We start from the raw sequence: 57,671 nt of genomic DNA, 5'->3' as shown, positions 1-57,671 counted from the left end.
AGCGAGGTGCTGACCGGGGCCGGTCTGGTGCCGGGCCTGGCCGACGCGCTGGCGGCGACCTTCCTCGACTAGCGGGTGCGCGACCGGCCGGTGCGCGACCGGCCGGTCCGCGCCGCGGCGGGCCCGGGGGCGAGGGACCCCGGGGCGGCCGGCGGCGGCACGGTCACTTCGCGGTGCACCGCGGCAGGTCCGCGGTGTCGCCCTTGCCGATCCTGCGGAGCGAGTCGTACGCGTCCTCGATGGTGGAGACCTTCACCAGGGTGAGGCCGTCCGGCACGTGCGAGGAGGCGGAGGCGCAGTTGTCGGCCGGGGTGAGGAAGTACTCGGCGCCGGCCTGGCGGGCGCCGATGGTCTTCATCTGGATCCCGCCGATCGGGCCGACCCTGCCGGCGTCGTCGATGGTTCCGGTGCCCGCGATGAACTTGCCGCCCGTGAGGTTCTCCGGGGTCAGCTTGTCGATGATGCCGAGCGCGAACATGAGCCCCGCGCTGGGGCCGCCGACGTCGGCGAGCTTGATGTCGATCGGGAACGGGAAGGTGTGGTCGGTGCCGGCCCGAATGCCGACGATGGCGTGGCCGTCGTCGGGGGCCTTGCCCGCCGTGATGGTGATCTTGCTCGTGGTGGTGGGCTCGCGGCCCGCCTTCTCCGCCTCCGCGGCGTCGGCCGCGGGGACGACGGTGAAGACGACGGGCTCGCCCGGCTTGTGCTTCGTCACCAGCTTCGCCACGTCGGCGGGGTCGGTGACCGGGCTCCCGTCGACCTCCTTGATCACGTCCCCGGCGTGCAGCTTGCCCTCGGAGGGGCTCGCCTTGACGACGGTGGAGACGACGACGCGCGCGCTGACCGGGATGTTCAGCTGCTTGAGGGCGGCCACCTTGGCGCTCTCCTGCGACTGGCTGAACTCCTCCGCGTTCTCCTGCGTCGACTCCTTGTCGGTCTTGCCGTTCGGGTAGAGGTTCTCGTGCGGTACGACGATGTTGTCGCCCGCCAGCCAGCCGTAGACGGCCTCCACCAGGTTCATGTCGTAGTCGGCGCCGGTCACGCGGACCGTGGTCATGTTCAGGTGCCCGGTGGTCGGGTACGTCTTGTGCCCCGAGATGTTCAGTACCGGCTCGCCCCGCGAGTCACCGAGCGTGTTCACGGTCGGGCCCGGGCTCATCTCCGAGTACGGGACCCTGATGAACACCCCGGCACAGAGCAGGGCGAACAACACCAGGGTGGAAGCGAGCATCGTCGCAGTGCGGCGTGGCATGGATCGACAGTACGGGACGGGCTCGGCGGACGGCCCCCGGGGCCGGTCCGTACGGGGCCCGTGCGGGGAACTCTCAGGGGATTCTCAGCGGGGGGCGCTCACGGGACGCTCAGACGGCGTCGGAACCGGAATGTGCCTTCTCCTGCGTCCTCGCCCGGTCGGCCTTGTCCATGACCTCGCGGAACCTCGCGTAGCCGGCGAGTTCGGATATGTCGCCCTGGGTGCGGTCGCGCGCCGCCCAGCTGCCCCATATCGCCGCCCCGATCGCGGCGAACAGCGGAATCAGCAACCACGCCAGTGACGCCATGGACGTGCCTCCCTGCCCGTAGAAGTGCGTGTCGTCGGTGCCTTCAACGCTCGTTCCCGACAGGGGGTTACGCAAATCGAGGGCGTGTTGCGCGGCCGAACGGGTGTGAGGGTACCCCCGACCGGGGGCGACCCTCGCGCGGGGGGCGTGGAAGCACGCCGATCCCGCGCCGGCCTCGCGCGGCGCCCGCCGTCAGCAGGCGCCGACCCACTCCTCCGTGCCGTCCGAGAAGGTCTGGTGCTTCCAGATCGGCACCTCGTGCTTGAGGTCGTCGATCAGCATCCGGCAGGCCTCGAAGGCCTCCCCGCGGTGCGGGCAGGAGACGGCGACGACGACGGCGAGGTCACCGACGGCGAGGTCGCCGACGCGGTGGACGGCGGCCAGGGCGCGGACCGGGTACTTGGCCACGACGCGCTCGGCGACGCGCCGCATCTCGGCCTCCGCCGACGGATGGCAGGAGTAGCCGAGCGAGTCGACGTCGGCGCCGCTGTCGTGGTTGCGCACCGTCCCGACGAAGAGGGTGGTGCCGCCCGTCGCGTCATCGCCTACGGCCCGGAAGACCTCGTCGATGGAGAGCGGGGTCTCGCGGATCTCGAGCAGCCGGATCGGGTCCGGGGCGGCCTGCTCGCCGGGGTGGTCGAAGTGCGGTGCCATGCTCCCATCGTGCCCCAGTGGCTGACGTGGCGGAATAGCTCTTTCGCCCGGGGCGGGCCGCTCCCGTTGGGAGCCTCCTACAGGAGACCGGGCCCGGTCCCGGCCCGGGTCACAGCCCCCGGCGGCGGCGGGCGCGGCGCACGGCCGCGGCGGCGCCGAGCAGGGCGACCGTGGCACCGGCCGCGCCGGCGGCCGTCGCGGCGTCCTTGCGGCCCAGGCGGCGGCCCGCGACGGTGTGCCGGCCCGCGACCTCCTGGAGCAGCTCCGCGAGGACCTCCTCGTTGGTCCAGCGGGGCCGCCAGCCGGCCGCGTGGAGCCCGCTGACGCTGACCACCCACGGGTGCATCGTGTACGCGAGGTCGCCGGCGGGAGAGGGCGTCAGGCCGATCCGGTGCAGGCGCGCCGCGGCGCCCAGGGCCACCGCCGAGGGGAGCTCCATGCGGCGGATGCCGCTCAGCTCCTCGACCTCCTCCTGTTCCAGCCACCCCTCGCAGCCGACAGCCAGCTCGCCCTCGGCCTTCTCCAGGGCGGCGTACTCCAGGGCGCTGACCAGGTCCTCGACGTGACAGAACTGCCAGGTGGGCCGGGATCCGGCGACCACGAGCAGGCGCGGGGACTCGAAGTAGCGGGTGAGGGCGGTGTCGGTGCCGCCGACGAGGACGGCCGGGCGGACCACGGTCACGTTCAGACCGGGGTGCGCGCGCGGGGCGCGGCGGCCGAGCCGTTCGATCTCCAGCAGGTCGCCGACGCCGGTGGCCTCGGCGGTGGCGCGCAGCTCGGAGTCCTCCGAGAGCGGGATGTCGTTGTCGGGCAGGGCCCCGTAGACCATCGCCGAGGTGCACAGCACGACGCGGTGCACGCCGGCCGCGGCGGCGGCCGTCAGGACGGTCTGGGTCCCGCGCACGTTGTACGCGGTACGGGCGGCCGGGTCCGTCTCCAGGTCGAGGTCGAGCGCGAGGTGGACGACGACGTCGGCGCCGCGCAGCTTCTCGGCGATGGCGGGGTCGCGGACGTCGAGGACGTGCCACTGCGCGGCGGCGCAGTCCCCGCGCCGTTCGTCGATGGCGACGACCTGCTTGACCTCGTCGGACTCGGCCAGCCGGCTCACCAGGGCCGCGCCGACCCCGGAGGCGGCGCCGGTGACCGCGATCACGGGGCTGCGTCGTCGGGGACCGGCCTCGTTTCGCGGCGGGCGAACGCCGGGGGCGCTCTCGCCGTGGTCAGGGCGGTTTTCGGCGTCGTGCGGCGCGCGAGCCTGCGGATCTGGGGAACTCACCGGGCGTCTCCAGCGGTTGTCTTCAGTGGGGACGCGCCGTGACGCGTACCCACCAGGTGATGTCCATCCTGCCGCAGCCCAGGAGTCGGCGGAGCACCGAGCCCGGAAGCGGGAGTGGTGTCTACGCTGGGTGGTGTTGTCGGACCATTGCCCGTCGGCACCCGCCGACGGCCCTACGAGCCGAGGAAACCCGTGAGCGACACCCCATTCGGATTCGGCCTTCCGCCGGAGGAGCCGGAGAACGGCGACGAGGGCAAGAAGGGCGGCCAGGGCGGGCCCGCGAATCCGTTCGGGTTCGGCCCCGGCGGCCTGCCGGGCGGCGGGGACAACCCGTTCGCCGCGATGTTCGGCTCGATGAACCCGAATGATCTCGGCGCCGCCTTCCAGCAGCTCGGCCAGATGCTGAGCTACGAGGGCGGTCCCGTGAACTGGGACATGGCCAAGGACATCGCCCGTCAGACCGTCGCCCAGGGCACGGCCGACGGCGTCAAGGACACGAGCGTCGGCGTCGCCGAGAAGTCCGCGGTCGAGGAGGCCGTGCGCCTCGCCGACCTGTGGCTGGACGGGGTGACCTCGCTGCCCTCCGGGGCGAACGCGGCCGTGGCGTGGAGCCGCGCCGAGTGGGTCGAGGCGACCCTGCCGGTGTGGAAGGAGCTCGTGGACCCGGTGGCCGAGCGCGTCGGCGCGGCCATGGGCGGCGTCCTGCCGGAGGAGATGCAGGCCATGGCGGGCCCGCTGCTCGGCATGATGCGCTCGATGGGCGGCGCCATGTTCGGCCAGCAGATCGGCCAGGCCGTGGGCACCCTCGCCGGCGAGGTCGTCGGCTCGACCGACATCGGTCTGCCGCTGGGCCCGGCGGGCCGGGCCGCGCTGCTGCCGCTGAACATCGAGGGCTTCGGCAAGGACCTGGGCGTCCCCTCGGACGAGGTCCGGCTGTACCTGGCGCTGCGCGAGGCCGCCCACGCCCGCCTGTTCGCGCACGTGCCGTGGCTGCGTTCGCACCTGTTCGGCGCGGTCGAGGGCTACGCGCGGGGCATCAAGGTCGACACCTCGAAGCTGGAGGACGTGGTCGGTCAGCTCGACCCGTCGAACCCGGAGCAGCTCCAGGAGGCCCTCCAGGGCGGGATGTTCCAGCCGCAGGACACCCCCGAGCAGAAGGCCGCGCTGGCCCGCCTGGAGACGGCGCTCGCGCTGGTCGAGGGCTGGGTGGACGCGGTGGTCCACGAGGCGGCCAAGCCCCGTCTGACCTCGGCCGACGCCATGCGCGAGACCATGCGCCGGCGCCGTGCCTCGGGCGGTCCCGCGGAGCAGACCTTCGCGACGTTGATCGGTCTGGAGCTGCGTCCCCGCCGGCTGCGCGACGCCTCGCGGCTGTGGGCCTCGCTCACGGACGCGCGCGGGGTCGACGGCCGCGACGGGCTGTGGGAGCACCCGGACATGCTGCCGACGGCCTCCGACCTGGACGACCCGGACGGGTTCGTGCACCGGGAGCAGCTGGACTTCTCGGAGATCGACAAGATGCTCGGCGAGGCCGCCGAGAAGCGCGACCAGGGTGAGGGTGACGAGAAGAAGTGAGCCTGCACGAGGACGCCGTCCTGGTACTGAAGGCGTACGAGGGGCACGACGAGGCGCAGCGCGAGCTGCGGGACGTCTACCTGGAGCACCTGGCCGCGCACCCCGACGGGGTCTACAAGCCCTGCGAGGCGGGGCACGTCACCGGCAGCGCGCTGGTGATCGACCCCTCGCGGGGCCGGGTGCTGCTGACCCTGCACAAGAAGCTCGGCCTGTGGCTCCAGATGGGCGGGCACTGCGAGGCCGGCGACGGGACGCTCGCGGAGGTCGCGCTGCGCGAGGCCGTCGAGGAGTCCGGGATCGCCTCCGGGCTGACCCTGGTGCCGGGAGGTCCGGTGCGTCTGGACCGGCATCCGATCCCGGCTCCGTGCAACTGGCACCTGGACGTGCAGTACGCGGCGCTGGCGCCGGCCGACGCGGTGGCGGAGATCAGCGAGGAGTCGCTGGACCTGCGCTGGTTCCCGTACGAGGAGGTGGCGGCGGTGGCCGACACCTCGGTGGTGCGGCTGCTGGAGGACACCCGGGCGCGGCTCGGCGTCTGATCCGGGCGCGCCGGACGTGACGCGACGTATGACGCGAGCGGCGTGACGCGACGTACGTGAGGGGGCGGGCCCGTACGGGTCCGCCCCCTCACGCGTGCCGGTCCTCGGCGGCCCGGTCAGTTCCAGGCGTTGTTCTGGTTCTGGGCGTGGGCGCCGTGCTGGCCCATGCCGTACTGGGCGGCGACGCCCTGGCCGAGCTGGGCGTTCTGCGGGGGCAGCACCTCGCTGGGCTGCACGAGGGCGAAGCCGGTGCCGAGGAAGCTCAGCTCCCAGCCCTCGCCGGTGTTGCCACGCCGCCGCCAGACGCCGGTGGAGTGGGTCTGGGCCTGCATCTGGACGCGCAGGGAGGTGGACCAGGCCACGATCGCGTCGGCGTCGGCGTTGACGTACTTGTCCGGGGTGACCTGCATCATCAGGGGCTGTCCGGAGGTCATGAGGGCGACCTTGCCGCGTCCGCTGATGTTGAGCTGGTACTTGCCGGATCCGGAGATCCCGTACTGGCTGTCGACCGCGATGGCCTCGGTGTGCAGGGTGGAGTCCAGGGCCAGGACGTAGCCGCTGTCCACGGTGAGGCCGTCGTGGTCGACGTCGACGACGTGGACGTACTGGGCGAGGTTGGCGAGGTAGACCGTGCCCTGCCCGGAGCAGCGCATCAGGTCGAGGCCCTCGCCGGTGCGCGCCCGGGCGTTGCGCTGGCCGGTGCTCTGGTACTCGCCGTCGAAGTCGACGATCCCCTGGTAGGCGACCATCGAGCCCTTGCGGGCGAGGATGTCGTCGGAGCCGGTGAGGCTGATCCGCAGCAGTTGCGGGTTCTGGACGGCGTAGCGGTCCTGGGTCTGCTGTTCGGCATGTGCGAAGAGTGAGCTCTGCATGGTGTGTCCGTCCCCCCTCAGCCCCGGGTCCGGAGCCGGTCGGTGCTGTCCTCGCTGGGCTGTACGACGACGATGCCCTGGCCGGAGAAGGCCATCTGGTAGGCCTCCCCGCTGCCCCGGCCGATCATCGACGAGGCCTTGAAGCTGCGCTTGCCCTTCACCTTGAGGTTCGGGGACCAGGCGACGAGCGCGTCCGGGTCGACGTACGTCTCGTCGTCGCCGCGTCCGCAGTCGACCACGATGGGCGTGCCGCGGGAGGTGATGGCGACCCATCCGGTGCCGGCGATCTGCACGTTGAACAGGCCCTGGCCGGCGAACTTCGCCATGCCCTTGACCCGCTCGACGCCCCACTGGAGGCCGGCGTCGAAGGCGAGCAGGTTGGTGCCGTTGACGGAGAGGGCGTCGTTGGCGAGGTTGATGACGACGACGTCCGCGCCGTAGTCGGCGAGGTAGAGCAGGCCGTCGCCGGTGCACTTCATGAGCGGGGCGCCCTCGCCGGTCAGCCACTGGGAGGCCATCTGGCGGACGGCGGGCGGGTTGGGCTCGTACTGGATGAAGCCCTCGTAGGCGACCATCGAGCCGGTGCGCGCGAAGAGGTCCTGGCCGCTTTGCAGGGCGACCTTGAGCATGGACCGGCCGTGGTTCTCCATGCGGGCCGTGACGGGGGTGGGGGCGTAGCCCGCGAGCTGCTGGTTCATTGCGTTCATGACGGGCTCCCTCAGACCTCGTACGGCTGGACGACGATGAAGTTGCCGGGGGCGCCGCGGAACTGGAGGTTCACGGTCTCCCCGCTGTGGCCCGGGTAGGCGTTGCGGCGCAGCCGGACCTGGCTGGAAATGATCACCTGCGAGGCGGCGGACCACGCGACGATGGCGTTGCTGTCGGCGAAGGTGGTCGGGGTGACCGGCAGGACGACGGGGACGCCGTGCGTCTTGACGATGACGGTGCCGGTGCCCTGGAAGAGCATGGTGAACAGGGCGCCGCCGGGAATGCCGTGGCCCTCGATGCGACGGACCTCGTGCTGGAGGGACTCGTCGAAGGCGAGGACGTTCTCGGCGGAGACGCAGATGCCGTCGCCCTGGAGCTCGATGGCGTGCAGGTGGGCGCCGTTCTCGGCGAGGAAGACCTGGCCGCGGCCGGTGCAGCGCATGAGCTGCATCTCCTGGCCGGTGGCGTTGCCGACGATGCGGCCGGCGAAGCCCGCGCCCTTGTAGCTGAAGTCGACCTTGCCCTGGTAGAGGACCATGCTGCCCTGGCGGGCGAGGACGGCCTGGCCGCCGAGCGACAGGTCCACGCGCATGAGCTGCTGGTTCTGCGGGGTCCAGCGGGCACCGGTGGGGGCCTCCTTGTACCGCTGGAGGGCGGCGGCGAGGCCGGGGGCGGCGGCGGGCGCGGCCTGCGGGGCCTGGCCGTAGGGGGCCGGGGGCTGCTGACCGTACGGAACCTGGCCCGCCGGGGGCTGTCCGCCGTACGGGGCCTGGCCGCCGTACGAGGGCTGCTGCGGCGGGGCGCCGTAGGGCGCGGGGGCCGGGGCCGGCGGCGGGACCTGGGCGCCGTACGAGGGCTGGCCGTAGGGGGCCGCCGGGGCGGGCGGGGTGATCGGGCCGACCATGGTCGGGGCCGAGTGCACGGGCGCCGGGGCGGGCTGCTGCGGCTGGGGCTGCTGGTACGGGGGCTGCTGGTGCTGCGGCTGCTGGTGCTGGGGGGCCGGCTGCTGCGGCGGGGCGTAGGGCGCGGGGGCCGGGGCCTGCTGCCCGCCGGGGGCACCGAACGCCGGCGCCGGGCCGGCGGGCGGGGCGAATCCCGGGGCGGCGGCGGGCGGCTGTGCCTGGGCCGGGACCTGCGCCTCGGGCTGCGGCTCCTCCTCGGCGACCTCGCCGCCGAAGTGCTGGAGCAGGGCGGCGAGGCCGCCGTCGAAGCCCTGGCCGACGGCGGCGAAGCGCCAGACGTCCTTGAGGTAGAAGTCGCCGATCATCAGGGCGCGTTCGGTGCTGAACTCGGAGCCCGTGAAGGAGTAGCGGACGACTTCCTCGCCGCCGGCGACGATCCGGATGTAGCCGGGGCCGATCTGGGACATCTGGCCGTCGCCGTCGAGGGTGGCGGTGAAGGACAGCTTGTGGATGTTCGCGGGAACGCGGTCCAGGGTCACCCGGAAGGATTCCGTGTCACCGGCCTGGGCGCCGAGCTGCTGGATGGACTCCTCGGGCGACTTCGGCTGGTTGTAGAAGACGAAGTAGCGGTCGTCCGACAGGCGCTCGTCGGCGTCGAGGCCGAAGCAGCTGATGTCGAAGCCGAGCCCGGGCCCGGCGATCTGGACGCCCACGTACAGATCGGTACCCGCCGTCAGATCACTGATCCTGGCCTTGTGGCCGCGTTGGAATTCCCTGGCCATACGTCCGACCGTCCCCCGTCCCGAAGGTGAATGGATGCCGCTGGATGGATGCCGCTGGCGCGTGCCGTTCCCCGCGTGCTGCTGAAGGTGTGGCGCTCAGGCTAACGGCTCGCGCGGACATCCGGCCAAGTCGGTACCGAGCCGGTACACATCACTTTCCGTGACAGAAGGTCATTCGTCGCGGGCGGTGGGAACCTTCGGCAGACGCTCCGCCGCGACCACTCCCTCCAGGTAGCCGCGGGCCCGCTCGGTCTTCGGATAGGGCTCCAGCAGCTCCCAGAAACGGGGGCCGTGACCGGGTACCAGGAGGTGGGCCAGCTCGTGGAGCAGCACGTAGTCGACGACGTACTCCGGCATGCCCTGGAGGCGGTGGGACAGCCGGATGCTGCCTTCGGCCGGGGTGCAGGAGCCCCAGCGCGTGTTCTGGTTGGTGACCCAGCGCACGGATCGGGGGCGGGCCCGGCCGTCGAAGTACTGCTCGGACAGACGCTCGGCGCGCTCGGTCAGTTCCGTGTCGCCGAGGACGCGCCGGCTCTCCTGCGCGGCCAGTTTGTCCAGCATGACGCCCACCCAGCGCCGTTCCTCGGCCTCGGACATCCGGGCAGGGATCAGGACGACCGTCCGCTCGCCCTCGCGGTAGGCGGATACGGTCCTGCGGCGGCGCGCGCTCCGGCGGACTTCGACGGCGCGCTGCGGTGGGTCGGCGGACACGCCTCGACGGTACCCGCTCGTCGTGGCGGAAGTCCCGCGCGTCTGCCGCTCGAACATGATCGATTCGTCGGCGACGGCCGATGCGCCCCTTTTCTCCATCTCATATGCCTAATACCCCTTGCCTGTGGACAAATTGCCGCACGCTTCGCACGGGGCGGGCATCGTGACGTCGTGACGTGGTGTGAGGAACAGGAGCAGGAGGAGGCGGCGATGCATCCGAAGGTGAAGCCGGCGTTGGCCCGGGCCTGGCGGGACCTGCAGACGGTCCAGTTCGGGGTGACCCCCGCGCACGCCGTGGTGCTCGGCCCGGTGGACACGGCCACGGGCGCGTTCCTCGACCGGATCGACGGGACGCGGGGCATGGAGTTGCTGCGGGCGGAGGCCCGGCGGTTCGGCCTGCCGGAGGGGCGGGCCGAGGAGTTGGTCACGAGGCTGGCGAGGGCCGGTCTGCTCGACGACGTCGGCGCGGGCGGGCCCGGGGAGCCTGCGGTGCGCGACCGACCGCGGACGCCGGAGCGGCTGGAGCCGGATCTGGCGTCGCTGTCCCTGGTGTGTCCGGAGCCCGGTGGGGACGTACGGGCCCTCGCGGCGCGCCGGGCGCTGCGGGTGCGGGTGCGCGGGAGCGGACGGGTGGGGGCGTTGGTGGCCGCCGTCCTGGCGGGGGCGGGCGTCGGCCGGGTCGAGGTCCTCGACGGTGGTCGGGCGGTGCCGGGGGACGTGGCGCCGGGCGGGCTGGGACCGGCCGGCGTGGGCCGGCTGCGGGCCGAGGCGGCGGCGGCCGTGGTCCGGGAGGCGGCGCCGGGGCGCACCCCCCGGGCCGGGGAGGCGGCCGGGTCCGCGTCGGGTCCGGGGGCGGGGCCGGGGGCGGGGCCGGGCGCGGCACGCGGGGCCGGGGCCCGGGGCGGTGGCGAGCGGGGGGTGGCGCTGGTGGTGGTCGCGCCCCGGGACGGGCTCCAGGCGTGGGCCCCCGATCCGGAGACCGCCGCCGGCTGGGTGGCCACCGGCACCCCGCACCTGTACGCGGGGGTGCTGGAGGGGACGGGGCTGGTGGGGCCGCTGGTGCTGCCCGGGGTGACGGCCTGCGCCGGCTGCATGGAGCGCGAGCGGGTCGAGAGGGATCCGGCCTGGCCGAGGATGCTGGTCCAGTGGCGCTCGGCGCACCGTCGGCGGGGCACGGCCGCCTGTGATCTCGGGCTGTCGACGGCGGTGGCGGGGCTGGCCGCCGCGCACGCCCTGGCCTTCCTGGACGGTGGCTTCCCCGCCTCGACGGCCACCCGGTGGGAGGCGGCCCTGCCCGCCCTGCACTGGCGGCGCGCGGCGGTGCGCGCGCATCCGGACTGTCCGTGCGGGGCGGCGCCCGCGGGGACGGGCGAGGGGGTCGGCGTCGGGGTCTCGGGCGCGGCGGCGGCGTCATGAGGGCGCGGGCGGTACGGGTGCGGAACGGGGGCCGGTGCCCGCGTCCGGGGGGCGGGGAGCCCATGACAGGATGCTTTGGGGTCGAGGGTCGTCCCGAACCGCCGTTCGCGGCACAGCAGTCTGGGAACAGGAGGGGCTCATGTCTGATCTTCCCCGGAAGGCGGTCACCCGCACCGTCAAGCTGGCCGCGCTACCGCTCGGCATCGCGGGCCGGGCCACCTGGGGGCTGGGCAAGCGCATCGGCGGCAAGTCGGCCGAGATCGTCGCCCGGGAGCTCCAGCAGCGCACCGCCGAGCAACTCTTCCGCACGCTCGGTGAGCTGAAGGGGGGCGCCATGAAGTTCGGGCAGGCCCTTTCGGTGTTCGAGTCGGCGCTGCCCGAGGAGGTCGCCGGACCCTACCGGGCGGCACTGACCAAGCTTCAGGAGGCGGCCCCTCCGCTGCCGGCCGCGCGGGTGCACGAGGTGCTCGCGGAGCGTCTCGGCGAGGACTGGCGCGATCTGTTCGAGGAGTTCGAGGACAAGCCCTCGGCGGCGGCCTCGATCGGACAGGTGCACCGGGCGGTCTGGCACGACGGGCGTCAGGTGGCGGTCAAGGTCCAGTACCCGGGCGCGGGCGAGGCGTTGCTGTCCGACCTCAAGCAGTTGGGCCGCTTCGCGGGGCTGTTGGGTCCGCTGATCCCGGGCATGGACGTGAAGCCCCTGATCAAGGAGCTGCGCGACCGGGTCTCGGAGGAGCTGGACTACGAGTTGGAGGCCGAGGCGCAGCGCACCCACGCGGACGCCTTCGACGGCGACCCCGACGTGGTCGTGCCGGACGTCGTGCACCAGGGCGACCAGGTGTTGGTGACGGAGTGGCTGGAGGGCACCCCGCTGTCGGAGGTGATCTCCGACGGGACGCGGGAGGAGCGTGACCGCGCCGGGCAGTTGCTGGCCCGGTTCCTCTTCTCGGGACCGGGCCGCACGGGATTGCTGCACGCCGATCCGCATCCGGGGAACTTCCGGCTGATGACGGGACCCGAGGGACGGACGCGGTTGGGCGTACTGGACTTCGGGACGGTCGACCGGCTGCCCGGCGGGTGGCCCAAGCCCATCGGACGGTCGCTGCGGATGACCCTGGACGGGGACGCCCAGGGGGTGTACGGCCACCTGCGGAACGAGGGCTTCGTGAAGGAGTCCATCGAGCTGGACCCCGACGCGTTGCTCGACTACCTCAAGCCGATCATCGAACCGGCCGAGGCCGAGGAGTTCACCTTCACCCGGCCGTGGCTGCGCGGGCAGGCCGCGCGGATCGCCGATCCCCGCTCCCCCGCGCACCAGTTGGGGCGGCAGATCAACCTGCCGCCCTCGTACCTGCTGATCCACCGGGTCACCCTGAGCACCATCGGGGTGCTGTGCCAGCTGGGGGCGACGGTGCGGCTGCGCGAGGAACTCGACACCTGGCTGCCGGGGTTCGGGACCGAGGCCTGATCGGGTCCGCGCCGGCGGCGGTAGGGCGGTGACCGGTTCGGGTCACCACCAGGAGGAGTCGAGCCTGCCCTCGATCGCCCGGAGGTTGGCGCGCGCGCAGTCGACGCAGAAGTACTGTCTGCTCCCGTTCTCGACGGAGCAGGTCCAGGTGGGCGGGGCGCCGTCCGGGGCGCGGGTGCCGCAGCGCGCGCAGACCGCGGGCTGGGCCTCGGGTCCCGGCGGGGTGGGCTGGGGGGTCGGCTGGTCCACCTCCAGACGATATCCCCGCGGGGGGTGAGGGGGCCGCACAACGCACCGGGGGGACCGGTCCGTGCGGACCGGTCCCCCGTTGGTGGTGCGGTGGTCGTCAGTGCGTCAGTGCATGACGGCCATGGCCAGCGCGCGGCGGGCGCGCATGGAGACGCGCTCGGCCTTGCGCTGCATGCGCCGGGCGGCGACCAGGCGCAGGGCGTGACGCTCGGCGTCCGCCTCACGCATGCGGTCGTCCATATGGGCACGGGCCAGGGCTTCTGGGATGAGTTGCATTTCGCGGGTCCTGTTCTGACGCGAGGTGATCGCGCCGGCGGTGATGAAGTCTGCGGTGGCGGAGCCGTGCGGCTGCTCGCTCGTGGTGATGGCGTGGGTGGACATGAGGGCCTGCTTCAAGGGGTCGTGCGTCAGGGGGCGGTCGATGGTCCCGATGGCGGTCATGCCGCTGCAACCGGGTTCTTGCGCGGACGACCACGGGGCCGCTTGCGGGCCACGACGACGCCCTGGACGAACAGCTCGCCACCCCAGACGCCCCAGGGCTCGCGGCGCTCCTGGGCGCCGGCGAGGCAGGCCTCGACCAGCGGGCAGGTGCCGCAGAGGGACTTGGCGTACTCGACGTCGGCCGGGGACTCGGCGAAGAAGACCTCGGGGTCGAAGGTGCGGCAGGGGACGGGTACGCCGAGGTTCTCGATGGCGTCGTCGAGCGCGGTGAGCGCGGTGAGGGGGGTCAAGGTGGAGGCCTCCGGGACTGCGGGCGGGGAGATCGTTCGGTTCTGCGGTACGGACGGGGCGTGCGCTTCGAGTTGCACGGTGTTTTCTTCCTCGTCTTGTTCGGCTAGTCGTTCCGGCCGGTCGGCCGGGGGGCGGCTGTTACCTGGTCTTTGCCAGTCCCGAGGCCCCTTCGCTCCGGCGTCCCCGTTCGGGGACAAACAGAAGGGCCGCGGATCCCGGGTGGGGTTCCGCGGCCCTGAAGGCGCCGGCCTGATCATGAGATCAGGCTGGATCACTCCAGGGTTCGAGCCCGCGGAAGGCCCACATCAGGTGGTGGTGCTGCTGCTTCGTCGTCTGCTCGGTCCGAGCTCCGGCACCGGCCGCGGCCGCGAAGCCATAGGCGTCCTGCGCCTGGGCTTCGGCTACTGCCACCAGTGCCTTGGTCGGTCGCTCATTGCGCTCGCGGACCGGAAGGGTCGCCAGGAGGGCGGGGCTGCTCGCGGAAATCGCGGACAGACCGGTGCCCAGGGCGGAGACGGAACCGAGCAGGCAGGAAGCGTCGACCGAGCGATCGGTCATTTTGGTGAAGGTCATGAAGCTGGTCACTGGTCTCGCCTCCTCTCGGCGTCTCGGGGACTCGGCCCGGGGGCCTGTCCCATACGTATTCGGATAAGTACAGCACGGATCGGAGGCTTCGGAGAAGCCCACCGTTTCCGTTGCTAAGAACCTATGGGGATCCGCGGGGCATGTGCAAACTATTTTTCCGACGAGTTTCTACGCGTCGTCAGGATCCGCGCCGCCGGGCTCCTGGCCTGCGCAGATGGCCAGGACATCGGCTCCGTACCGGTCGAGCTTGCGGCCGCCGACTCCAGAGATCATCGAGAGCTCGCCGGGTTCGGCGGGCGCGGCCTCCGCGATCGCCATCAGGGTCTTGTCGGTGAAGACGCAGTAGGCGGGCATCCCCTGGGCCTTCGACTGGACGGCGCGCCAGTCGCGCAGCCGCTCGTAGAGGCCCTCGTCCATGTCGGACGGGCAGTCCTCACAGCGCATCAGTTTGATCTCGCCGGCCTCGGTCAGGGTCTTGCCGCAGACCCGGCACAGGGCGGGGCCGCGGCGGCCCCGCTTGCGGGCGCCGCGCTCGATCGGGTCGCCGGAGCGGCTTCCCGGGGCCACGGAGCCCGGTCGCAGGCCGTTCAGGAAGCGGCTGGGGCGACGGGAGGCCCGGCCGCCCGGAGTCCGCGAGAGCGCCCAGGAGAGCGTCAGGTGCAGCCGCGCCCGGGTGACGCCGACGTACATCAGCCGGCGCTCCTCCTCGACCTGCTCGTCGGTCTTGGCGTAGGTGATCGGCACCATGCCGTCGGTCAGGCCGACGAGGAACACGGCGTCCCACTCCAGGCCCTTCGCGGCGTGCAGGGAGGCGAGGGTGACGCCCTGGACGGTCGGCGCGTGCTGCGCGGCCTTGCGCTCCTCCAGCTCGATCGCGAGGTCGGCCAGGGTGGCGCCGGGCCGGCCGCGGGCGAAGTCCTCGGCGAGGCGGACCAGCGCGGCCACGGATTCCCACTGGTCGCGGACGGCGCCGGACCCGGCGGGCGGCTCGGTGCTCCAGCCGGTGGAGCTGAGGACGGCCCGCACCTGGGAGCCCAGCTCCACGACGTCCTCCAGCAGCGGGTCGCTGCTGCCGCCGGAGCGGGCGGCCCCGCGCAGGGCGAGGACGGCCTTCTGCACCTCGGCGCGCTCGAAGAACCGCTCGGCCCCGCGCAGCTGGTAGGGGACGCCGGCGTCGGCGAGGGCCTGCTCGTAGACCTCGGACTGGGCGTTGATCCGGTAGAGGACGGCGATCTCGCCCGCCGGGACGCCGGCCGCGATCAGGTCCCGGATCCGGTGGGCGACGCCCTCGGCCTCGGCGGGCTCGTCGGCGTACTCGGCGTAGACGGGGTCGGGGCCGGGCTCGCGCTGCGAGACCAGCTCCAGCCGGTGTTCGGCGGCCCGGCCCTTGGCCTGGTTCAGCAGGCCGTTGGCGAGGTGGACCACCTGGGGGCTGGAGCGGTAGTCGCGGATCAGCTTGACGACGGTGGCGCGCGGGAACCGGTTGCGGAAGTTCAGCAGGTGGTCGGGGGTCGCGCCGGTGAAGGAGTAGATCGTCTGGCTGGCGTCGCCGACGACGCAGAGGCTGTCGCGCTCGCCGAGCCACAGGTCGAGGAGCCGCTGCTGGAGCGGGCTGACGTCCTGGTACTCGTCCACGACGAAGTGCTGGTACTGGGCGCGGATCTGCTCGGCGATGTCGTGGCGGTCCTGGAGGATGCCGACGGTGAGGAGCAGCACGTCCTCGAAGTCGATCATGCCGCGGTCGCGCTTGAGCTGTTCGTACGTGCCGTAGATCTGGGCGATCTCGGCCATGTCGCGGGGGGCCTCGCGGCCCGCCTTGAGGGCGGCGGCCGGGTAGTCGGCGGGGACGGTCTGGGTGACCTTGGCCCACTCGATCTCGCCGGTGACGTCGCGCAGCTCGCCCCGGTCGAGGCGGATGCGGCAGCGGGCGCCGGCCTCGGCCACGAACTGGATCTTCCGCTCCAGCAGGCGGGGCACCTCTCCGCCCACGGCGCGGGGCCAGAAGTACTGGAGCTGGCGCAGGGCGGCGGAGTGGAAGGTCCGGGCCTGGACCCCCTCGGCGCCGAGGGTGCGCAGGCGGCCGCGCATCTCGCCCGCGGCGCGGTTGGTGAAGGTGACGGCCAGCACACTGGCGGGCATCAGTTGTCCGGAGCGGACCCCGTAGGCGATGCGGTGGGTGATGGCGCGGGTCTTGCCCGTACCGGCGCCCGCCAGGACGCACACCGGCCCGCGCAGGGTCGTGGCGACCTCGCGCTGCTCCGGGTCCAGGCCCAGGAGCACGGCGTCGGCGTCGGCCGCGCCCGTGCCCGGACCGGCCGGGAAATCGGATGAATGCGTCGCTGTTGTCACCCCGCCATGCTGCCAGGTCCGGTGGGGCCGACGGGAAACCCGTCCACAGGCGGGGCGTGCGGGCAGTTTGTCGGACCGGCTCCCGGCGGGGCGGACCGCCAAGGCCCCGGATACCCGCGAGTCCCCCGAGGCCCCGGGTGCCCCCGGGAATGGGGGCGGGTCCGCGTGCGTTCGTCTACTCGGACACCGAGACCTCACGAAGGAGAGCGCAGCATGCAGGACACGGGCACCGTCACGATGTACAGCACGACCTGGTGCGGCTACTGCCGTCGGCTGAAGACGCAGCTGGACCGGGAAGGCATCGCCTACAACGAGATCAACATCGAGCTGGACCCGGAGTCCGCGGCGTTCGTCGAGAAGGCCAACAACGGCAACCAGACCGTTCCCACGGTGCTCGTGCGCTCCTCCGCCGGCAGCGAGTCCGTCATGACCAACCCGAGCCTGGCGCAGGTCAAGCAGGCCCTCGCCGTCTGAGCCGGTCGCGGCCCGTCCGACGGGCACCGACGCGCACCGACAGGCGCCGACGCGCACCGGAAAGGCCCCCGCCGAGGCGGGGGCCTTTCGCGTGCGCCGAGCGCCGGCGCCGAGGACCTGTGACGAAGGTTACGCGGCCGGCTTCGGCAGCGGCTCGCCGTACCAGAGCTCGACGAGCCGGGCCGCGATCGAGATCCCCGACGGCGGCACCATCTCGCCGGACTCGAAGGCCGCCCGCAGCTCCTCGCGGGAGAACCAGCGCGCCTCCTCGATCTCCTCGCCGTCGACCGTGATCTCCGAGGTGATCGCCCGGGCCGTGAAGCCGAGCATCAGGCTGTACGGGAACGGCCACGGCTGGCTGGCGACGTAGCGGACCTCGCCGACGCGGACGCCCGCCTCCTCCCACACCTCGCGGACCACCGACTGCTCGATGGACTCCCCCGGCTCGACGAAGCCCGCGAGCGTGGAGAAGCGGCCCTCCGGCCAGTGCACCTGGCGGCCCAGCAGCGCCCGGTCGTGCTCGTCGGTGACCAGCATGATCACGGCCGGGTCGGTGCGCGGGTAGTGCTCCGCGCCGCAGCCGGGGCAGCGGCGGATGTGCCCGGCGGCGGCCACCACGGTCCGCTCGCCGCAGCGGGAGCAGAAGCGGTGCATGCGCTGCCAGTTCTCCAGCGCCACCGCGTGGACCATCAGCCCGGCGTCGCGCGGGGACAGCAGCAGTCCGGCCTCGCGCAGGCCGGCCGGGCGTGCCGACTGGTCCATGCGGCCCGGCAGGGAGTCCTTCTGGAGCGCGAAGTACCGTACGCCGTCCTCGTCCGTGCCCAGGAAGTAGCGGTGGGTCTCGGTGACCGGCGCCTCGAAGGCGGGGGTCATCACGATGGCGGACCCGCCGTCGGGCGTGTCGTCGATCAGCACCTGCCCGCCGGAGACGACGAACACGCGCGTCGTCGGGTGGCTCCAGGCGGCGGCGAGCCACGCCTCGTCGAGGCGGTGGTGGGCGGCGCGGTCGATCCCGCTCGCCTCGGCGAGCGAGATCGGGCGTTCGGTACGGGTGCTCACAGGTACTTCCAACTCCCCCGGTGGTGGGACAAGGCAGGCTGCTCGGTGTGCGTGGCGTTCACGCGCGCACTCACGTGTTCATGCGGGGTTCCAGTGCTCCGCCAGGTCGCCCCACAGGTACGCGGTCGTCTCCACGCCCTTGAGCAGGAGGTCGAGCTCGACCTTCTCGTTCGGCGAGTGCCAGCCGTCGGAGGGCACGGAGATGCCCAGGAAGAGGACCGGCGCGTCCAGGACGTCCTGGAGGTCGGCGGCCGGCCCGGAACCGCCCTCGCGCGTGAAGCGGACCGGCTGCCCGAAGGCGCGGCCCATGGCCCGTACGACGGACCGGAGCGCGGGGTGGTCCAGCGGGGTGAGGCAGGGCCGGGTGGGGGCGCCGAAGGTGATCGAGTGCCGGATCCCGGCGGGGACGCGGGCGGCGACCCAGTCGCGGACGGCGGCCTCGACCTCGTACGGGTCCTGCCCGGACACCAGGCGGAACGACAGCTTCAGGTGGGCGGAGGCGGGCACGATGGTCTTGCCGCCGGGGCCCTGGTAGCCGCCACCGATGCCGTTGACCTCGGCGGTGGGGCGGGCCCAGACCCGCTCCAGGGTGGAGTAGCCGGCCTCGCCGGAGGCGGCGTGCGACTTGGCGGTGCGCAACCACTCGGCCTCGTCGAACGGCAGCTCGGCGATCAGCCGGCGCTCGGCGTCGGTCAGCTCGGCGATGTTGTCGTAGAAGCCGGGGATCGTGACCCGCTCGTCCTCGTCGTGCAGGGCGGCGACGAGGCGGGCGGCGACGGTGGCCGGATTGGGCACGGCCCCGCCGAAGGCGCCCGAGTGGATGTCCTGGTCGGGCCCGTGGAAGTCGATCTCGCAGTCGGCGACGCCGCGCATGCCGGTGCAGACGGTGGGGGTGGTCTCGGACCACATGCCGGTGTCGGAGACGATCACGACGTCGGCGGCGAGCCGTTCGGCGTGCGCCTCCACGAGCGCCCGGAAGTGCGGGGAGCCGGACTCCTCCTCGCCCTCGACGAGGAGCTTGAGGTGCACGGCGGGGGCGGCGGCGCCGGTGGCGGCGAGGTGGGCCCGTACGCCGAGGGTGTGGAAGAAGACCTGGCCCTTGTCGTCGGCCGCGCCGCGCCCGTACATGCGGCCGTCGCGGACGACCGGCTCGAACGGCTCGGTGTGCCAGCCGTCGGCGAGGGCGGCGGGCTGGACGTCGTGGTGACCGTAGACGAGCACGGTGGGCGCGGCCGGGTCCTCGGCGGGCCAGTGCGCGAAGACGGCGGGGGCCCCGTCGGTCTCCCAGATCTCGGTGACCGGGAAGCCGGTCTCCTTGAGCTTGGCGGCGAGCCAGTCCGCGCTGCGGCGCACGTCGCCCTCGTGCTCGGGCTGGGCCGACACGGACGGGATCCGCAGCCACTGCGCGAGGTCGTCCAGGAAGGCCGCGCGGTGGGTGTCGATGTACGTGCGGACGACGCTGTCCGCCGGGGTTTCGCTCATGACCACGAGCCTATCCGTCCGTCCGGGCGGCGCCGTCCGTGCCCGTTTTGCCTTGGAGGATCCGCTCAAGGCGGGCCCGACCGGGCAGGTCACGGGGGCGGATGACGCGTCCGCTGCGGACGTGGAGGAAGGCCGCGCCCACCCGGTCGAGGGGGGTCGCGGTGGCCTCGGCCCAGGCCAGCCGGTAGACGGCGAGCTGGAGCGGGTCGGCCTGGGTGGTGCGGCCGGTCTTCCAGTCCACGACCTCGTACGAGCCGTCGGGGTTCTTGTACACGGCGTCGATCCGGCCGCGGATCACCCGACCGGCGAGGGTGAGCTGGACGGGCGCCTCCATCCGGTACGGGGTGCGCTCGGCGTACTCGCTGCGCTCGAAGGCGGCCTTGAGGGCGGCGAGGTCGGCCTCGTCGGCGATGTCCTGGTCGGAGCCGGGCAGGTCGGTGGCCGGGTCGAGGAGACCGTCGAGGAGCGGCAGGGGCAGCTCCTCGAAGCGGGACTCGACCCAGGCGTGGAAGCGGGTGCCCTGGCGGGCGGCGGGCTGCGGGGGCTTGGGCATGGGGCGGGCGAGGTCGCGTACGAAGCCCTGCTCGTCGGCGGCGAGCCGCAGGAGCTGGCTCGCGGAGAGGGCCGGGGGCAGCTCCACGTCCCGGACGGCCCGGCGGGCGCGGCGCAGCTCGCCCTCCAGGGCGTCGAGGTCCCGGTCCCAGGAGGCGATGAGGCGGGCCTCCTCGGGGCTGGGGGCCCCCTGCCCGTCGGGGGTCGCGTCGTACGGTGCCCCGTGCCGGTCGCCACGGGGCGCGGGGACGACCCCGGGGCGGCGCCGGGCGGCGTCGTCCGGCGCCCCGGCGGCGGGCACGGCTCCACCCGGCCGGGGGCCGGCAGCGGGAGCGGCCAGGGCCTCTCCGGCCCACAGGTCCTCGTCCGGGGGCACGGGGGCCCGGGGGGTGTCCGACGGGGGTACGGCGGGACCCTGGCGAGGCACGCCGGCGGGGCCCTCCGCCGGGTCGGTGTCGGGTCGCCGGGCGCCCGGCGACGGGACGCGGGCGGTGACGCGCACGTCCTCGCCGTCCCACAGCCCGTCGGCGTCGGCGTCCGAGGCCTCCCCGGGGGGCGGGGTCGGGTCCCCGGCCGGGGTCATGACGCGGGCGGGGGCACGACCACGGGCCGGGGCGTCGTCCGCGTCCTGGACCGCACCGGGAACCGGAGCCGGCCCCCCGCCCGGAGCTTCGCCATCGGCAACGCCGTGGGCCCGCGCGTCGCGACCGGCCGGCGCACCGTCGCAGGCCGGAGCCTGGCCGTAAGGCGGAGCCACGTCGTAGGCGGGAGCTTCGTCGTAGGGCGGAGCCACGTCGTGGGCCGGAGCCTCGCCGTAAGGCGGAGCCACGTCGTAGGCGGGAGCTTCGTCGTAGGGCGGAGCCACGTCGTAGGCGGGAGCTTCGTCGTAGGGCGGAGCCACGTCGTGGGCCGGAGCCTCGCCGTAAGCCGGGTCTTCGTCGTAGGGCGGAGCCTCGCCGTAAGCCGGGTCTTCGTCGTAAGCCGGGGCCTCGTCATAGCCCGGGTCTTCGCAGTGGGGGGGCCAGAGGTAGGGGTCCTCGGGGGTCGGGGGGTGCGGGGGTGCGGCGAGGTGGGCCTCGACCAGGGCGGCGGCGCGGCGGCGCAGGGCCAGGGAGTCGGGGTCCAGGGGCAGGGGCCAGGCGTGGTCCGGGGTGGCCTCGGCGGCCAGCGCCGGGTTCTCGGCGTCGGCCTCGGGCTCCTCGGCCCAGACCTCGATCTCCCCGAACCCGGCCTCGCAGTGCCCGCGCAGCGCGGTCAGGAACGCCGACGGGCCCCGGCGGCGCTTCTGCGTCGGCCCCCACCAGTGGCCGGAGGCCAGCAGCAGGGAACGCGGACGGGTGAAGGTGACGTAGCCGAGGCGCAGCTCCTCGACCTGCTTGTGCTCCTTGAGGCCCGCCTTGAAGGACTTCAGCCCGCCGGCGGTCCAGTCCGGGTCGGCGGGCAGGGTCGGGGCGTCGCCGCGCAGGGAGTAGGGGAGCACCTTGGGGTACGAGGTCCAGGCCTCCGGGGGCTTCTCCTTGGGGAAGGAGCCCGCGCACAGGTCGGGGACGACGACGACGTCCCACTCCAGGCCCTTGGACTTGTGGGCGGTCAGCACCTTGACGGTGTCCTCCCCGCCCGGCAGCGCGTGGTCGAGGCCCTTCTCGTACTGGGCGGCGGTGCGCAGGAACGCGAGGAAGGCCAGGAGCGTGGCCTCGCCGTCGAGGGCCGCGAAGCCGGCGGCGACGTCCATGAAGTTCGACAGGGTCTCGCGCCGGCGGGCGGCCAGCGCGTGCGGGGACGCGGACAGCTCGACGTCCAGGCCGGTCGTCGCGAGGACCCGGTGCAGTACGTCCATCAGCGGGTCGGCGAGCGAACGCCGCAGGTCGCGCAGTTCCTGGGCGAGGTGCGCGAAGCGGACGCGGGCGGCGGCCGAGAAGGGGAGGTCGTCCGGGGCCTGGCCGGCGCCGTCGAGGAAGGTCTCCAGGGCGTCGGCCAGCGAGACGATCTCCGCCGGGTCCACGCCCTCGACGGCCGCCGCGAGGCGCCCGTCGGGGCCGGAGTCCGGGGAGACGCGGGCCACCAGGTGCCGGGCGCGGCGGCCGAGGAGGGCCAGGTCGCGGGCGCCGATGCGCCAGCGGGGGCCGACGAGGAGGCGGACCAGGGCGGCGTTGGCCCCGGGGTCCTGGAGCACCTCGCACACCGAGACGAGGTCGGCGACCTCGGGCAGGTGCAGCAGCCCCGACAGTCCGACGACCTCCACCGGGACGTCCCGGGCCACCAGCACGGCCTGGATGCGGGCGAAGTCGGCGGCGGAGCGGCACAGTACGGCGATCTCGCCCGGCGCCGTGCCGGTGCGCACCAGGTGCGCGACGGAGTCGCCGAGCCACTCCAGCTCCTCGGCGTGGGTCTCCAGCAGCGCGCAGCGCACGGTGCCGTCGCGTTCGGCGCCGGGGGCGGGGCGCAGGGCCTCGACGCCCTCGTGCATGGCGCGCAGCGGGGCGGCGAGGCCGTTGGCCAGGTCGAGGAGGCGGCCTCCGCTGCGCCGGTTCTCGCTGAGCGAGAAGCGGGTGGCGGGGCGGCCGTCGGCGTGCGCGAAGTGTTCGGGGAAGTCGTCGAGGTTGGCGACGGAGGCGCCGCGCCAGCCGTAGATGGCCTGGCAGGGGTCGCCGACGGCGGTGACGGCGTGCCCGGTGCCGTCGCCGAAGAGGCCGGACAGGAGCAGCCGCTGGGCGACGGAGGTGTCCTGGTACTCGTCGAGCAGGACGACCCGGAACTCGTCGCGCAGCAGCTCGCCGACCTCGGGCCGGGTGGTGGCGAGGCGGGCGGACAGGGCGATCTGGTCACCGAAGTCGAACAGTTCGCGGGAGCGTTTGGCGGCGCGGTAGCGCTCGACGAGTTCCAGCAGCTCCAGCCGGCCGCGGACGGCCTCGGGCACCTTGCGGAGGTCGTCGTTGGTGAGCCTGGCCCCGGCCAGCTCGTCGAGGAGGGCGGTGTCGTGGGCGCGCAGGGCGGCCGGTTCGGTGAGGTGCTCGGACAGTTCGCCGTCGAGCGCGAGGAGGTCGCCGACCAGGTCGGGGAGGGACTTCACGAGCGAGGGGTAGGGGCCGGGCGCCTCGCGGAGCACCTTGGCGGCGAGCTGGAAGCGGGTGGCGTCGGCCAGGAGGCGGGCGCTGGGTTCCAGGCCGATGCGCAGTCCGTGGTCGGTCAGCAGCCGGCCGGCGAAGGCGTGGTACGTGGAGATGCGCGGCTCGCCGGCGGCGGCCTCGGGGTCGGCCGGCGAGGGGTCCGGGTCGGTGACGCCGGCGCGGGCCAGGGCCTTGCGGACGCGTTCGGCCAGTTCGCCGGCGGCCTTGTTGGTGAAGGTCAGGCCGAGAACCTGGTCGGGGGCGACGGTGCCGGTGCCGACGAGCCAGACGACGCGGGCGGCCATCACGGTGGTCTTGCCGGAGCCGGCGCCCGCGACGATGACCTGGGGGGCGGGCGGGGCGGTGACGCAGGCCAGCTGTTCGGGCGTGAACGGGATCCCGAGGAGCTCCTTGAGCTGCTCGGGATCGGTGAGGACGGGCGCGCGCCCGGTCTCGTACGCGGTCACCTCGAAAGGCTAGCCGCCGGCGCCGACAGTCCCGGCCGGCGTCTCACTCCCCGGTCGGGGCCGTTCCACGGCGCGGCTCATTCCACGGTCTGGCGGCCCTCGGGGAGGGCGCTGCACGCGCCCCGGAAGGCGCAGCGTCCGCAGTGTTCGCCGGTGGAGGGGGTGAAACGTTCGTCCAGGACCCGGCCGGCGGCGGTGGCGAGGAGGTCGCCGACCCACTCGCCGGAGGTGCCGCCGTCGAGCGGCTGCTGCGCCTGGATCTTCGGGACGCCCTCGCCGCCGTCCTTCTTGGCGGCGTTCTGGCGCAGCTGGACGAGTTCTGCGCCGCCGGGCTCGGGGCGCCGGCCGTCGAAGACCTCGTCGACGGCGCCCTCGCGGACGGCGAGCTGGTAGACGGCGAGCTGCGGATGGCGGGCGACCTCGTCCTTGGTCGGGGCGCCCTTGCCGGTCTTGAAGTCGACGACGTACGCGCGGCCCTGCGGGTCGGCCTCGACGCGGTCCATGGAACCGCGGACGCGGACGGCGTACTCGCCGGCGTCGAGGGTGACGTCGAAGTCGTGCTCGGTGGCCACGGCCTCGCGGCCGCCGCGGTCGGTGGTGTGCCAGCGCAGGAAGCGTTCGAGGGCGGCGCGGGCGTTGTCCTTCTCCTGGCGGGACTTCCACGGCGCGTCGAAGGCGAGGGCGTCCCAGACGGAGTCGAGGCGTTCCATGAGGACGGCGAGGTCGGCGGGGGTGCGGCCGGAGGCGACCTCGTCGGCGAGGACGTGGACGACGTTGCCGAAGCCCTGGGCGGCGGTGGAGGGGGCGTCGGCCTTGACCTCGCGGCCCAGGAACCACTGGAGGGAACAGGTGTTGGCGAGCTGGTCGAGGGCGCTGCCGGACAGGGCGACGGGACGGTCGCGGTCGCGCAGCGGGACGGTGGAGCGGGTGGGCTCGTACAGCCCCCACCAGCGGTGCGGGTGCGCGGCGGGGACGAGGGGGCGGTCCTCGTCGTCGGTGAGGGCGGCGAGGCGGGCGAGCCGGCGGGCGGCGGCGTCGCGCAGGGCCGGGGAGGCGTCGGGGTCGACGGTGGTGGCGCGGAGCTCGGCGACGAGCGCGGGGACGGCGAGGGGGCGGCGGGGGCGGCCGGTGACGTCCTTGGGGGTGACGCCGAGCTCGGTGAGGAAGCGGGAGGGCTGGTCGCCGTCCTCGGCGGGGGCCTTGACGGCGGTGACGACGAGGCGGTGGCGGGCGCGGGTGGCGGCCACGTAGAACAGCCGGCGTTCCTCGGCGAGGAGCGCGCCGGGGGTGAGGGGTTCGGCGAGGCCGTCGCGGCCGATGCGGTCGGCTTCGAGGAGGGAGCCGCGGCGGCGCAGGTCGGGCCAGAGCCCTTCCTGGACGCCCGCGACGACGACGAGGCCCCACTCCAGGCCCTTGGAGCGGTGCGCGGTCATGAGGCGGACGGCGTCGGGGCGGGCGGCGCGGGTGGTGAGGGTGTCGGCGGCGATGTCCTCGGCTTCGAGCTGTTCGAGGAAGTTGAGCGCGCCGCGGCCCCCGGTGCGTTCCTCCGCGCGGGCGGCGGTGTCGAAGAGGGCGCAGACGGCGTCGAGGTCGCGGTCGGCGTTGCGGCCGGCGGCGCCGCCGCGGCGGGCCTGGCGCTCCAGCCGGTCGGGCCAGGAGGTGCCGTCCCACAGGGTCCACAGGGCCTCTTCGGCGGTGCCGCCGCCCTGGAGGAGTTCGCGGGTCTTGCGCAGGAGCGCGCCGAGGCGCTGCGCGCCGCGGGCGTACGCCGGGTCGTGGACGGTGAGCCGCTCGGGCTCGGCGAGGGCGCGGGCCAGGAGCGCGTCGGACGGCGCGGGGGCGGTGACGCCGGCGGCGCGCTCCTCGTCGCGCAGGGCCCGGCCGAGCCGGCGCAGGTCGGCGGAGTCCATCCCGCCGAGCGGTGAGGCGAGCAGCGCGAGCGCGGCCTCGACCCCGACCCACCCGTACGCGTCCGCGGCGTCGGCGTCCGCGGCGTCGGCGTCGGCGTCGGCGTCGGCGTCGGCGTCGGCGTCGGCGAACAGTGGCGCGTCCCCGTCGGGAACCTGCCCCGAGGGAGCCTCGCCGGTGGCGCCCACCGCGTCCGCTTCGGCCGGCTGCGCGCCCGCGCCGCGCACCGGGGAGGCGTCCGCCGACGGAGCGTCCGAGGCGGCCCCGCCGGTGGCGGCCCCCCGGAACGCGCCGGCGTCTGCCGGCGAGACCTCCGGCAGGGCGTCGGCGGCGGAGGCCCGCTCCTCGCCGGTGGCGCGGGACGGGGTGGCGGCCGGCTCGGTGTCCGCCGACGGGGCGTCGGGCGCGGCCTCTGCGGTGGCGTCCGCCGGGGACGCGTCGGCGTCCACCCGCGGGACCGCCGGCGGGGCGTCGCCGTCGGCGGAGGCCGGCTCGGCGTCCGCGCCCGCAGCCCCGGGAGCGACTTCCCCGGTGGCGGCCACCGCGTCCGGGTCGGCGTGTGCCGGCGGGACCGCCGGCAGGGCGTCGTCGTCCGCGCCGTGCGCCGGGCCCGGCGCGGCCTCTGCGGCGGGGCCCGCCGGTGTCGGGCCGGCGGCGCGGGCCGCGACGCGCAGGGCGGTCAGGAGCGGGGCGACCGCCGGTTCGTGGCGCAGGGCGGTGGCGGCCGCGTCCGTCTCGGCCGGGACCCCCGCGGCGATCAGGGCGCGCCGCATCGCGGGCAGGGTGCGGCCCCCGGAGCGGACGAGGACGGCCATGTCCTGCCAGGGCACCCCGTCCTCCAGGTGGGCCCGGCGCAGGACGTCGGCGATGTTGTCCAGCTCGGCGCCGGCCGTCGGGTACGTGTACACCTCGACCCGGCCGCCCTCCCGGGCGGGCGTCAGCGCGCGGTGGGCGCGCACGGCGTCGGACGGCAGGCGCGGGACCGGCATGCGGGTGGTCAGCGTGCGGGTGGCGGCCAGCAGCGCGGACCCGGAGCGGCGGCCGACGGTGAGGGCCCGGACGGCCGCGCCGGGGAAGGCGGATTCGAAGTCGAGGACGTTGTTGATGTCCGCGCCCCGGAAGGCGTAGATCGACTGGTCGGGATCGCCGAAGGCGACCAGCGTCCCGCCCGGACCGGTCAGGGCGCGCAGCAGCCGCAGTTGGGAGGCGTCGGTGTCCTGGTACTCGTCGACGTAGATCACGTCGTGGGCGGAGGCGAGCGAGGGGGTGCGTTCGGCGAGCAGGACGGCCCGGTGGAGGAGTTCGGCGTAGTCCAGGGTGCCCTGCATGTCGAGGACGTCGAGGTACTCGGAGAGGAAGGCGGCGGCGGCCTTCCAGTCGGGTCGGCCGATGCGGTCGGCGAAGGTGGCGAGGGCCTGGGGGCCCAGCCCCAGTTCGCGGGCGCGGGCCAGGACGGCGCGGACCTCGTCGGCGAACCCGCGCGTGGTGAGCGCGGCCCGCAGGTCGTCGGGCCAGCGGATGGTGCGCAGCCGCCGCTGGCCCTCCAGGAGGGTGCGGACCATGACGTCCTGCTCGGGGCCGGACAGCAGGCGCAGCGGATCGGCGAAGAGTTCGTGGTCCTGGTGGGCGCGGACCAGGCCGTAGCAGAAGGAGTGGAAGGTGGTGGCCTGCGGGGCGCGGGCGCCGCCGAGCCGCAGGGCCGCGCGGTCGCGCAGTTCCACGGCGGCCTTGCGGCCGAAGGTGAGGATCAGGATGCGGGCGGGGTCGACCCCGGCCTCGACCCGGGCGGCGGCCGCCTCGACGAGGGTGGTGGTCTTCCCGGTGCCCGGTCCGGCGAGGACGAGCAGCGGTCCCCGGGCGTGATCAACCACCGCGCGCTGCGCTGCGTCCAGAACAGGGGGTGCCACCTGTTCCGGCCCCGTACGCACCAGGCGGTACGCGTCAGGGGTCCGCGTACGCCGCTCCGCGCGGCCGGAGGAAGAGGTGATCACGTGAGGTGCCGGTCCTGGTGGGTCTGTGGATGCTGCGGGTCCTGCGGTGTCCGCCGTGGCGGCGGGGGTGCCCCCGGTCCCGGGGGCGGCGGTCACCGCGCGGGCGACCCCGTCGGCGGACGCCGGAGCGGACTCCCGAGCGAACGCCGAAGGGGCCACGCTACGCCAACCGCGCCGCCCGCCGCAGTCCGTCCCGGCCGGCCGGACCGTCGCCCCGAAGGCCCCGCAGGTCGTCCCCCGTACGCGCCTTCGACCTCCCGCCCGCGCTCCGCATGGCGGAAGCTGTCAGATGTGACCCTCGTCGCCTCCGGCCCCCTCGCCGCGGCCGTCCCATCGGGCCCTGCGCATGGCCAGCCGGGTCTCGCCGGACGCGGTCCCGCGCAGCGGGGTGCCCTCGGCGCGGTAGTGCTCCAGGGCCCGCCGCTCGCTCCCGGGCAGGGGTACGCCGTCCGCCCGCACCACCCGCCACCAGGGCACGGCTCCCCCGTACAGGGCCATGACGCGCCCGACTTGACGGGGTCCGCCCTCGCCGAGCCACTCGGCGACGTCCCCGTACGTCATCACCCGGCCGGGCGGAATCCGCTCGGCCACCTCCAGCACCAGCTCCGCGTACGCGGGCAGCTCTTCGCTCATCCGCCCCATGGTGCCGGACGGCGGGGACATCCATACGGAGGTCTCGCTTCCGTACCGGCGCGCACCCTGCTGCCCCGCGCGGCCGTCCGTCCGTGCCACCATCTTCCGGGCGGTGACTGGTGATACGTGATCAAGAAGAGACGGATGTGACGGCGAAGGAGCAGGGTGTGAGCCCTCCGGACGGCGCGGCGACGCGGGGCGAGGACCCGCGCCCGGACGAGGGTGGCGCGCGCCCGGAACCGGGCCCCGTCCCGAGCCCGCAGACGCCGCGTACCGAGCCGCATCCCGACGACCTCCACCCGCCGGGCCACACCCCGACGGCGGCCGACCGGGTGGAGGTGGACGAGCCGCTGCTCGCCGCCCGCGTCCACCGGCCCTCGGACCTCGTGCGCCTGCTGTCCGGGATCATCGGCATCGCCGTGGTCCTCGGCATCGCCGCGTTCGCGCACGGTACGACGGTGGGCCTGGAACAGGACATCACCAAGGGCACCGGCCAGGCCCCCGACTTCCTGATCAAGGTCGCCGGTCTGGTGTCGAGCATCGCGGTGCTGCTCGTGCCCGTGGCCTTCGCCATCGAGCGCCTGATCAAGCGCGACGGACTGCGCATCGCCGACGGCGTGCTCGCCGCGGTCCTCGCGCACGGCGTCACCCTCGCCACCGACCTGTGGGTGTCCCAGGCCGCCCCCGCCACCATCCAGGACGCGCTGACCCGCACCACCGGCGCCGGCGGGGCCCTCACCGATCCGGTGCACGGCTACCTCGCGCCCGTGATCGCGTACATGACGGCCGTCGGGATGACCCGACGGCCGCGCTGGCGGGTGGCCCTGTGGGTGGTGCTGCTGCTCGACGCGTTCGCGATGCTGGTCAGCGGCTACACCACGCCCTTCTCGATCGCCCTGACCGTCCTGATCGGCTGGAGCGTCGCGTACGGCACCCTGTACGCGGTCGGCTCGCCGAACGTCCGGCCCACCGGCCAGAACCTCCTCGCCGGCCTGCGCCGCGTCGGCTTCCAGCCGGTCAGCGCGATGCGCGCCGAAGCGCCCGACGGCGACACCGCCGAGTCCGGCGACCGGGGCCGGCGCTACCACGTCACGTTGGAGGACGGTCCGCCGCTGGACGTCACCGTCGTGGACCGCGAACAGCAGGCGCAGGGCTTCTTCTACCGGGTGTGGCGCCGGCTGACCCTGCGCGGGATCACCACCCGGCGCAGCATCCAGTCGCTGCGCCAGGCGCTGGAGCAGGAGGCGCTGCTCGCCTACGCCGCCATCGCGGCCGGGGCGAACGCGCCGAGATTGATCGCCACCTCCGAGCTGGGCCCGGACGCCGTGATGCTCGTCTACGAGCACCTGGGCGGCCGGACCCTGGACGCCCTGCCCGACGAGGAGATCACCGACGGGCTGAGCCGCAACGCCTGGGAGCAGGTACGGGCCCTCCAGTCGCGCCGGATCGCGCACCGCCGGCTCACGGGGGACGCGCTGGTGGTGGATCGTTCCGGCAGCGTCACGCTGACCGACCTGCGCGGCGGCGAGATCGCCGCCGGCGACCTGGTGCTGCGGATGGACATCGCGCAGCTGCTGACCACCCTCGGCCTGCGGGTCGGCGCGGAGCGTTCGGTGGCCTCGGCGGTGTCCGTGCTGGGGCCGGACGCGGTGGCGGACTGTCTGCCGCTGCTCCAGCCGATCGCGCTGAGCCGTTCGACGCGGGCGACCCTGCGCCGGTTGGGCCGGGAACGGGCGGACCGGCAGCGGGAGGCCGTACTGGAGTCCTCCCGGGCGGCGAAGGCGGCCCGCGAGGCGGACGCCTCGGCGACTCCGGCGGCCGACCGCAAGGCGGAGAAGCGGGCCCTGGACGAGGCCCTGGAGGACGCCCGCGAGGAGGACCTGCTCAGCCAGATCCGCCGGCAGGTGCTGTTGATCCGCCCGCAGGCGCCCGTGGAGCCGGCCCGTCTGGAGCGGATCCGGCCGCGCACGCTGGTCTCGTTCATCGCGGGCGCCTTCGGCGCGTACTTCCTGCTCACGCAGCTGACGCACCTGGACCTCGGGAAGACCGTCGGGCAGGCGCAGTGGGGCTGGATGGGCGTGGCCCTGGCGTTCTCGGCGCTGAGCTACTTCGCGGCGGCGATGAGCCTGCTGGGCTTCGTGCCCGAGCGGGTGCCGTTCCTGCGGACGGTGGTGGCCCAGGTGGCCGGTTCGTTCGTGAAGCTGGTCGCCCCGGCGGCGGTGGGCGGCGTCGCGCTGAACACGCGCTTCCTCCAGCGGGCGGGGGTGCGGCCGGGGCTGGCGGTGGCGAGCGTGGGTGCCTCGCAGCTGTTCGGTCTGGCCAGCCACATCCTGCTGTTGCTCTCCTTCGGCTACCTGACGGGCACCGAGAAGACCCCGGAGATGACCCCGTCCCGGACGGTGATCGCGGGTCTGTTGACGGTGGCCGTGCTGGTGCTGGTGGTGACGGCGGTGCCGTTCCTGCGCAAGTTCGTGGTGACGCGGGTGCGGGCGCTGTTCGCGGGCGTGGTGCCGCGCATGCTGGACATCCTCCAGCGTCCGCAGAAGCTGGTGACGGGCATCGGCGGCATGCTGCTGCTGACCGGCTGCTTCGTGATGTGCCTCGACGCCTCGATCCGTGCCTTCGGCGGCGGGGAGGCCATCAGCTACGCGAGCATCGCGGTGGTCTTCCTGGCCGGCAACGCGCTCGGCTCGGCCGCTCCGACACCGGGTGGCATCGGCGCCGTGGAGACCACGCTGTCCCTGGGTCTCGTGGCGGCGGGTCTGGACGGGGAGGTGGCCATCTCGGCGGTGTTCCTGTTCCGTCTGATGACCTTCTGGCTGCCGGTGCTGCCGGGCTGGATCTCCTTCAACTACCTGACCCGCAAGGAAGCGATCTGACCCCGGGCCGTCGAGCGCGCGACGCCCGCCGGCCCGGCCCCGCGGCGGGTCAGAACACCGCGAGCAGCGTGCCCAGGAGCGCCGCCGAACAGCCGATCTCGACGGCGCCGACCACGGCCGGTCGCAGGCCGCGACCGGGCAGGACGGCCGCGCGGGCCAGGTAGGCGGTGAAGGGCGCGGCGAGCCAGGGCGACAGGGCGGTAGCGGCCGCGAGGGCCACCGCGTGGTAGGCCACCGAGCCGCGCCGGTACGCCCGTGAGCGGCGCTCCCGGATCATCGTCTTCACGTAGGGCACCGTCCCCGCGAAGTACAACAGGCAGGCCACCGCGGCCCGCCACGACCCGCCGGGTCCGAGGCCGCCGAGGCCCGCCGCGACGGGCAGCACCGCGCAGGCCGGGACCACCGCCGCGAGGCCGTTGACGAGGGCCCGCTCCCTGCCCCGCCACGCGTAAAGGGTGTTCACCGCGACGAAGGGCGCGGCGGCGCAGGCCGCGGGCACCAGCCACGGGTGGGCCGCCGCCAGGGGCAGCCCGAACGCGGCGCAGGCGGCGCCGAGGACCAGGGCCGGCCGGCCGTGCCGCCGGGCGGAGCGCAGTGCGCGCGCGTGGAGCCGTAGCCACTGCTGGGCGTGGAAGGCCGCCGCGTACCCGAGCAGCCAGGCCGCCAGGAGCGCCGCGTGCGCCCACCCCGGTCGGGGGGACAGGAAGGTGCCGGCGAGGAACGGCACCGTGAGCATCGCCCAGGCGCCGTGTTGGTCGGGGACCCAGTCGTACCGTCCGCGTGCCACCGCCCCGTACCGCCTTCCGCGTGCAGGAGGGATTTCCGGGGAAAAGTGGAATTCCCTCGCGTAATTTGCGTCCGTCCGCGCGGGGTTGGGCGGCGACCGGTCCCGTCCAGTCTCACATCCGGTGGGCCCGGAAAAGAGCGGAAAGAGGTCACCGGCACAGGGGACCTTTGTCACCGGGTTCGTCCTCCCGGCGGGCGTAGCGTCGTTCGCGGGTCCTTTTGTCCGGACCGCCGTCGCATTTCCGCGCCCTCGTGCGCGATCTCTTTTCCCCGCCCTGGAGGGTCGTTTTGGACGAGCGTCAGGAGAATCGGGCGCATCACGACGCCGTCGATTCCATCCTCAAGGCGGGCCGCTTCTTCACCCGCGGGGAGGTGTCCGACGACCTGCGGACGGTGCACCGCACCGGCGGGCGGGCCGCCGAGGCCTTCTACCGGGACCGCTGGAGCCACGACAAGGTCGTGCACTCGACGCACGGCGTGAACTGCACCGGTTCCTGCCGGTGGAAGGTGTACGTCAAGGACGGGATCATCACCTGGGAGACGCAGGCCACCGACTACCCGTCGGTGGGCCCGGACCGCCCCGAGTACGAGCCCCGGGGCTGCCCGCGCGGCGCCTCGTTCTCCTGGTACTCCTACTCGCCGACCCGCGTGCGCTACCCGCACGTGCGCGGCGCCCTCCTGGAGATGTACCGGGAGGCCAGGTCCCGCCTGGGCGACCCGGTGGCGGCCTGGGCCGACATCCAGGGCGACCCCGAGCGGCGCCGCGCCTACCAGCGGGCGCGCGGCAAGGGCGGCCTCGTACGGGCCTCCTGGGAGGAGGCGACCGAGCTGATCGCGGCCGCGCACGTGCACACCATCAAGGAGCACGGCCCGGACCGGGTCGCAGGCTTCTCGCCGATCCCGGCGATGTCGATGGCCTCGCACGCGGCGGGCGCCCGCTTCCACTCCCTCATCGGCGCCCCGATGCTGAGCTTCTACGACTGGTACGCCGACCTGCCGGTGGCCTCGCCGCAGGTGTTCGGCGACCAGACGGACGTGCCCGAGTCGGGTGACTGGTGGGACGCCGCGTACCTCATGATGTGGGGCTCGAACGTGCCGGTCACGCGGACGCCGGACGCGCACTGGATGGCGGAGGCCCGTTATCGCGGGCAGAAGGTCGTCACCGTTTCCCCGGATTTCGCGGACAACACGAAGTTCGCGGACGAATGGATGCACCCGCATCCCGGGACGGACGGGGCCCTGGCCCTGGCGATGGGTCACGTCATCCTCAAGGAATTCTTCGTGGAGAGGGAAACGCCCTTCTTCCGGGATTACGTCCGCACGTACACGGACCTGCCTTTCCTCGTTTCGCTGCGGGAAACGGAGAACGGCCTGGTCCCGGGGAAGTTCGTGACGGCGGCCGATCTCGGACAGGACACCGAGAACGCCGAGTGGAAGACGGTGCTGATCGACGACGTCACCGGCGAGCCGGTCGTCCCGAACGGCACCCTGGGTCACCGCTGGGGGAACTCCGAGACCCCGGAGTGGAACCTCGACCTCGGGGACACGGTGCCGCGCCTGACCCTGTTGCCGGACACGGGGGCCGGACAGGCCGGCGAGACCCGCGCGGGCGTCGAGGGCGTCGAGGGCGTCGAGGGTGTCGAGGGCGTCGAGATCGTCCTGCCGCGCTTCGAGGACGACGAGCGCACGGGCGGGCACGGCGGCACCGTCCGCCGGGGCGTTCCCGTCCGCCGGCTCGGCGGCCGGCTGGTCACCACGGTCTACGACCTGATGCTGGCCCAGTACGGAGTGGCCCGGCCGGGCCTGCCCGGCGAGTGGCCCACCGGGTACGAGGACGCCTCGCAGCCCGGTACGCCCGGCTGGCAGGAGTCGCTGACCTCGGTGCCGGCGGCGCAGGCGACGCGCGTGGCGCGGGAGTTCGCCCGTACCGCCGAGGAGTCGGGCGGTCGCTGCATGATCCTGATGGGCGCCGGCACCAACCACTGGTTCCACTCGGAGACCATCTACCGCGCGTTCCTCGCCCTGCTCACCCTCACGGGCTGCCAGGGCCGCAACGGCGGCGGCTGGGGCCACTACGTCGGCCAGGAGAAGTGCCGTCCGGTCACCGGCTGGGCCACCCTGGCCGCCGCCTCGGACTGGTCGCGCCCGCCGCGTCAGATGATCGGTGCGGCCTGGTTCTACCTGCACACCGACCAGTGGCGCTACGACACCCTCCCGGCCGGGGCGCTGGCCTCCCCGCTCGCCGAGGGCGCCTTCGACGGCATGAGCGGCGCGGACTGCCTGGCGGCGAGCGCCCGCATGGGCTGGATGCCGTCCTACCCGACCTTCGACCGCAACCCCCTGGAGCTGGGCGAGGCCGCCGACCCCGTCGCCGAGACGGTGCGCCTGCTGGAGAGCGGGGAGCTCGGCTTCGCCGGGGAGGACCCGGACGCCCCGCGGAACTGGCCGCGCGTGCTCAACGTGTGGCGGGCCAACCTCCTGGGCTCCAGCTCCAAGGGGAACGAGTACTTCCTCAAGCACCTGCTCGGCACCCACTCCAACCTGCCCGAGGACGGACCGCGCTGCGCGCCGCGGGACGTCGCGTACCGGGAGGAGGAGGTGGAGGGCAAGCTCGACCTGCTGATGTCCATGGACTTCCGGATGACGTCCACGACGCTGCTGTCCGACGTGGTGCTGCCGGCGGCGACCTGGTACGAGAAGCACGACCTGTCCTCCACGGACATGCACCCCTTCCTGCACGCCTTCACCCCGGCCGTGGACCCGCCCTGGCAGGCCCGCTCCGACTACGACGCCTTCCTGGCCATCGCCCGCCGCTTCGGCGAGCTCGCCGGGGAGCACCTGGGCGTGCGCAGGGACCTGGTGGCGACCGCCCTCCAGCACGACACCCCGGGTGGCGAGATGGCCCAGCCGGGCGGGGTCGCGCTGGACTGGTCGAAGGGCGAGTGCCCGCCCGTACCGGGCCGGACCATGTACAACCTGGCCGTCGTGGAGCGCGACTACGGCGCGGTCGGCGAGAAGTTCGCCGCGCTCGGCCCGCTCGTCGACGCGCTCGGGGTCACCACGAAGGCGATCACCTTCGACGTCGGCGAGGAGGTCGCCCACCTCGCGGAGAAGAACGGCACGGTGCGCGGCGGGGTCGCGGACGGCCGGCCGCGTCTGGACACCGCCCGGCGGGCCTGCGAGGCGATCCTCTCGCTGTCCGGCACCTCCAACGGCCGGCTCGCCACGCAGGGCTTCGAGACGCTGGAGAAGAAGGTGGGCACGCGCATGGCCCACCTGGCCGCGGAGGCCGAGGGCAAGCGGATCACCTTCGCCGACACCCAGGCCCGTCCGGTGCCGGTGATCACCTCGCCCGAGTGGTCGGGCTCCGAGGCCGGCGGCCGTCGCTACACCGCCTTCACCGTCAACACCGAGCACCTCAAGCCCTGGCACACCCTCACCGGCCGTCAGCACTTCTTCCTCGACCACGACTGGCTCCACGAGGTCGGGGAGTCCCTGCCCGTCTACAAGCCGCCGCTGAACATGCACACCCTGTACGGGGAGCCCGAACTGGGCGTCGTGGACGGCAGGTCGGTGGCCGTGCGCTACCTGACCCCGCACAACAAGTGGGCGATCCACAGCCAGTACCAGGACAACCTCTACATGATGACGCTGGGCCGGGGCGGCCAGACGGTGTGGATGTCCCCGCAGGACGCCGAGGCCATCGGGGTCGCGGACAACGACTGGATCGAGGCGGTCAACCGCAACGGCGTGGTCACCGCGCGGGCGATCGTCTCCCACAAGATGCCGCCCGGGACCGTCTACATGAACCACGCGCAGGAGCGGACGGTCGGCGTCCCGAAGACGGAGAAGACCGGCCGCCGGGGCGGCATCCACAACTCGCTGACCCGGGTGATGCTCAAGCCCACCCATCTCATCGGCGGTTACGCCCAGTTGACCTGGGCCTTCAACTACCTGGGCCCGACCGGCAACCAGCGCGACGAGGTGACGGTCATCCGGCGCCGCGACCAGAAGGTGGAGTACTGATCCCCATGCGCGTCATGGCACAGATCGCGATGGTCATGAACCTCGACAAGTGCATCGGCTGTCACACCTGTTCGGTCACCTGCAAGCAGGCGTGGACCAACCGGCGGGGCACCGAGTACGTCTGGTTCAACAACGTCGAGACCCTCCCCGGCCAGGGCTATCCGCGCCGCTGGGAGGACCAGGAGAAGTGGAAGGGCGGCTGGGAGCGCACCCGTTCGGGTCGGCTGCGCCTGAGGGCCGGCGGGCGCCTCGCGAAGCTCGGCAGGATCTTCGCGAACCCGGACCTGCCGGAGATCTCCGACTACTACCAGCCCTGGACCTACGAGTACAAGAACCTCACCGAGGCCCCGGCGGGCGACGACCTGCCGACCGCCCGCCCCGTCTCCCAGCTCACCAGCGAGCCGATGGACACCATCGAGTGGGGCCCCAACTGGGACGACAACCTGGGCGGTGCCCCCGCGCACGCGCCGAAGGACCCGATCGTGGAGAAGATCCGCGAGGAGGTCGGCGAGCGGATCCGCTTCGAGTTCGAGCAGAGCTTCATGTTCTACCTCCCCCGGATCTGCGAGCACTGCCTGAACCCGGCCTGCGTCTCCTCCTGCCCCTCGGGCGCCATGTACAAGCGCGAGGAGGACGGCATCGTCCTCGTCGACCAGGACCGCTGCCGCGGCTGGCGCATGTGCGTGACCGGCTGCCCGTACAAGAAGGTCTACTTCAACCACGCGACCGGCAAGGCCGAGAAGTGCACCTTCTGCTTCCCGCGCGTCGAGATCGGCATGCCCACCGTCTGCTCCGAAACCTGCGTCGGCCGCATGCGCTACCTCGGCGTCATGCTCTACGACGCCGACCGGGTCGCCGAGGCCGCCTCCGTGGCCGACGAGCACGACCTCTACCCGGCGCAGGTGGAGTGCTTCCTCGACCCGCACGACCCGGCGGTGGCCGCCGCGGCCCGCGCGGCCGGCATCACCGAGGAGTGGCTCGACGCGGCCCGCCGCTCGCCGGTGTACGACCTGATCGCCGGCTACCAGGTGGCCCTGCCGCTGCACCCGGAGTACCGGACCATGCCGATGGTCTGGTACGTGCCCCCGCTCTCCCCCGTGGTGGAGGCGGTCGCCGCGAGCGGCGGCGACGGCGAGGACGCGGGCAACCTCTTCGGCGCCATCGACGCCCTGCGCATCCCCGTGGAGTACCTCGCGGAGATCCTCACGGCCGGCGACACGGTGCCCGTCGAGGCCGTGCTGCGGCGGATGGCCGCGATGCGCGCGTACATGCGCCGGATCAACCTGGGCGAGCCCCGCGACGAGTCGATCGCCGAGGCCGTGGGGCTGACCGGGCAGGAGATGGAGGACATGTTCCGGCTGTTGGCGGTCGCCAAGCAGGAGGACCGCTTCGTCGTCCCCTCCGCCGCCCGCGCCGACGCGGACGCGCTCGCCGACAGCCATCCCCTGGACGATCCGGGCTGCCCCGTCGCGGAGCCGGCCGGCTCCCGCGTGATGCTCAACCTCGGCCCGGTCAGGAGGCTCCCGTGAACCCCGACGCCCTGGTGCGGCTGGTCGCCGGCTGCGTGTTGCAGTACCCCGGAGACCGTTTCCACGACGAGCTGCCCCGCCTGCGCGCGGCCCTCACCCGGGCCCCCGCCCGGCCCGCCGCGCTGCTCGGTTCCTTCCTCGACCACGCCGAGGGCCTGGGCGCCGTCGAGCTGTGCGGGGAGTACACCTCCACCTTCGACACCCGCAACCGGCGCTGCCTCTACCTCACCTGGTGGACCGACGGCGACACGCGCCGGCGCGGGCTGTCCCTCGTACGACTCAAGCGGATCTACCGGGACTTCGGTCTGGAGTTCGCGGGCGAGGAGCTGCCGGACTTCCTGCCGGTGGCCCTGGAGTTCGCGGCCCTGCGCGAGGAGGCGGGCACGGAGCTGCTCCAGGAGCACCGGGCGGGGCTGGAACTGCTGCGGCTCGCGCTGACGGAGGCCGATTCCCCCTACGCCCCCGTCCTGGAGGCGGTCTGCGCGACCCTGCCCGGGCCCTCGCCCGCCACGAAGGCGGAGGCGAAGGCGCTCGCGCGGAGCGGGCCCCCGCAGGAACTGGTCGGCGCGGGCACCGCCCTCGAACCCTTCGGCCCGGGCACCGACCGCCCCGCCGACCTCCCCTGGCCGACCCCGCGCGAAAGGCAGAGCGCCTGATGGACCTCCTCCTGTGGGGCGTACTGCCGTACGTCTCGATCACGCTGCTCGTCGCGGGCACGGTGTGGCGGGCGCGCCACGACCGGTTCGGCTGGACCACGCACTCCTCGCAGGTGCACGAGTCCCGGCTGCTGCGGATCGGCTCGCCCCTCTTCCACTTCGGCATGCTGTTCGTCGTCCTGGGCCACGTCGTGGGCCTGCTGATCCCGATGGGCTGGACCGACGCCCTGGGGCTGAGCGACCACGCCTACCACCTGCTGGCCGTCTCCACCGGAGCGGTCGCGGGCGTCGCCGCCGCCGTCGGGATCGCGATCCTCGTGTACCGGCGCTTCACGGTGCCCGCCGTGCGCCGGGCCACCCTGCGCGGCGACCACCTGATGTACACCTTCCTGCTCGGCGCGATGGCCCTGGGCCTGACGGCCACCGTCCTCAACTCGACCGGGCGGACCGGCGGCTACAACTACCGCGAGGGCGTCTCGGTCTGGTTCCGCAGCCTGTTCACCCTCACCCCCGACCACCACCTGATGGCGGGCGCCCCCCTCGCGTTCAAGCTGCACGTCCTGTTCGGGTTCGCCCTGTTCGCGCTGGTCCCGTACTCGCGGCTGGTGCACGTGTTCTCGGCGCCGCTGGCCTACCTGGCCCGCCCCTACGTCGTCTACCGGCGGCGGGATCCGGACCGGCTCGTGGACCGGCCGCAGAAGCGGGGCTGGGAGCGCGCGTCGTGAACCGCGCCGCCCCCACCGTCGTGCGCCGGCCCCGCCGGCCGGTCGCCGAGCGCCCCTTCCTCGTCATCTGGGAGGCCACCCGCGCCTGCCCCCTGGCCTGCCTGCACTGCCGGGCCGAGGCGCGGACCGCGCGACACCCCGAGGAGCTGGACGGGGCGGACGCCCGCCGCGTCATGGACCAGGTGGCGGCCTTCGGCAGACCGGGCCCCCTCTTCGTGATCACCGGCGGGGACCCCTTCCAGCGCGCCGACCTCACCGACCTCGTCGCCCACGGCACCGCGCTCGGCCTGCGGGTCGCCGTCTCCCCCTCCGGTACACCGACCCTGACGCGCGAGAACCTCGCGGCCGTCCGCGACGCGGGCGCCGTGGCGATCTCCCTGTCCCTGGACGGTTCCACCGCCGCCCGCCACGACGCCTTCCGCGGGGTGCCGGGCGTCTGGGAGTGGACCCTGGCGGGCTGGCGCGCCGCCCGCGACCTCGGGTTGAAGGTGCAGATCAACACCACCATCGGCCGGGACTCCCTGGAGGACCTCGCCGACATCGCGGCGCTGGTGCGGCGCGAGGGCGCGATGCTCTGGTCCGGCTTCCTGCTGGTGCCCACCGGGCGGGGCGGCGCCCTGGACCCGCTCACCGCCGACGAGGTGGAGGACGCCCTGCACTTCCTCTACGACTGCGGGGCCGTGATGGCCACCAAGACCACCGAGGGCCACCACTTCCGCCGCGTCGCGCTCCAGCGCACGATCCTCGACGCGCGCGGCGAACGCCCGGCCCTGGGACCGCTGTACGGGCGCCTCACGGCCCGCGCCGCCTCGCTGGGCCTGTTCGACGGCGAGCGACGCGCGGTGCGCCGCCCACCCCTGGACGTCTCCTCGGGGCGCGGGTTCGTCTTCGTGTCGCACACCGGCGAGGTGCATCCGAGCGGCTTCCTGCCGCTGTCCGCGGGCAACGTGAGGAGCCGGCCCCTGACGGAGATCTACCGGGAGTCGCCGCTGTTCACCTCGCTGCGCGACCCGTCGCTGCTGCGCGGGGCCTGCGGGGCCTGCGAGTTCAAGACGGTGTGCGGGGGCTCGCGCTCACGGGCGTACGGCTTCACGGGGGACCCGCTGGAGGCGGACCCGTACTGCGCCTACCGTCCGGGCGACTTCCCCCACCGGGCGGAGCTGAGGGCACTGATCGAAGGGAGCGCGCCGTGCGTTCGGTGATCGTGATCGGCGGCGGCATCAGCGGTCTGGCCGCCGCGTGGCAGTTGCGCGGCCACGCCGACGTCACCGTCCTGGAGGGCCACCACACGGTCGGCGGGAAACTGCGCACCGCAACCCTCGCCGGCATCGACGTCGACGAGGGCGCGGAGTCCCTGATGGCCCTGCGGCCGGAGGCGGTGGAACTCGCGGCGGCCGTGGGGCTCGGGAACGCGCTGTGCGATCCGGCGCCCGCCCCGACCACCGTGTGGACCCGCGGCGGGCTGCGCCCGCTGCCCGCCGGGCACGTCATGGGCATCCCCACCGACCCGGACGCGCTGATCGGATCGGGGCTGCTCTCGGCGGAGGGCCTCGCCCGCCTCGCGGCGGAGGAACGCCTCCCGGCGGAGCCGCTCGTCGGGGACCGCTCCGTCGGCGGCTTCCTCGCCGCCCGCCTCGGCCGGGAGGCGGTGGACCGCCTCGTCGAGCCGCTGCTCGGCGGGGTCTACGCGGGCCGCGCCGACCTCCTGTCCCTGCGCGCGGCGATGCCCCGCATCGCGACCCTCGCCGAGCAGGGCGGGCCGCTGCTGCCCGCGCTGCGCCGGCTGCGCGCGGCGGGCGCCCCCCGCTCGGCGCCCGTGGCCGTCCAGGGCGTCGTCGGCGGCACGGGCCGCCTCCCGCGGGCCGTGGCCCGTACGTGCGGGGCGCGGATCCTGACGGGGACGACGGCCCGCTCCCTCCAGGCGCTGCCCGGCGACCGGTGGCGGGTGCGGGCGATGACGGCGGACGGCCCCCTGACCATGGAGGCCGACGGGGTGATCCTGGCGGTGCCGGCCTTCGCGGCGGCGGAGCTGCTGCGCCCGCACGCGCCGCTCGCCGAGGCGCAGCTCTCGGGCATCGCGCACGCCTCGACGGCGGTGGTCACGATGGTCTTCGCGCGCGGCCGGGCCCACCGGCTGCCCGAGGGCAACGGCTTCCTGGTCCCGCCGGTGGACGGGCGCACCCTGAAGGCGGCGTCGTTCCTCTCCAACAAGTGGTCCTGGCTGCGCGAGGCGGCGCCCTCGACCTTCGTGCTGCGCGCCTCCATCGGGCGCGTCGGCGAGGAGGCCCTCCTGGACCGCCCCGACCGGCACCTGGTGCGCACCGCGATCGCCGAACTCCACCACGCGGTCGGCCCGATCGGCGAGCCGGTCGCCGCGCGGGTGACCCGCTGGGACCGGGGGCTGCCGCAGTACGACGTGGGCCACCGGGAGCGGGTGGAGCGCATCCGGGCGGCCACCGCCGGGCTCCCCGGCATCGCCCTGTGCGGGGCGGCGTACGAGGGCGTGGGCGTGGCGGCGTGCGTGGCCGTCGGGCGGACGCAGGCGCAGGCGCTGCTGGCCCGGCTCCCGCTCTGAGGGCCGCCCGCCCGGCCGGCGGGGACCCCCGAACGGGTCAGCGCGGGGGCGGGGGGCGCACGAAACGCCCAGGATGGAGGACATGCCCCGAATCGTCCTGAGGACCGTCACCGCCACCGCCCTCACCGCCGCGCTGCTGACCACCGCCGCCTGTTCCGACGACGGCGGCGGCAGCGGGCGGAGCGCGGAATCCGCCGCCCGGGACGCCAAGCCCCTGAAGTGGGGCGAGTGCCCGGCCCCCACCGCCCTGGAGGGCGGCGGGCAGGTGCCCGGCAAGGACTGGCAGTGCGCCACGCTCGACGTCCCCCTCGACTACGCCGACCCCGAGGGCGAGACCATCCCGATCGCCCTGATCCGGGCCAAGGCCCGCGACCCGAAGAAGCGCCTCGGCTCGCTGGTGTTCAACTTCGGCGGCCCCGGCGGCTCCGGCATCACCACCCTGCCGGGCGCGGCCAAGGAGTACGAGGCCCTGCGCGCCCGGTACGACCTGGTGAGCTTCGACCCGCGCGGGGTCGGCCGCAGCGCCCCGGTGCGCTGCGAGGACGACCGGCAGCTGGACGCGTACTACGCGCAGGACTCCACCCCCGCCACCCCCGAGCAGGAGAAGGCCTTCCTGGACGGCATCCGCACCTACCAGAAGGCCTGCGAGAAGAACTCGGGGAACGTCCTGCCCTACGTGGGCACCGAGAACGCCGCCCGCGACCTGGACCGCATCCGCCAGGCCCTCGGAGACGAGAAGCTGAACTACTTCGGGATCTCCTACGGGACGGAGCTGGGCGGGGTGTACGCCCACCTGTTCCCCGAGCGGGTCGGCCGGGCGGTGTTCGACGCGGTGGTCGATCCCACGAAGACCTCGGAGGAGGGCTCGCTCGGTCAGGCCAAGGGCTTCCAACTGGCCCTCGGCAACTTCGCCCAGGACTGCGTGGACCGGGGCGACGCCTGCCGGCTCCAGGGCAGCACGGCGAAGGAGATCGAGGAGAACGTCATCAAGCTCCAGAAGCGGCTGGCGACGCACCCCATCGAGGGCATCGGCGGTCGCATGCTGACGGAGGGCTCCGCGACGAACGGCATCGCCCAGGCGCTGTACTCCAAGGAGCTGTGGCCCCTGTTGGAGCAGGGCCTCGACGAGGCGGAGGGCGGTCAGGGGCAGTTGCTGATGGCGCTGTCCGACGCGCTCAACGGTCGGGACCAGCAGGGCCGCTACAGCAACATCGGCGCGGCCAACACGGCCATCAACTGCGCGGACTCCAAGGACCGTTACACCCTGGAGCAGACCAAGGCGAAGCTCCCGGAGTTCCGCGAGGCCTCGCCCGTCTTCGGGGAGTTCCTCGGCTGGGCCATGCTGGGCTGCACGGGCTGGCCGGTCCCCGGCGCCTGGGAGACCCCGGACGTCTCGGCCCCCGGCGCGGCCCCCATCGTCGTGATCGGCAACACCGGTGACCCGGCGACCCCGTACGAGGGCGCGCGCAAGATGGTGGAGCGGCTCGGCAAGGGCGTCGGGGTGGAGCTGACGTACGAGGGCGAGGGGCACGGCGCGTACAACAGCGGCGACCCGTGCGTGCAGGAGGCGGTGAACCGCTACCTGCTGGACGGGAAGGTGCCGGCCGCGCAGACCGTGTGCAAGGCGGCCCCCGCCACGACCCCCACCGCGACGGCCGGCACGACCCCGACCGCGACCGCGACGCCCTGAACGGTGCCGTCCCGAACGGTGACGTCCGCATAGTGACGTCCCGTACGCGAAAGGCCCGAGGGGGCCCCGCCCGTCACCGGGCGGGGCCCCCTCGGGGGTGGAGCGGGTCGGTCTAGTAGACCGGCTTCTCGGGCTCGATCTGGTGGACCCAGCCGATGACGCCGCCGCCGACGTGGACCGCGTCCGCGAAGCCCGCGGACTTCAGGACCGCGAGGACTTCCGCACTGCGGACACCCGTCTTGCAGTGCAGGACGATGCGCTTGTCCTGCGGCAGGTCCTGGAGGGCGGTGCCCATCAGGAACTCGCCCTTGGGGATCAGCTTCGCGCCGGGGATCGAGACGATCTCGTACTCGTTGATCTCGCGGACGTCGATGATCTCGATCGGCTCGTCGTTGTCGATCCACTCCTTGAGCTGCTTGGGAGTGATCGTGGAGCCGGCGGCCGCCTCCTGGGCCTCCTCCGACACGACGCCGCAGAAGGCCTCGTAGTCGATGAGTTCCTTGACGGTGGCGTTCGGGCCGCAGACCGCGCAGTCGGGGTCCTTGCGGACCTTGACCTGGCGGTACTGCATCTCCAGGGCGTCGTAGATCATCAGGCGGCCGACGAGGGGCTCGCCGACGCCGGTGAGGACCTTGATGGCCTCGGTGACCTGGATGGAGCCGATGGACGCGCAGAGCACGCCCAGCACGCCGCCCTCGGCGCAGCTGGGGACCATGCCCGGCGGCGGGGGCTCCGGGTAGAGGCAGCGGTAGCAGGGGCCGTGCTCGGACCAGAACACGGAGGCCTGGCCGTCGAAGCGGTAGATCGAACCCCACACGTACGGCTTGTTCAGCAGCACGCAGGCGTCGTTGACCAGGTAGCGCGTGGCGAAGTTGTCCGTGCCGTCGACGATGAGGTCGTACTGGCTGAAGATCTCCATCACGTTCTCGGCCTCGAGCCGCTCTTCGTGAAGGACCACGTTGACGTACGGGTTGATGCCCAGCACGCTGTCGCGGGCCGACTCGGCCTTGGAACGGCCGATGTCCGCCTGGCTGTGGATGATCTGGCGCTGCAGGTTCGACTCGTCCACCTCGTCGAACTCCACGATGCCCAGCGTGCCGACGCCGGCCGCGGCCAGGTACATGAGGGCGGGCGAGCCGAGGCCGCCCGCGCCCACGGCCAGCACCTTGGCGTTCTTCAGGCGCTTCTGGCCGTCCATCCCGACGTCCGGGATGATCAGGTGGCGGGAGTACCGACGGACCTCGTCAACGGTGAGCTCAGCAGCTGGCTCTACCAGGGGTGGCAGCGACACGGGGACTCCGTAGATTGCTATGTCTGAACGGTGGTTCTTCCCGTAACACTGCCACGCCCTTCTTCATTCCGAGACACCCGGTCCGATACGTGAGACGATTTCGTCCCAGTAGGCGGGCATCGAAGCCCAGGGGTCCCGCTCGGCGCCACCGCGCCGGTCCGTGAACCAGATGGTCCCGGCGCCCTGCCAGCGCGCGATGCGCAGGGCCTCCTCCAGGTGACCGCGGGGCACCCCGTGCACCAGGTGACAGAACCGGTCGGCCGGATGATCGGCGGTCCACTCCGCGACCTGGGACCACCGGTAGTCGTCCCATCCCCCGCAGAAGGTGACCAGTTGGTCCGCCACCTCCGCGTACCCCTCGCACGGGTGCGTGCCGTGGCCCAGGACGATCCGCATGCCGTCGCCGAGCCCGCGCAGGGCCTCGCAGACGCGCCGGACCCCGGGGAGTCCGCTCCGGTCGGCCGGGACCCCGGCCAGGTAGAACCCCGACGCCCCGTACCAGTCGCGGAAGCGGTGGGCGTCGGACAGCAGCTCCCCGAAGGACCGGCTCCCGTCTCGCATCGCGAGATGCCCGAGGAGCGCCCCGCCCGCCTCGCGCAGCTTCGCGGCCGCCTCCGAGCAGTGCGGGTCGGGCCGCCCGCCGGGGCCGTCGGCGACGTTGAGCACCGCCCAGTGCAGGGGCGTCCCGGGGCGGGTCAGCTCGGCCCACTCCACCGGGGCCAGCAGCGGGTGCGCGTAGCCGGGGATGCCGAGGCCCAGGCGGCCGGCCTCGGTGCCGGCCGCCGCGGCCCCGGGCGGGGTGGTCAGATGCGGCACGCCGCCTCCATCCAGATGTCCGCCAGGGATTCCTCCAGGTTGATCCGGGGGCGCCAGCCGAGCCGGTCGCGGGCGGTGCGCACGTCGGCCTGCTGCCAGGCGCCGCAACCGTCCGGGTACGGGAACGGCTGCGGGGCCGCCGCGGCCAGCTGCTCCGGGGTGGTCTCGGAGCGGGGCGAGCCGATCGCGGCCAGGCTCTGGGGGCGGCCGGGGTGCCCGTGGTGGCGGTCCGCGCCGTGCGGTACGTCCAGTTCGTGCAGGGCCCCGCCGTAGCCGGCGACCCGGGCGAGGACGGCCGCCGCGTCGCGCAGCCGGACGGCGCGACCGGTGCCGATGTTGACGACGCCCTGGGCCGCGGAGAGCGAGGCGGCGTGCACGGCCCGCGCCACGTCCCGTACGTCGACGAAGTCGCGCTGGACCCCGAGGCCGCTGAGCTTCAGTTCGCCGTCGCCGGACTGCATGGCCCGGCGCATGGCCTCGGCGAGCCGGCCCAGCGGGGAGCCCGCCGGGGTGCCGGGCCCCACCGGGGAGAAGATCCGCAGTACGACGGCGTCGAGCCCGGAGCCGAGCACCAGCTCGGTCGCGGCGAGCTTGCTGACGCCGTACGGCCCGCCGGGTCTCGGCACGGCGTCCTCGGCCGTCGAGGATCCGGGCTGGCTGGGCCCGTACTCGGCGGCGCAGCCGAGCTGGACGAGCCGGGCCCCGCAGCCGCTGCGGCGCAGCGACTCGCAGATGGTGGCGACGGCGACGGTGTTGTGCCGGGTCAGTTCCCGGGCGCCGCCGCGGGTGGCTCCGGCGCAGTTGATGACGACGCCGGGGTGGACGGCGTCGAGGAAACGGGTCAGCGCGCCGGGGCTGCCGGTGGCGAGGTCGAAGCGGACGTCCGCGTCGTCGCCGCGGCCGAGGGCCGTCAGCTGGACGGCGGGGTCGGCGAGCAGCCGGTCGGCCACGTAGCGGCCCAGGTAACCGTTGGCTCCGATCAGCAGCACCCTCATCGCGCCGCCCCTTGGTTCGTTGGCTGGCCGGTCATCCTGTTTCTCCTTGTCGTGGGGTCGGTGTGGCGGTACGGCGCTTCGGCGTCGGCTTCCGAAGGGCTCAGGGGCGCGCGTGTGCGGAGGCACGGGACAGCGCGACGACGGCGTGGACGAGCAGGGCCGCCGCGGCGGCCGGCGCGGCGCCCGGCAGGGGCACCAGCGCGAGCGCCAGGGTGAGGGCCGGCGGGACCCGGTGGGTGCCGTGGACCAGCAGCAGCCGGACCAGGAACAGCAGCACCGCGAGGGGGACGGCCTCCCCCGGGGCGGCTCCGGTGAGCGCGGCCGCCCCCGTGGCGGCCGCCGCGAACAGCAGGAGCGTCCCGAGGAAGAGGGGGCGGGCCCCGGCGGCGAAGTCCTCCAGGGCCCGGCTCCCGGCGAGCCGGAGCCGCGCGCGGGCGGCGAAGGAGGTCGCGGCGAGGTGGCCGGGGGCGACGGTCAGGGCGAGGGCGGCGCCGAGGGCGGGCCCGTGGCGGTGGACGGCCCAGGCGGTGACGGCCGCCGCGAGCAGGTGCGCGTACCAGGGGAAGCGCCCCGCGGCCCGCCCGGGCCAGACCAGGGCCCCGGCGGTGAGGAGCGCGGCGAGGAGCCCGGCTCCGGGGGTCCCGGAGGCGAGCGCGGCGAGCGCGAGGGCGCCGGGCAGCAGGGCGAACCCGAAGCGGCGCAGGGCCGGCGGGCGGGCCGGGGGTCCGGCGGGCGGTGCGGTCGGGGCGTCGCCGCGGGGGGTGCGGGCGTAGAGCTCCTCGGCCAGGGAGAAGACGTCGCGGTGGCGGAAGCGCGTGGCGGCCCGGTCGGTGAGGCCGTGGGCCTCCAGTCCGGCGGCGATCTCCAGCGGGTCGACGGCCCGCTCGCACAGTTCCCGGTGGCGGTGCAGCAGTGCCTTGACGGGGTCCCCGCCGGGCCGGCGGCGCACCGCGGGGGCCTGCGCCCCCGGCGGAACGGCGGACGCGGACGCGGACTCCGACGCGGTCGGGATCGGGGCCTCCGGGACCGGGATCGGAGCCGCGTCGTCGTGCGCCGGCGCGGGCGGCCGGGTGAGGAAGGGGCCGTGGCCCCGGTCCAGGGTGGTCACAGCGCCGCCTCCGATCCGGGGCCGGGGCCGGCCGCCGCCCAGGTGGGTGTCGTCCAGTGGCCCGGTACCCGCGCCTCGGCGGGACGCTCGAACGGGACGTCCCCGTCGGGACGTTCGGATCCGCGCGCCAGCAGCGCCAGGTAGCCGTCCCGGAAGGCGGCCACGTTCTGCTCGACGGAGAACAGTTCCAGGGCCCGCGCCCGGGCCGCCGCCCCGAGTCGCTGGGCGCGCTCGGGTTCCCCCAGCAGGGCGAGGCAGGCGTCGGCCAGGGCCCGAGGGTTGCGGGGCGGGACGACGAGTCCGGTGCCCCCGATGACCTCGCGGACGGCGCCGGTGTCCGTGGACACCGTGGCCCGGCCGCAGAACATGGCCTCGGCCAGGGTGAGGGGGAAGCCCTCGATCACGGAGGACAGGACGACGACGCGCCCGGCCCCGTACGCCTCGGCCGGCGAGGGGACCTCGGGGCCGCCGATCTCCTCGAAGCTGACGGGGCTCTCGCCCACGGTGCGCGCGTCGGCGGCCTCGTCGGGGAAGAGCTGCGCCGCCAGGGAGCGGCAGTCGGCCAGGTAGTCGGGCACGGCGCCGGTGGCGAAGATCCGCAGGCGGGTGCGGGGGGCGCCGCGGCGGACCTCCGCGAACGCGTGCAGCAGGGCGACGATGTCCTTGGCGGGCTCGATCCGGCCGACCCACACGAGGGTGTCGGGGTCCCCCGCCTCGGGGTCCTCCCCGACGGCGGCGAATCGGTCCGCCTCCATGCCCGGGTACACCGTGCGCAGCCGGTCGCGGGAGGCGCCGCAGCGCTCCTGCCAGCGACGGGCGTGGGCGTTGCCCGGGGTGAGCAGGTCGGCGCGGGCGTAGATCTCCCCGGCCAGCCGGAGGTGGAAGGCGGCCAGCAGCGCGCGGACGGCCGGGCGTTCCTCCGGGTCGCGCACCAGGTAGTGGGAGCGGAGCCGGACCCCGTACTCGGTGACGAGCAGGGGGACCCCGAAGAAGCGTTTGGCCAGCAGGCCGGGGAGGGCCGCGACCCCGCCGGCGGTGGCGTGGCAGACGTCGGTGGCGCCGAGGCCGGGCTCCTCGTACCAGTCGAGGGACAACGGGCGCAGCGCGCGCTCCAGTTCGTCCACGAACTCCAGCAGGTCCGGTACGCGGGCGGCCCGGATCTCGCGGGAGGCCCCGGGGGCGCGGCAGGCCGATTCGACGGTGCGCACGGCCGTCTCGGAGCGCAGGGCGGCGTACATCCCGCCGTGTTCACGGGCCAGGCGGGCCAGTGCGTACAGGCCGCCGGCGAAGGCCTCGGGGTCGGCGGCGCAGACGCCGCGCACCAGGTCGGCGAAGGAGTCGGTGAAGCGGCGGCGTTCGCGGCGGGCGTGGGTGCGTCCGTCGTCGGCGGGGGCCCACAGCGGGGCCGTGGTCACCCGGGTGACGTGGTCGGGCAGCGCGACCCGGCCGGCCCCCTCCTGTTCGGCGCTGCGGCTGAGCGCGTAGAGCTCGAACTCGTGTTGCGGGAGCCCGCGCACGAGCCGCTCGCACCACAGCCTCGCCTCGCCGGCCACATACGGATAGCCGCCTTCGGTGAGCAGTCCGATCCGCACGAGTGGCACCCCCGTTCTCCCGTCCAGGCGGCCTCCGTCGGTCCGGTGACCCGCTGCGGGAGAACTCAAGCGGATGGGTCGGTGGCGCCGCGGACGGATGTCCGTCGCGCCACCGGAAGGGGTGAAGAGTCGTAACTTTCCCGTACGGTTCGCGTTCGAGCACGCTAGGAAAGGGTGTCGCGCCGCGTCAGGCGAACACCTCCCGCCGCACGGAGCGGCGCTCCGCGGCCCGCCCCGGTTCCAGTGCCGGTACCGCGGCCAGCAGCTGCCGGGTGTAGGGGTGCGCGGGCCGGTCGTACACCTCGTCCACCGGCCCCTCCTCGACGATCAGGCCGCCCCGCATGACGGCGACCCGGTCGCTGACCTGTCGGACCACCGCGAGGTCGTGCGCGATGAAGACGAGGGCGATGCCCAGCTCCCGCTGGAGTTCGGCGAGCAGGGCGACGACCTGGGCCTGGGTGGTGACGTCGAGGGCGGAGACGGGTTCGTCGCAGACGATGAGTCGGGGCCGGGGCGCGAGCGCGCGGGCGATCCCGATCCGCTGGCGCTGGCCCCCGCTGAACTCGTGCGGGTAGCGGTCGTGGTGCGCGGGCTCCAGGCCGACCCGGGTCAGGAGTTCCCCGACGCGGGCCCGGATCGCGCCCTCGTCGCGTTCCCCGGCCGCCCGCAGGGGGTCGGCGACGGATTCCCCGACGGTCCGGCGCGGGTTGAGGGAGGAGACGGGGTCCTGGAAGACCATCTGGGCTCCGGGGGCGACGCCGGACACCTCGACGCCGTCGTGGCGGACCTGTCCCGAGGTGGGTTCCAGGAGTCCCACGAGCATCCGGCCGAGGGTGCTCTTGCCGCTGCCGGACTCCCCGACGATCCCGAGGGTCCGCCCGGCCTCGACGGCCAGGGAGATCCCGCCGACCGCGCTCACGCGCCGCGCGCCCCGGCCGAACTCGCGGTGGAGGGAGAAGGCCTCGACGACGGGCGCGTCGGACGGGGCCGTACGGGCGCCGGCCGTACGGGCGCCGACCGGTCGGGCCGGTCGCGGGCCGTCGAGGCGGGGCACGGCCGCGAGCAGCTCCCGGGTGTACGGGGCCTTCGGCGCGGTCAGGATCCGGTCGACCGGGCCGTGCTCGACGGCGGCGCCGTCCCGCATGACCAGCAGTTCGTCGACGCTCTCCGCGACGACGCCCACGTCGTGGGTGACCAGCAGCAGGCCGAGCCCGCGCTCCTCGCGCAGTTCGTGCAGCAGGTCCAGGATCTGCGCCTGCACGGTGACGTCGAGGGCGGTGGTCGGCTCGTCGGCGATGAGCAGCCGCGGCTCGCAGGCCAGGGCCATGGCGATCAGGGCCCGCTGGCGCATGCCGCCGCTGAACTCGTGCGGCCGGGAGCGGGAGCGGCGCGCGGCGTCGGGTATGCCCACCCGGTCCAGCACCTCGACGGCCCGGGCCCGGGCGGCCCGGCGGTTCGCGCCGGTGTGGACGCGGTACACCTCGGCGATCTGGTCGCCGATGGCGTAGTAGGGGTCGAGGGCGCTCAGCGGGTCCTGGAAGACCATCGCGGCGGCGGCGCCGCGCAGTCGGCGCAGTTCGCCCGACGGGGCCTTCGTCACGTCGGTGCCGGCGACCCGGACGGTGCCGCCGAGGCGGGCTCCGGTGCCCCGGTGCAGGCCGAGGAGGGAGGCGGCCACGGTGGACTTCCCGCTGCCGGACTCGCCGACGATGCCGAGGGCGCGCCCGGGGCGCAGGGTGAAGGAGACCCCGTCGACGGCGCGGACGTGGCGGCCCGCCCCGCCGACGGGGAAGTCGACGGTGAGGCCTTCGACCTCCACCAGGAGTTCTTCCGTCATGCGAGGGCCACCCTTCGGTCCGCGACGGCGTACAGCAGGTCGGCGACGGCGCCGGCGATGACGACGGCCGTGCCGATGGCGAGGACGACGCCGACCACCACGGGCAGGTCCACGACCCGTACGCCGTCGATCAGGGTCTTGCCGAGGCCGGGGATGCCGAAGAGGGATTCGGTGAGCACCGCGCCGCCGATCATCGTGCCGAAGTCCACGGCGCTGAGGGCGATCACGGGCGCGACCGCGCCGCGCACCGCGTGCCGGGTGACGATGGCCCGCTCCCCCACGCCGTAGGCGCGGAAGGTGCGGATGTGGTCCTCGGCGAGGGTCTCCAGGGTGGAGGCGCGGGTGACCCGGGCGTACTTGGCACTCTCGAAGAAGCCGAGCGTGACCCAGGGGAGCAGCAGGTTCCAGGCCCACTGTTCGGGGTCCTCGCCGAAGGGCACGTAGGTCGGGAACGGCAGCCAGCGCAGGTGGGCGCAGACGACCATCAGCAGCAGCAGGCCGAGGATGAAGACGGGGGTGCCGGTGCCGGCGAGGGTGAGCACGGTCAGGGCGCGTTCGGTGAGGCCGCCGCGGCGCAGCGCGGACAGCAGCCCGGTGCCGACGCCGACGACGAGCCAGATCACCATGGCGCCGAGGGCGAGCGAGAAGGTGGCGGGCAGCCGCTCCAGCAGCAGCTCGGTGACCTGTCGGTCGTTCTGGTACGAGAACCCGAGGCAGGGTGCGTCGCAGCGCACCACCAGCCCGGCGCCGCCGGCCGCGTCACGGCCCGCGACGATGCCCTGGAGGAAGTGCAGGTACTGGGTGAACACGGAGTCGTTCAGGCCTAGTTGTTCACGGACCTGGGCGATCTGGGCCGGGTTGCAGCGCTCTCCGCAGGCGAGCCGGGCGGGGTCGCCGGGGACGACGTAGAAGAGGGCGTAGACGGCGACGGACAGGGCGAGCAGGACGATCAGGGCGCCGCCGGCCCGTTTGAGCACGAAGCGGGTCACGCCGTGCGCTCCTTTCTGGTGCCGACCCGCAGGCGCGAGCCCTCGCGCGGGTCGAGGGCCGTGCGGACCGCGTCGCCGAGGACGGTGAAGGCCAGCACGGTGACGAAGAGCAGCCCGGCGGGGAGCAGGACGTAGGTGGGGTCGGCGCGGAACCAGGTCTGCGCCGAGGAGAGCATCTGGCCCCAGGAGGGGGTGGGGGGCTTGACCCCGACGCCGAGGAAGGAGAGCGAGGCCTCGACGACCATGTTGGTGGGGACCTTCAGCGCGGCCAGGGTGATGACGGGGGCGGCCAGGGAGGGCAGCAGTTCGCGGCGGGCGATGCGCAGGGTGCCGTTGCCGGAGAGCCGGGCGGCGTCGACGAAGTCCAGGCCGCGCAGGGCGAGGGTCTGGGCGCGTACCGTGCGGGCCGTGCCGCCCCAGTCGAGGAAGCCGATGACCAGGATGAGCAGCAGCGGGCGCGGGAAGTCGTTCGGGACGACGGCGGTGAGGGCGATGGCGATCACGAGCATGGGCAGGGCGATCATCACGTCGGTGACGCGTCCCACGAGCTGCCCGAGGAAGCGGTTGCCGAGGGCCGCGGTGAGGCCCGCGACGACGCCGACGGCGACCTGGAGCGCGGTGGCGCCCAGCGCGACGAGCAGCGAGACCCTGGCTCCGTAGAGGAGTCGGGTCAACAGGTCGCGGCCGGTGCCCGGTTCGACGCCGAGCCAGTGGTCGGCGGAGACTCCGCCGAAGGAGCCGAGGGGGACGCCGCCGCGCGCCGAGTCGACGAGGTCGTCGTGGTAGGTGTTCGGGTCCTGGCCCGTGAGCTGGGCGATCAGGGGCGCCGCGAGGGCGAGGAGGACGAGGAGCGCCAGGACGGCGGCGGCCGCGACGGCCGCGGGGCGGCGGCGCAGCCGGTGCCGTGCCCGGCGCGCGGCGCCCGCCGCCGGGGTGGGGGCCCCGGCGGCGGACTCCGGCTTCGTGGTGGTCACGCTCACTTGACGGCGACCTGCGAGACGTCGAGGACTCCGGTCCAGTCGCTGATCACGACGTTCTTGACGTCCTTGCCGACGAGGCGCTTGTAGACGGGGTGGAACAGCGGGACGTCCAGGGCCTGCTCGCCGATCTTCTTGTCGAGCGCGCCCCAGCGCTTGCCCGCCGCCGCGAGGTCGGTGAGCTTGGCGATCTCGTCGATCTCGGCGTTGACGGCCGGGTCGTTCAGCTGGGCGTGGTTGTAGTTGGAGCCGTTGGTGACGATCTGCCGGCCGTCGAAGATCGGGGCGAGGAAGGGGCCGCCGGAGGGCCAGTCGGCGCCCCAGCGGGAGAGGAAGAAGCCCGGCGTGTTCTTGGCGTCCCAGCGCCGCTCGTTGAAGGCGTTGGTCTCCAGGCCCTCCAGCTTGACGGTGATGCCGGCGGCGGCCAGCGCCTGCTGGATCGCGGTGGCGACCTCGGGGCTGGTCTGGCGGTTCTGGGCGGTGGAGTGCGTCAGGGTGACGGTGAGGCCGTCGGCGAAGCCCGCCTCCTTGAGGAGCTCCTTGGCCTTCTCCGGGTTGCCCGTCCGGCCCGCCGGGAAGTGGTCGTAGGCGGTGAAGCCGAAGGCCTCGCGCTCGGGCAGGAAGGTGGTGGCCGGTTCGGCGAGGGCGGAGCCGCCGGCCGCGTTGATCACGCTGGTGCGGTTGACGGCGTAGGAGATGGCCTGGCGGACCTTCGGGTTGTCGAAGGGGGCGACCTTCGGGTTGAAGGCCAGGTAGTTGACGTAGCCGAAGTGGCCGGTGCCGACGCGGGCGGCCAGCTCCTTGTTGTCGCCGATCTGCGCGAGCTCGGCCGGGCCGAGGTTGGTGTCGGTGGTGACGGCGGCGGCGTCGGGACCGGAGCTGGTGGACAGCCGCTGGTTGATGACGGCCGCGTCGAGGCCGGAGCGGACGTCGATGCGGTCCGGGTAGGCCTTGCGCTCCTCGTCGGTCTTCTCGTCCCAGTGCGGGTTGCGCTCCAGGGTGAGGTGCTCGCCGTCGTTGTCGTTCTTGACGACCTTGTACGGGCCGGAGGAGACCGGGTGCTCCTCGTACTTGACGCCGGTGTCCTTGCCCTTGGGGACGGGCGCGAACTGGGTCTGCGTCGCGAGGAAGGGGAACTCGCCCTCGGGCTTGCGGAGTTTGAAGACGATGGTCCTGGCGTCGGGCACCACGATCGAGTCGAGGCCCTTGCCGCCGTCCTTGTACGGGCCCTCGTAGGCCTCCCCGCCGACGAGCCAGTCGCGCAGGTAGGGGGCGCCGCCGGAGAGTTCGGCGGCGAAGGAGCGCTCGATGCCGTACTTGATGTCGGCGGTGGTGATCGGGCTGCCGTCCTCGTACTTCAGCCCGTCCTTGAGCGTGTACGTCCACTCCGTGGCGTCGGCGTTGGGCTTGCCGAGGTCGGTGGCCAGGTCGGGCACGACCTTGGCGCCGGCCGGGCCGTCCTCGCGGTTGCGGGTGGTCAGCGTACGGAAGACCAGGCTGGGGACGTTGCCGCCGCCCGAGGTGTAGAGGCGGGCCGGGTCGAAGTCGCTCTGCGGTTCGTTGTTGAGGACGGTCAGGGTGCCGCCCTTCTGCGGTGCGGCCCCCGGTGCGCCCGACGTGCCCGCGCCGGCGGCCTTGTCCGCGGCGTCCTCGGGGCCGCAGGCCACCGCGCCCCCGGCCAGTACGAGGCTGACGGCGGCGGCGACGACACCGCGCGATATGTGGGACTGACGGACGGATCCGGCGGAGAACATGGGAAGGGGGACCTCTCGGCGTGGTGGCTGGTGCGGAAGGGGCCACGCGAGGGGCGGAGTTCGAGAAGACGTCGATCGCGACCGGACCGGAGCCGATCGGGCCGGACCGGACGGGTGTCGGGTCGGGACGGATCGGATCGGATCGACGTCGGGAAGGCCGCGCCCGCGGGCAAGGGAGGTGCCCGGGCGCGGTGGGAGGACCTGGAGGGAGAGAGGTCGCGCGCTCAGGCGGGCGTCAGCGACAGGAGATGTCGGCCACGCTGTGCGCGGCCACACCGAGGAGCGCCAGCTCGATGGCGGCGCTCGCGGCGGTGGTGTGGCTGTGCGACATGCGCAGAACAATGACCGATCATCGGACGCCTGTCAACGAAAGCCGACGTCCGAGTGGGTCGACGATGACCGGACCGCCTTCCCGACGGATCGTCAATTGCCCGGATACACCCATGGGTTGGGCTTGCAGGAGATGTTGTCGATGTCGAGGGACTTCGTCTGCTGCTGCATGATCGGCGCGAGCGAGCCGGGCGTGCGGCAGCTCACGTGTCCGTGTCCGAGCCGGTGACCGACCTCGTGGTTGATGAGCATCTGCCGGTACGCGAGCATCTTGTCCGGGCCGTAGGTGACCGAGCCCTGCGCCCAGCGGAAGGCGTTGATCATCACGCGCTCGGTGGAGGCCGAGTCGCAGGACACGTTGTCGACGGTGGTGTCGAGGCCGGACTTGGCGCACCAGGTGCCGGTGGTGCCGGGACTCGCGAGGGTGATCACGAACTCGGCCTCGCCGCCCGGCACCCGCTCGAAGGTCATCGCTCCGCCGTGGGCCCAGCTGCGCGGATCGTTGAGGGTGCGCTGCACCGCCTCGGCGAACAGCTGCGGGTCGAGGCCGAGCCCCTGTTCCACGTCGACCCGGTAGCGCACGACCCTGCCCTTGCCGGGCGCCTTGGCGATGCCGGGGACGGTGTCGAAGGTGCCGGGGCCGGCGAGTTTGGCGTCGATGGGCACCTGGCGGGCCATCTGTTCCTCGAACGTGAGCGGCGCCGCGGCGACGGGCGGCGGCGTGGCGGGGGTGGGGCGGCCCTCGGAGCGGGAGGCGGCGGACTGCCCGCTCAGGGCGCGGCCCGCCGCGTCGTCCCCGGTCGCGCGGGCGGCGTCGGTGGCGGTCTCGCGCTCGGTGGCCACCTGTCCGGCGACGACGACGGCGAGCACGGTGGTGACGGCGGCGGCGGCCATCCCGGTGTAGGTACGGATCTTCGTGCCGCGTCCGGTGACCGGCCGCCCCTCGACGTCTGCGTCGGGCGTGCGCGGTGCGGGGATGCGGCGGTGCGAGCCGGTGGCCGTCAGGGCGTCGGAGTCGGGGGCGGAGGCCGGAGCCGGGGCCGGGGCGGAGGCGAAGGCCGCGAGGGAGGCCGGATCGGGCGCCCGCACGGGCTCCACGACGATCCGGGGGAAGGCCTCGGCGGGGGTCTCGAAGGGCGTGGCCCACCGGGCGTCGGCCCCGTCCCACCGCTCGGGGTGACCGCCGGGCCGGGCCGGTCCGGCCGGGGGCGCGTACCCCTGGTGGACGACGGTGGGCTCGGGGGCACGGGGGCCGGGGGCGGGGAGCCGGCCGTCGTGGGGGCCGCCGTGGGGCCCGGATCCGTACGGTCCGCCGTCGTACGGGGCTTCGCCGTACGGTCCGCCGTCGTACGGCGCTGCCTCGTACGGGCCCCCGTCGAACAGGGCGCCGTCGTACGGTCCGCCCCCGAACGGCGCTCCGTCGTACGGTCCGCCCCCGTACGGCGCGGCCCCGTGGGGGGCGGCCTCGTACGCGGCGGCTTCGGGGACCGGGCGGACGGCGGCCGGGTCCTTGCGACTATGTCGTCCCACGGTCATCGACCCTTGCCGTCTGCGGTATCTCGGTCTGCGTCGTGCGCCAGCTCCCGGAAGGCGGCCGCGACCACCTCGGGGTACTCCATCATCGCCACGTGCCCGGCCTCCGGCAGGCTCAGCAACCGCGAACCGCGGTAGGCCGCGGCGGCCTTGCGCGCCATGCGGTACGAGACCAGTCGGTCGCGGCCACCGTAGACCAACAGGGTCGGCGCGAGCACCCGACCGGCCTGCCGCCACAGTCCGTGCTGGCCGCCGAGGGTGTACGCGTCGACGATCCCGCGCGAGGAACGGCTCATCGCGTCCCAGAAGTACGGCAGGGCCATCCGCCGCTCCATCTCCTCGACGGCGCCGCGGAACCCCTCCGGCGTCACCCGTGCGGGGTCGCCGTAACAGAGGTCCGTCACCCCTCGGGTGCGCTGTTCGGCGGTCAGCCCGCGGGTGAGGCGACCGAACAGCGCGGCCGTCCCGGGCACCGCCAGCAGGGCGGTCGGCACGGCCGACTTCTGTACGCGCAGTTCGGGCAGGGCCGGCGAGACCAGCGTCAGGGTGCGCACCAGGTCGGGGCGGACGGCCGCGACCCGGGTGGAGACCGCCCCGCCGAGGGAGTTGCCGAAGAGGTGCACCGGCCCGCGCCCGGCGGCGTCCAGGTGGCGGATGACGGCGCGGGCCTGCGCGGTCACGGAGTAGTTCCGGTCGACCGGCGGCGGGGACCAGCCGAAGCCGGGCAGGTCGACGGCCTCGCCGTCGACGGTGTGGGCCAGCCGCTCCATGAGCGCCGACCAGTTCTGCGAGGAGCCGCCGAGTCCGTGCACGAACAGCGCGGCCGGCAGGCCCTCGCGCTCCGCCGGCCGGAAACGTACGTTCATCTCCAGGCCGGGCAGCGCGACCGTGCGCAGTCGCTCTCCCCCGTCCACCCGGTCCGCCTCCGGCAGGGAGGTCGGCGTCGCGGTGGACCGTACGCCCGGCAGCTCGGTCGAAGACATGCGGGCAATGTTACGAGAGGATCACGCCGAGCCCCGTGTCTTCGCTTGTGTTGGCAGTCACAGGAACGTCTGGCGGCCCACCTCCGATCCTCCTAGGCTCGTAGTGAGACGAGCGAAGGCGAGGGGAGCGCGATGACTGTCGACCCTGCGGAACCGGACACCTTCCGGGAGCAGATCCGAGACGGCCTCGACGCCGAGGCCCCGGAGGCGGACGCCGCCGAGCAGCGCACCGACCTCCAGCCGCGGGACGACGATCCGGTGCTGCTCAGGGATCCCGGCGAGGCCGCCGACGCGGACGCCGCCGACCAGGCCCGGGTGGTCCAGCTGGACGAGGAGGACTACCGCTGAGCGCCCCTGACCAGCGTGTCCGGGGGGTGTCCGGGCGGTCCGTACCGCGAGAAAACTCGGCTTGAACCCACCAGATTCGGTTACCGAAAAGTACGATGGCCGCGCGGCGCAGAGCGCACTGTGTTCTTAGAGAAAGTGGGAGGCGGCGTGACAGCCATCGAGCAGACCGAGGCGACGCGTCCGCGGGGCACGCGACTGCCGC

The 57,671-nt window shown here is 74.0% G+C and carries 47 protein-coding genes (2 of these 47 only partly in view); 16 read left to right on the top strand and 31 right to left on the bottom strand.

Annotation, left to right across the window (positions count from 1 at the left end; translation table 11 throughout):
* On the top strand, window positions 1-72 hold the end of the coding sequence (locus tag AB0D01_RS02850) for a PPA1309 family protein (RefSeq protein WP_363053193.1). 501 nt of this gene lie to the left of the window's left edge; 72 of the gene's 573 nt are visible here — the last part of the coding sequence; the start codon falls outside the window, past its left edge; it ends in the stop codon at window positions 70-72.
* Window positions 73-163: 91 nt separating this feature from the next.
* On the opposite strand, the gene AB0D01_RS02845 is transcribed toward AB0D01_RS02850, so the two are convergent.
* From AB0D01_RS02845 to AB0D01_RS02830, 4 genes are all read right to left on the bottom strand, one after another.
* A complete protein-coding gene (locus AB0D01_RS02845; protein ID WP_363053192.1) occupies window positions 164-1,252 on the bottom strand; it encodes a PDZ domain-containing protein in 1,089 nt (362 codons plus the stop codon).
* A gap of 109 nt (window positions 1,253-1,361) precedes the next feature.
* The gene (locus tag AB0D01_RS02840) at window positions 1,362-1,559 is read right to left on the bottom strand and encodes a hypothetical protein (protein WP_363053191.1); all 198 of its coding nucleotides are present in this window, start codon (window positions 1,557-1,559) and stop codon (window positions 1,362-1,364) included.
* A gap of 192 nt (window positions 1,560-1,751) precedes the next feature.
* A complete protein-coding gene (locus AB0D01_RS02835) occupies window positions 1,752-2,213 on the bottom strand; it encodes a molybdenum cofactor biosynthesis protein MoaE (protein ID WP_363053190.1) in 462 nt (153 codons plus the stop codon).
* A 109-nt stretch (window positions 2,214-2,322) separates the two neighbouring features.
* The gene (locus AB0D01_RS02830; RefSeq protein ID WP_363053189.1) at window positions 2,323-3,489 is read right to left on the bottom strand and encodes an SDR family oxidoreductase; all 1,167 of its coding nucleotides are present in this window, start codon (window positions 3,487-3,489) and stop codon (window positions 2,323-2,325) included.
* Between the two features lie 192 nt (window positions 3,490-3,681).
* Here AB0D01_RS02830 and AB0D01_RS02825 point away from each other — a divergent pair, with 192 nt between their 5' ends.
* Both AB0D01_RS02825 and AB0D01_RS02820 read left to right on the top strand, forming a co-directional pair.
* Window positions 3,682-5,064, top strand: coding sequence for a zinc-dependent metalloprotease (locus AB0D01_RS02825; protein ID WP_363053188.1), 1,383 nt, complete (start codon window positions 3,682-3,684; stop codon window positions 5,062-5,064).
* Entirely contained in the window at window positions 5,061-5,603 is a 543-nt protein-coding gene (locus AB0D01_RS02820) for an NUDIX hydrolase (RefSeq protein ID WP_363053187.1), read from the top strand. Before AB0D01_RS02825 ends, AB0D01_RS02820 begins: the two co-directional genes overlap by 4 nt.
* Before the next feature lie 116 nt (window positions 5,604-5,719).
* Here the strand turns inward: AB0D01_RS02820 and AB0D01_RS02815 are convergent, their stop codons facing one another.
* The 4 genes from AB0D01_RS02815 to AB0D01_RS02800 all read right to left on the bottom strand — a co-directional run bounded on the left by AB0D01_RS02815 (window position 5,720) and on the right by AB0D01_RS02800 (window position 9,578).
* Window positions 5,720-6,475 (bottom strand): AIM24 family protein, encoded by a 756-nt coding sequence (locus tag AB0D01_RS02815; RefSeq protein ID WP_363053186.1) that lies wholly within the window; start codon window positions 6,473-6,475, stop codon window positions 5,720-5,722.
* Between the two features lie 17 nt (window positions 6,476-6,492).
* Window positions 6,493-7,173 carry an AIM24 family protein gene (locus AB0D01_RS02810; RefSeq protein ID WP_363053421.1) on the bottom strand — a complete coding sequence of 227 codons (681 nt, stop codon included), beginning with the start codon at window positions 7,171-7,173 and terminating at the stop codon, window positions 6,493-6,495.
* A 20-nt stretch (window positions 7,174-7,193) separates the two neighbouring features.
* Window positions 7,194-8,867 carry a TerD family protein gene (locus AB0D01_RS02805; RefSeq protein WP_363053185.1) on the bottom strand — a complete coding sequence of 558 codons (1,674 nt, stop codon included), beginning with the start codon at window positions 8,865-8,867 and terminating at the stop codon, window positions 7,194-7,196.
* 171 nt (window positions 8,868-9,038) lie between these two features.
* Window positions 9,039-9,578: a M48 family metallopeptidase gene (locus AB0D01_RS02800; RefSeq protein ID WP_363053184.1), complete on the bottom strand. Its 540-nt coding sequence runs from the start codon at window positions 9,576-9,578 to the stop codon at window positions 9,039-9,041.
* Between the two features lie 210 nt (window positions 9,579-9,788).
* On the opposite strand from AB0D01_RS02800, the gene AB0D01_RS02795 reads away from it, so the two are divergent.
* Together AB0D01_RS02795 and AB0D01_RS02790 are read left to right on the top strand one after the other, a co-directional pair.
* Complete coding sequence (locus tag AB0D01_RS02795) at window positions 9,789-10,994, top strand: ThiF family adenylyltransferase (protein ID WP_363053183.1); 1,206 nt, start codon at window positions 9,789-9,791, stop codon at window positions 10,992-10,994.
* 139 nt (window positions 10,995-11,133) lie between these two features.
* A complete protein-coding gene (locus AB0D01_RS02790) occupies window positions 11,134-12,462 on the top strand; it encodes an AarF/ABC1/UbiB kinase family protein (RefSeq protein ID WP_363053182.1) in 1,329 nt (442 codons plus the stop codon).
* Between the two features lie 42 nt (window positions 12,463-12,504).
* On the opposite strand, the gene AB0D01_RS02785 is transcribed toward AB0D01_RS02790, so the two are convergent.
* From AB0D01_RS02785 to AB0D01_RS02765, 5 genes are all read right to left on the bottom strand, one after another.
* A complete protein-coding gene (locus AB0D01_RS02785; protein WP_363053181.1) occupies window positions 12,505-12,711 on the bottom strand; it encodes a hypothetical protein in 207 nt (68 codons plus the stop codon).
* Window positions 12,712-12,816: 105 nt separating this feature from the next.
* A complete protein-coding gene (locus AB0D01_RS02780) occupies window positions 12,817-13,152 on the bottom strand; it encodes a hypothetical protein (RefSeq protein ID WP_363053180.1) in 336 nt (111 codons plus the stop codon).
* Window positions 13,149-13,520, bottom strand: a complete 372-nt coding sequence (locus AB0D01_RS02775; protein WP_363053179.1) for a WhiB family transcriptional regulator — start codon at window positions 13,518-13,520, stop codon at window positions 13,149-13,151. Before AB0D01_RS02775 ends, AB0D01_RS02780 begins: the two co-directional genes overlap by 4 nt.
* A 184-nt stretch (window positions 13,521-13,704) precedes the next feature.
* On the bottom strand, window positions 13,705-14,016 hold the full coding sequence (locus AB0D01_RS02770) for a hypothetical protein (RefSeq protein ID WP_363053420.1): 312 nt from the start codon (window positions 14,014-14,016) through the stop codon (window positions 13,705-13,707).
* Between the two features lie 180 nt (window positions 14,017-14,196).
* Window positions 14,197-16,377: an ATP-dependent DNA helicase UvrD2 gene (locus tag AB0D01_RS02765; protein WP_363053178.1), complete on the bottom strand. Its 2,181-nt coding sequence runs from the start codon at window positions 16,375-16,377 to the stop codon at window positions 14,197-14,199.
* Between the two features lie 213 nt (window positions 16,378-16,590).
* Between AB0D01_RS02765 and AB0D01_RS02760 the strand changes: the two genes are divergently transcribed.
* Window positions 16,591-16,851: a mycoredoxin gene (locus AB0D01_RS02760; protein ID WP_363053177.1), complete on the top strand. Its 261-nt coding sequence runs from the start codon at window positions 16,591-16,593 to the stop codon at window positions 16,849-16,851.
* A 129-nt stretch (window positions 16,852-16,980) separates the two neighbouring features.
* On the opposite strand, the gene nudC is transcribed toward AB0D01_RS02760, so the two are convergent.
* From nudC to AB0D01_RS02735, 5 genes are all read right to left on the bottom strand, one after another.
* Window positions 16,981-17,922 carry an NAD(+) diphosphatase gene (gene nudC, locus AB0D01_RS02755; RefSeq protein ID WP_363053176.1) on the bottom strand — a complete coding sequence of 314 codons (942 nt, stop codon included), beginning with the start codon at window positions 17,920-17,922 and terminating at the stop codon, window positions 16,981-16,983.
* A 66-nt stretch (window positions 17,923-17,988) separates the two neighbouring features.
* Window positions 17,989-19,392 carry a dipeptidase gene (locus tag AB0D01_RS02750; protein WP_363053175.1) on the bottom strand — a complete coding sequence of 468 codons (1,404 nt, stop codon included), beginning with the start codon at window positions 19,390-19,392 and terminating at the stop codon, window positions 17,989-17,991.
* A 10-nt stretch (window positions 19,393-19,402) separates the two neighbouring features.
* Entirely contained in the window at window positions 19,403-23,518 is a 4,116-nt protein-coding gene (locus AB0D01_RS02745; protein ID WP_363053174.1) for a UvrD-helicase domain-containing protein, read from the bottom strand.
* A 77-nt stretch (window positions 23,519-23,595) separates the two neighbouring features.
* Complete coding sequence (locus AB0D01_RS02740) at window positions 23,596-27,414, bottom strand: UvrD-helicase domain-containing protein (protein WP_363053419.1); 3,819 nt, start codon at window positions 27,412-27,414, stop codon at window positions 23,596-23,598.
* 288 nt (window positions 27,415-27,702) lie between these two features.
* Window positions 27,703-28,059 carry an MGMT family protein gene (locus tag AB0D01_RS02735; protein WP_363053418.1) on the bottom strand — a complete coding sequence of 119 codons (357 nt, stop codon included), beginning with the start codon at window positions 28,057-28,059 and terminating at the stop codon, window positions 27,703-27,705.
* Window positions 28,060-28,169: 110 nt separating this feature from the next.
* On the opposite strand from AB0D01_RS02735, the gene AB0D01_RS02730 reads away from it, so the two are divergent.
* Window positions 28,170-30,929, top strand: coding sequence for a lysylphosphatidylglycerol synthase transmembrane domain-containing protein (locus AB0D01_RS02730; RefSeq protein WP_363053173.1), 2,760 nt, complete (start codon window positions 28,170-28,172; stop codon window positions 30,927-30,929).
* A gap of 49 nt (window positions 30,930-30,978) precedes the next feature.
* Here AB0D01_RS02730 and AB0D01_RS02725 read toward each other — a convergent pair whose 3' ends face one another.
* Window positions 30,979-31,716: a YwiC-like family protein gene (locus AB0D01_RS02725; protein WP_363053172.1), complete on the bottom strand. Its 738-nt coding sequence runs from the start codon at window positions 31,714-31,716 to the stop codon at window positions 30,979-30,981.
* Window positions 31,717-32,003: 287 nt separating this feature from the next.
* Between AB0D01_RS02725 and AB0D01_RS02720 the strand changes: the two genes are divergently transcribed.
* From AB0D01_RS02720 to AB0D01_RS02690, 7 genes are all read left to right on the top strand, one after another.
* Window positions 32,004-35,741 carry a nitrate reductase subunit alpha gene (locus tag AB0D01_RS02720; RefSeq protein WP_363053171.1) on the top strand — a complete coding sequence of 1,246 codons (3,738 nt, stop codon included), beginning with the start codon at window positions 32,004-32,006 and terminating at the stop codon, window positions 35,739-35,741.
* A 5-nt stretch (window positions 35,742-35,746) separates the two neighbouring features.
* Window positions 35,747-37,270 carry a nitrate reductase subunit beta gene (gene narH, locus AB0D01_RS02715; protein WP_363053170.1) on the top strand — a complete coding sequence of 508 codons (1,524 nt, stop codon included), beginning with the start codon at window positions 35,747-35,749 and terminating at the stop codon, window positions 37,268-37,270.
* Window positions 37,267-37,926 (top strand): nitrate reductase molybdenum cofactor assembly chaperone, encoded by a 660-nt coding sequence (gene narJ, locus AB0D01_RS02710; protein WP_363053169.1) that lies wholly within the window; start codon window positions 37,267-37,269, stop codon window positions 37,924-37,926. Before narH ends, narJ begins: the two co-directional genes overlap by 4 nt.
* Entirely contained in the window at window positions 37,926-38,651 is a 726-nt protein-coding gene (narI, locus tag AB0D01_RS02705; protein WP_363053168.1) for a respiratory nitrate reductase subunit gamma, read from the top strand. Before narJ ends, narI begins: the two co-directional genes overlap by 1 nt.
* A complete protein-coding gene (locus tag AB0D01_RS02700; RefSeq protein ID WP_363053167.1) occupies window positions 38,648-39,853 on the top strand; it encodes a TIGR04053 family radical SAM/SPASM domain-containing protein in 1,206 nt (401 codons plus the stop codon). Before narI ends, AB0D01_RS02700 begins: the two co-directional genes overlap by 4 nt.
* Window positions 39,841-41,226, top strand: a complete 1,386-nt coding sequence (gene hemG / locus AB0D01_RS02695) for a protoporphyrinogen oxidase (RefSeq protein WP_363053166.1) — start codon at window positions 39,841-39,843, stop codon at window positions 41,224-41,226. Before AB0D01_RS02700 ends, hemG begins: the two co-directional genes overlap by 13 nt.
* An 82-nt stretch (window positions 41,227-41,308) precedes the next feature.
* Window positions 41,309-42,916 carry an alpha/beta hydrolase gene (locus tag AB0D01_RS02690; protein WP_363053165.1) on the top strand — a complete coding sequence of 536 codons (1,608 nt, stop codon included), beginning with the start codon at window positions 41,309-41,311 and terminating at the stop codon, window positions 42,914-42,916.
* A gap of 112 nt (window positions 42,917-43,028) precedes the next feature.
* On the opposite strand, the gene moeZ is transcribed toward AB0D01_RS02690, so the two are convergent.
* The 12 genes from moeZ to AB0D01_RS02630 all read right to left on the bottom strand — a co-directional run bounded on the left by moeZ (window position 43,029) and on the right by AB0D01_RS02630 (window position 57,121).
* Window positions 43,029-44,207, bottom strand: a complete 1,179-nt coding sequence (moeZ, locus tag AB0D01_RS02685) for an adenylyltransferase/sulfurtransferase MoeZ (protein WP_363053164.1) — start codon at window positions 44,205-44,207, stop codon at window positions 43,029-43,031.
* Between the two features lie 63 nt (window positions 44,208-44,270).
* Window positions 44,271-45,023: a spherulation-specific family 4 protein gene (locus tag AB0D01_RS02680; RefSeq protein WP_363053163.1), complete on the bottom strand. Its 753-nt coding sequence runs from the start codon at window positions 45,021-45,023 to the stop codon at window positions 44,271-44,273.
* Window positions 45,011-46,018 carry an NAD-dependent epimerase/dehydratase gene (locus AB0D01_RS02675; protein WP_363053162.1) on the bottom strand — a complete coding sequence of 336 codons (1,008 nt, stop codon included), beginning with the start codon at window positions 46,016-46,018 and terminating at the stop codon, window positions 45,011-45,013. Before AB0D01_RS02675 ends, AB0D01_RS02680 begins: the two co-directional genes overlap by 13 nt.
* 100 nt (window positions 46,019-46,118) lie before the next feature.
* A complete protein-coding gene (locus tag AB0D01_RS02670; RefSeq protein ID WP_363053161.1) occupies window positions 46,119-47,126 on the bottom strand; it encodes a hypothetical protein in 1,008 nt (335 codons plus the stop codon).
* Complete coding sequence (gene pelF / locus AB0D01_RS02665; RefSeq protein WP_363053160.1) at window positions 47,123-48,718, bottom strand: GT4 family glycosyltransferase PelF; 1,596 nt, start codon at window positions 48,716-48,718, stop codon at window positions 47,123-47,125. Before pelF ends, AB0D01_RS02670 begins: the two co-directional genes overlap by 4 nt.
* Window positions 48,719-48,905: 187 nt before the next feature.
* A complete protein-coding gene (locus AB0D01_RS02660) occupies window positions 48,906-50,555 on the bottom strand; it encodes an ABC transporter ATP-binding protein (RefSeq protein ID WP_363053159.1) in 1,650 nt (549 codons plus the stop codon).
* The gene (locus tag AB0D01_RS02655; RefSeq protein ID WP_363053158.1) at window positions 50,552-51,544 is read right to left on the bottom strand and encodes an ABC transporter permease; all 993 of its coding nucleotides are present in this window, start codon (window positions 51,542-51,544) and stop codon (window positions 50,552-50,554) included. The genes AB0D01_RS02660 and AB0D01_RS02655 overlap by 4 nt, the downstream gene beginning before the upstream one ends.
* On the bottom strand, window positions 51,541-52,518 hold the full coding sequence (locus AB0D01_RS02650; protein ID WP_363053157.1) for an ABC transporter permease: 978 nt from the start codon (window positions 52,516-52,518) through the stop codon (window positions 51,541-51,543). Before AB0D01_RS02650 ends, AB0D01_RS02655 begins: the two co-directional genes overlap by 4 nt.
* A gap of 2 nt (window positions 52,519-52,520) precedes the next feature.
* The gene (locus AB0D01_RS02645) at window positions 52,521-54,275 is read right to left on the bottom strand and encodes an ABC transporter substrate-binding protein (RefSeq protein ID WP_363053156.1); all 1,755 of its coding nucleotides are present in this window, start codon (window positions 54,273-54,275) and stop codon (window positions 52,521-52,523) included.
* 235 nt (window positions 54,276-54,510) lie between these two features.
* Window positions 54,511-54,606 carry an Ms4533A family Cys-rich leader peptide gene (locus tag AB0D01_RS02640; RefSeq protein ID WP_363053155.1) on the bottom strand — a complete coding sequence of 32 codons (96 nt, stop codon included), beginning with the start codon at window positions 54,604-54,606 and terminating at the stop codon, window positions 54,511-54,513.
* A gap of 92 nt (window positions 54,607-54,698) precedes the next feature.
* Entirely contained in the window at window positions 54,699-56,141 is a 1,443-nt protein-coding gene (locus tag AB0D01_RS02635; protein WP_363053154.1) for a DUF3152 domain-containing protein, read from the bottom strand.
* Window positions 56,138-57,121: an alpha/beta hydrolase gene (locus AB0D01_RS02630; RefSeq protein WP_363053153.1), complete on the bottom strand. Its 984-nt coding sequence runs from the start codon at window positions 57,119-57,121 to the stop codon at window positions 56,138-56,140. Before AB0D01_RS02630 ends, AB0D01_RS02635 begins: the two co-directional genes overlap by 4 nt.
* 132 nt (window positions 57,122-57,253) lie before the next feature.
* Between AB0D01_RS02630 and AB0D01_RS02625 the strand changes: the two genes are divergently transcribed.
* A complete protein-coding gene (locus AB0D01_RS02625) occupies window positions 57,254-57,469 on the top strand; it encodes a hypothetical protein (protein WP_363053152.1) in 216 nt (71 codons plus the stop codon).
* Between the two features lie 147 nt (window positions 57,470-57,616).
* On the top strand, window positions 57,617-57,671 hold the beginning of the coding sequence (locus AB0D01_RS02620; protein ID WP_363053151.1) for a TetR/AcrR family transcriptional regulator. The gene runs 599 nt beyond the window's last position; the window shows 55 of its 654 coding nt (coding positions 1-55); the start codon lies at window positions 57,617-57,619; its stop codon lies beyond the right edge, outside the window.

The organism is Streptomyces sp. NPDC048606 (assembly GCF_040650855.1).
GTDB lineage: Bacteria > Actinomycetota > Actinomycetes > Streptomycetales > Streptomycetaceae > Streptomyces.
This window is presented reverse-complemented; position numbering and strand designations above follow the sequence as displayed.

What these genes read in the sequence shown, in the direction of transcription:
- AB0D01_RS02770 (WP_363053420.1), bottom strand. Translation starts at nt 14,016, where the DNA reads ATGACCTTCACCAAAATGACCGATCGCTCGGTCGACGCTTCCTGCCTG.
- AB0D01_RS02845 (WP_363053192.1), bottom strand. Translation starts at nt 1,252, where the DNA reads ATGCCACGCCGCACTGCGACGATGCTCGCTTCCACCCTGGTGTTGTTC.
- AB0D01_RS02630 (WP_363053153.1), bottom strand. Translation starts at nt 57,121, where the DNA reads ATGTCTTCGACCGAGCTGCCGGGCGTACGGTCCACCGCGACGCCGACC.
- AB0D01_RS02795 (WP_363053183.1), top strand. Translation starts at nt 9,789, where the DNA reads ATGCATCCGAAGGTGAAGCCGGCGTTGGCCCGGGCCTGGCGGGACCTG.
- AB0D01_RS02690 (WP_363053165.1), top strand. Translation starts at nt 41,309, where the DNA reads ATGCCCCGAATCGTCCTGAGGACCGTCACCGCCACCGCCCTCACCGCC.
- AB0D01_RS02660 (WP_363053159.1), bottom strand. Translation starts at nt 50,555, where the DNA reads ATGACGGAAGAACTCCTGGTGGAGGTCGAAGGCCTCACCGTCGACTTC.
- AB0D01_RS02815 (WP_363053186.1), bottom strand. Translation starts at nt 6,475, where the DNA reads ATGCAGAGCTCACTCTTCGCACATGCCGAACAGCAGACCCAGGACCGC.
- AB0D01_RS02640 (WP_363053155.1), bottom strand. Translation starts at nt 54,606, where the DNA reads ATGTCGCACAGCCACACCACCGCCGCGAGCGCCGCCATCGAGCTGGCG.
- AB0D01_RS02635 (WP_363053154.1), bottom strand. Translation starts at nt 56,141, where the DNA reads ATGACCGTGGGACGACATAGTCGCAAGGACCCGGCCGCCGTCCGCCCG.
- AB0D01_RS02735 (WP_363053418.1), bottom strand. Translation starts at nt 28,059, where the DNA reads ATGGGGCGGATGAGCGAAGAGCTGCCCGCGTACGCGGAGCTGGTGCTG.
- AB0D01_RS02760 (WP_363053177.1), top strand. Translation starts at nt 16,591, where the DNA reads ATGCAGGACACGGGCACCGTCACGATGTACAGCACGACCTGGTGCGGC.
- narH (WP_363053170.1), top strand. Translation starts at nt 35,747, where the DNA reads ATGCGCGTCATGGCACAGATCGCGATGGTCATGAACCTCGACAAGTGC.
- AB0D01_RS02780 (WP_363053180.1), bottom strand. Translation starts at nt 13,152, where the DNA reads ATGACCGCCATCGGGACCATCGACCGCCCCCTGACGCACGACCCCTTG.
- AB0D01_RS02810 (WP_363053421.1), bottom strand. Translation starts at nt 7,173, where the DNA reads ATGAACCAGCAGCTCGCGGGCTACGCCCCCACCCCCGTCACGGCCCGC.
- AB0D01_RS02750 (WP_363053175.1), bottom strand. Translation starts at nt 19,392, where the DNA reads ATGAGCGAAACCCCGGCGGACAGCGTCGTCCGCACGTACATCGACACC.
- AB0D01_RS02805 (WP_363053185.1), bottom strand. Translation starts at nt 8,867, where the DNA reads ATGGCCAGGGAATTCCAACGCGGCCACAAGGCCAGGATCAGTGATCTG.
- AB0D01_RS02645 (WP_363053156.1), bottom strand. Translation starts at nt 54,275, where the DNA reads ATGTTCTCCGCCGGATCCGTCCGTCAGTCCCACATATCGCGCGGTGTC.
- narI (WP_363053168.1), top strand. Translation starts at nt 37,926, where the DNA reads ATGGACCTCCTCCTGTGGGGCGTACTGCCGTACGTCTCGATCACGCTG.
- AB0D01_RS02790 (WP_363053182.1), top strand. Translation starts at nt 11,134, where the DNA reads ATGTCTGATCTTCCCCGGAAGGCGGTCACCCGCACCGTCAAGCTGGCC.
- AB0D01_RS02675 (WP_363053162.1), bottom strand. Translation starts at nt 46,018, where the DNA reads ATGAGGGTGCTGCTGATCGGAGCCAACGGTTACCTGGGCCGCTACGTG.
- AB0D01_RS02835 (WP_363053190.1), bottom strand. Translation starts at nt 2,213, where the DNA reads ATGGCACCGCACTTCGACCACCCCGGCGAGCAGGCCGCCCCGGACCCG.
- AB0D01_RS02625 (WP_363053152.1), top strand. Translation starts at nt 57,254, where the DNA reads ATGACTGTCGACCCTGCGGAACCGGACACCTTCCGGGAGCAGATCCGA.
- AB0D01_RS02840 (WP_363053191.1), bottom strand. Translation starts at nt 1,559, where the DNA reads ATGGCGTCACTGGCGTGGTTGCTGATTCCGCTGTTCGCCGCGATCGGG.